The sequence below is a fragment of the Bermanella marisrubri genome (assembly GCF_012295615.1).
Classification (GTDB): domain Bacteria; phylum Pseudomonadota; class Gammaproteobacteria; order Pseudomonadales; family Oceanobacteraceae; genus Bermanella; species Bermanella marisrubri.
Genome location: NZ_CP051183.1, coordinates 2,531,444 through 2,589,114, shown reverse-complemented (window position 1 = coordinate 2,589,114; position 57,671 = coordinate 2,531,444). Strand labels below are relative to the sequence as shown.

The 57,671-nt window shown below is 44.2% G+C and carries 59 protein-coding genes and 2 tRNA genes (2 of these 61 running past the window's edge); 51 read left to right on the top strand and 10 right to left on the bottom strand.

The window, feature by feature from the left end; genetic code table 11:
* The 29 genes from HF888_RS12015 to flhB all read left to right on the top strand — a co-directional run.
* On the top strand, positions 1–1,377 hold the 3' portion of the coding sequence (locus HF888_RS12015; protein WP_007016142.1) for a sigma-54 dependent transcriptional regulator. The gene continues 90 nt to the left of window position 1, outside the view; only the last 1,377 of its 1,467 coding nucleotides appear in the window; its start codon lies beyond the left edge, outside the window; it ends in the stop codon at positions 1,375–1,377.
* A 488-nt stretch (positions 1,378–1,865) separates the two neighbouring features.
* The gene (locus tag HF888_RS12010) at positions 1,866–3,059 is read left to right on the top strand and encodes a sensor histidine kinase (protein ID WP_007016143.1); all 1,194 of its coding nucleotides are present in this window, start codon (positions 1,866–1,868) and stop codon (positions 3,057–3,059) included.
* A gap of 2 nt (positions 3,060–3,061) precedes the next feature.
* Positions 3,062–4,486 (top strand): sigma-54-dependent transcriptional regulator, encoded by a 1,425-nt coding sequence (locus HF888_RS12005; protein WP_007016144.1) that lies wholly within the window; start codon positions 3,062–3,064, stop codon positions 4,484–4,486.
* Between the two features lie 139 nt (positions 4,487–4,625).
* Positions 4,626–5,027, top strand: a complete 402-nt coding sequence (fliE, locus tag HF888_RS12000) for a flagellar hook-basal body complex protein FliE (protein WP_007016145.1) — start codon at positions 4,626–4,628, stop codon at positions 5,025–5,027.
* A 19-nt stretch (positions 5,028–5,046) separates the two neighbouring features.
* A complete protein-coding gene (gene fliF, locus HF888_RS11995; RefSeq protein WP_007016146.1) occupies positions 5,047–6,780 on the top strand; it encodes a flagellar basal-body MS-ring/collar protein FliF in 1,734 nt (577 codons plus the stop codon).
* The gene (gene fliG, locus HF888_RS11990; RefSeq protein WP_007016147.1) at positions 6,770–7,831 is read left to right on the top strand and encodes a flagellar motor switch protein FliG; all 1,062 of its coding nucleotides are present in this window, start codon (positions 6,770–6,772) and stop codon (positions 7,829–7,831) included. Before fliF ends, fliG begins: the two co-directional genes overlap by 11 nt.
* A gap of 45 nt (positions 7,832–7,876) precedes the next feature.
* Positions 7,877–8,932: a FliH/SctL family protein gene (locus HF888_RS11985; protein ID WP_007016148.1), complete on the top strand. Its 1,056-nt coding sequence runs from the start codon at positions 7,877–7,879 to the stop codon at positions 8,930–8,932.
* On the top strand, positions 8,925–10,313 hold the full coding sequence (fliI, locus tag HF888_RS11980; protein ID WP_243469345.1) for a flagellar protein export ATPase FliI: 1,389 nt from the start codon (positions 8,925–8,927) through the stop codon (positions 10,311–10,313). Before HF888_RS11985 ends, fliI begins: the two co-directional genes overlap by 8 nt.
* Before the next feature lie 40 nt (positions 10,314–10,353).
* Positions 10,354–10,803 (top strand): flagellar export protein FliJ, encoded by a 450-nt coding sequence (gene fliJ, locus HF888_RS11975; protein WP_007016150.1) that lies wholly within the window; start codon positions 10,354–10,356, stop codon positions 10,801–10,803.
* Positions 10,804–10,969: 166 nt separating this feature from the next.
* Positions 10,970–11,251, top strand: coding sequence for an STAS domain-containing protein (locus HF888_RS11970; RefSeq protein ID WP_007016151.1), 282 nt, complete (start codon positions 10,970–10,972; stop codon positions 11,249–11,251).
* Positions 11,252–11,266: 15 nt separating this feature from the next.
* Positions 11,267–11,629 carry a response regulator gene (locus tag HF888_RS11965; RefSeq protein ID WP_007016152.1) on the top strand — a complete coding sequence of 121 codons (363 nt, stop codon included), beginning with the start codon at positions 11,267–11,269 and terminating at the stop codon, positions 11,627–11,629.
* 6 nt (positions 11,630–11,635) lie between these two features.
* Positions 11,636–13,750, top strand: coding sequence for a chemotaxis protein CheA (locus HF888_RS11960; protein ID WP_007016153.1), 2,115 nt, complete (start codon positions 11,636–11,638; stop codon positions 13,748–13,750).
* A gap of 3 nt (positions 13,751–13,753) precedes the next feature.
* Complete coding sequence (locus HF888_RS11955) at positions 13,754–14,227, top strand: chemotaxis protein CheW (RefSeq protein WP_007016154.1); 474 nt, start codon at positions 13,754–13,756, stop codon at positions 14,225–14,227.
* Positions 14,228–14,241: 14 nt separating this feature from the next.
* Positions 14,242–16,905, top strand: a complete 2,664-nt coding sequence (locus HF888_RS16745) for a methyl-accepting chemotaxis protein (RefSeq protein ID WP_007016155.1) — start codon at positions 14,242–14,244, stop codon at positions 16,903–16,905.
* A gap of 75 nt (positions 16,906–16,980) precedes the next feature.
* Positions 16,981–17,772: a CheR family methyltransferase gene (locus HF888_RS11945; RefSeq protein ID WP_007016156.1), complete on the top strand. Its 792-nt coding sequence runs from the start codon at positions 16,981–16,983 to the stop codon at positions 17,770–17,772.
* Between the two features lie 9 nt (positions 17,773–17,781).
* Entirely contained in the window at positions 17,782–18,414 is a 633-nt protein-coding gene (gene cheD / locus HF888_RS11940; protein WP_007016157.1) for a chemoreceptor glutamine deamidase CheD, read from the top strand.
* A 39-nt stretch (positions 18,415–18,453) separates the two neighbouring features.
* On the top strand, positions 18,454–19,500 hold the full coding sequence (locus tag HF888_RS11935; RefSeq protein ID WP_007016158.1) for a protein-glutamate methylesterase/protein-glutamine glutaminase: 1,047 nt from the start codon (positions 18,454–18,456) through the stop codon (positions 19,498–19,500).
* Between the two features lie 104 nt (positions 19,501–19,604).
* A complete protein-coding gene (locus HF888_RS11930) occupies positions 19,605–19,904 on the top strand; it encodes an STAS domain-containing protein (protein WP_007016159.1) in 300 nt (99 codons plus the stop codon).
* A gap of 15 nt (positions 19,905–19,919) precedes the next feature.
* Positions 19,920–21,629: an ATP-binding SpoIIE family protein phosphatase gene (locus HF888_RS11925; RefSeq protein WP_007016160.1), complete on the top strand. Its 1,710-nt coding sequence runs from the start codon at positions 19,920–19,922 to the stop codon at positions 21,627–21,629.
* A gap of 11 nt (positions 21,630–21,640) precedes the next feature.
* Positions 21,641–21,970, top strand: a complete 330-nt coding sequence (locus HF888_RS11920) for an Hpt domain-containing protein (RefSeq protein WP_007016161.1) — start codon at positions 21,641–21,643, stop codon at positions 21,968–21,970.
* A gap of 66 nt (positions 21,971–22,036) precedes the next feature.
* A complete protein-coding gene (locus HF888_RS11915) occupies positions 22,037–23,395 on the top strand; it encodes a flagellar hook-length control protein FliK (protein ID WP_007016162.1) in 1,359 nt (452 codons plus the stop codon).
* 110 nt (positions 23,396–23,505) lie between these two features.
* Complete coding sequence (locus tag HF888_RS11910) at positions 23,506–24,039, top strand: flagellar basal body-associated FliL family protein (protein WP_007016163.1); 534 nt, start codon at positions 23,506–23,508, stop codon at positions 24,037–24,039.
* Between the two features lie 38 nt (positions 24,040–24,077).
* Positions 24,078–25,073 carry a flagellar motor switch protein FliM gene (gene fliM, locus HF888_RS11905; RefSeq protein WP_007016164.1) on the top strand — a complete coding sequence of 332 codons (996 nt, stop codon included), beginning with the start codon at positions 24,078–24,080 and terminating at the stop codon, positions 25,071–25,073.
* Positions 25,070–25,627, top strand: coding sequence for a flagellar motor switch protein FliN (fliN, locus tag HF888_RS11900; protein WP_007016165.1), 558 nt, complete (start codon positions 25,070–25,072; stop codon positions 25,625–25,627). Before fliM ends, fliN begins: the two co-directional genes overlap by 4 nt.
* Before the next feature lie 19 nt (positions 25,628–25,646).
* Complete coding sequence (gene fliO / locus HF888_RS11895) at positions 25,647–26,153, top strand: flagellar biosynthetic protein FliO (protein ID WP_007016166.1); 507 nt, start codon at positions 25,647–25,649, stop codon at positions 26,151–26,153.
* Positions 26,143–26,898 carry a flagellar type III secretion system pore protein FliP gene (fliP, locus tag HF888_RS11890; RefSeq protein ID WP_007016167.1) on the top strand — a complete coding sequence of 252 codons (756 nt, stop codon included), beginning with the start codon at positions 26,143–26,145 and terminating at the stop codon, positions 26,896–26,898. The genes fliO and fliP overlap by 11 nt, the downstream gene beginning before the upstream one ends.
* Before the next feature lie 36 nt (positions 26,899–26,934).
* A complete protein-coding gene (gene fliQ / locus HF888_RS11885) occupies positions 26,935–27,204 on the top strand; it encodes a flagellar biosynthesis protein FliQ (protein ID WP_007016168.1) in 270 nt (89 codons plus the stop codon).
* Positions 27,205–27,208: 4 nt separating this feature from the next.
* Positions 27,209–27,997, top strand: a complete 789-nt coding sequence (gene fliR / locus HF888_RS11880) for a flagellar biosynthetic protein FliR (protein ID WP_007016169.1) — start codon at positions 27,209–27,211, stop codon at positions 27,995–27,997.
* Between the two features lie 12 nt (positions 27,998–28,009).
* Positions 28,010–29,137 (top strand): flagellar biosynthesis protein FlhB, encoded by a 1,128-nt coding sequence (gene flhB, locus HF888_RS11875; RefSeq protein ID WP_007016170.1) that lies wholly within the window; start codon positions 28,010–28,012, stop codon positions 29,135–29,137.
* 5 nt (positions 29,138–29,142) lie between these two features.
* On the opposite strand, the gene HF888_RS11870 is transcribed toward flhB, so the two are convergent.
* Complete coding sequence (locus HF888_RS11870) at positions 29,143–29,688, bottom strand: DUF924 family protein (RefSeq protein ID WP_040297324.1); 546 nt, start codon at positions 29,686–29,688, stop codon at positions 29,143–29,145.
* Between the two features lie 116 nt (positions 29,689–29,804).
* Here HF888_RS11870 and flhA point away from each other — a divergent pair, with 116 nt between their 5' ends.
* The 18 genes from flhA to HF888_RS11780 all read left to right on the top strand — a co-directional run bounded on the left by flhA (position 29,805) and on the right by HF888_RS11780 (position 45,695).
* On the top strand, positions 29,805–32,027 hold the full coding sequence (flhA, locus tag HF888_RS11865) for a flagellar biosynthesis protein FlhA (RefSeq protein ID WP_007016172.1): 2,223 nt from the start codon (positions 29,805–29,807) through the stop codon (positions 32,025–32,027).
* A gap of 29 nt (positions 32,028–32,056) precedes the next feature.
* Positions 32,057–33,502, top strand: a complete 1,446-nt coding sequence (gene flhF / locus HF888_RS11860; protein WP_007016173.1) for a flagellar biosynthesis GTPase FlhF — start codon at positions 32,057–32,059, stop codon at positions 33,500–33,502.
* The gene (locus HF888_RS11855) at positions 33,499–34,371 is read left to right on the top strand and encodes a MinD/ParA family protein (protein ID WP_007016174.1); all 873 of its coding nucleotides are present in this window, start codon (positions 33,499–33,501) and stop codon (positions 34,369–34,371) included. Before flhF ends, HF888_RS11855 begins: the two co-directional genes overlap by 4 nt.
* 11 nt (positions 34,372–34,382) lie before the next feature.
* Positions 34,383–35,120, top strand: a complete 738-nt coding sequence (locus HF888_RS11850) for an RNA polymerase sigma factor FliA (RefSeq protein WP_007016175.1) — start codon at positions 34,383–34,385, stop codon at positions 35,118–35,120.
* A gap of 222 nt (positions 35,121–35,342) precedes the next feature.
* Positions 35,343–35,711, top strand: a complete 369-nt coding sequence (gene cheY, locus HF888_RS11845; protein WP_007016176.1) for a chemotaxis response regulator CheY — start codon at positions 35,343–35,345, stop codon at positions 35,709–35,711.
* Between the two features lie 21 nt (positions 35,712–35,732).
* Complete coding sequence (locus HF888_RS11840) at positions 35,733–36,509, top strand: protein phosphatase CheZ (protein ID WP_007016177.1); 777 nt, start codon at positions 35,733–35,735, stop codon at positions 36,507–36,509.
* A gap of 12 nt (positions 36,510–36,521) precedes the next feature.
* Positions 36,522–38,708, top strand: coding sequence for a chemotaxis protein CheA (locus tag HF888_RS11835; RefSeq protein WP_007016178.1), 2,187 nt, complete (start codon positions 36,522–36,524; stop codon positions 38,706–38,708).
* Between the two features lie 43 nt (positions 38,709–38,751).
* Positions 38,752–39,900 (top strand): protein-glutamate methylesterase/protein-glutamine glutaminase, encoded by a 1,149-nt coding sequence (locus tag HF888_RS11830; RefSeq protein ID WP_007016179.1) that lies wholly within the window; start codon positions 38,752–38,754, stop codon positions 39,898–39,900.
* Positions 39,900–40,643 carry a flagellar motor protein gene (locus HF888_RS11825; protein ID WP_007016180.1) on the top strand — a complete coding sequence of 248 codons (744 nt, stop codon included), beginning with the start codon at positions 39,900–39,902 and terminating at the stop codon, positions 40,641–40,643. Before HF888_RS11830 ends, HF888_RS11825 begins: the two co-directional genes overlap by 1 nt.
* A gap of 7 nt (positions 40,644–40,650) precedes the next feature.
* Positions 40,651–41,427: a flagellar motor protein MotB gene (locus HF888_RS11820; RefSeq protein ID WP_083771836.1), complete on the top strand. Its 777-nt coding sequence runs from the start codon at positions 40,651–40,653 to the stop codon at positions 41,425–41,427.
* Positions 41,428–41,537: 110 nt separating this feature from the next.
* Complete coding sequence (locus HF888_RS11815; RefSeq protein WP_007016182.1) at positions 41,538–42,338, top strand: ParA family protein; 801 nt, start codon at positions 41,538–41,540, stop codon at positions 42,336–42,338.
* Entirely contained in the window at positions 42,310–42,633 is a 324-nt protein-coding gene (locus HF888_RS11810) for a kinase/pyrophosphorylase (RefSeq protein ID WP_007016183.1), read from the top strand. The genes HF888_RS11815 and HF888_RS11810 overlap by 29 nt, the downstream gene beginning before the upstream one ends.
* The gene (locus HF888_RS11805; protein WP_007016184.1) at positions 42,626–43,483 is read left to right on the top strand and encodes a chemotaxis protein CheW; all 858 of its coding nucleotides are present in this window, start codon (positions 42,626–42,628) and stop codon (positions 43,481–43,483) included. Before HF888_RS11810 ends, HF888_RS11805 begins: the two co-directional genes overlap by 8 nt.
* Before the next feature lie 169 nt (positions 43,484–43,652).
* Positions 43,653–44,135: a chemotaxis protein CheW gene (locus tag HF888_RS11800; protein ID WP_007016185.1), complete on the top strand. Its 483-nt coding sequence runs from the start codon at positions 43,653–43,655 to the stop codon at positions 44,133–44,135.
* Positions 44,136–44,257: 122 nt separating this feature from the next.
* Complete coding sequence (locus tag HF888_RS11795; RefSeq protein WP_007016186.1) at positions 44,258–44,683, top strand: DUF2802 domain-containing protein; 426 nt, start codon at positions 44,258–44,260, stop codon at positions 44,681–44,683.
* Between the two features lie 168 nt (positions 44,684–44,851).
* Positions 44,852–45,361, top strand: a complete 510-nt coding sequence (locus tag HF888_RS11790; RefSeq protein ID WP_007016187.1) for a rhodanese-like domain-containing protein — start codon at positions 44,852–44,854, stop codon at positions 45,359–45,361.
* 172 nt (positions 45,362–45,533) lie between these two features.
* Positions 45,534–45,609: transfer RNA gene (locus tag HF888_RS11785), tRNA-Ala, on the top strand.
* A 10-nt stretch (positions 45,610–45,619) separates the two neighbouring features.
* A tRNA-Glu gene (locus tag HF888_RS11780) sits at positions 45,620–45,695 on the top strand.
* Positions 45,696–45,868: 173 nt separating this feature from the next.
* Here the strand turns inward: HF888_RS11780 and nhaR are convergent.
* On the bottom strand, positions 45,869–46,756 hold the full coding sequence (gene nhaR / locus HF888_RS11775; RefSeq protein WP_007016188.1) for a transcriptional activator NhaR: 888 nt from the start codon (positions 46,754–46,756) through the stop codon (positions 45,869–45,871).
* Between the two features lie 118 nt (positions 46,757–46,874).
* On the opposite strand from nhaR, the gene HF888_RS11770 reads away from it, so the two are divergent.
* Together HF888_RS11770 and HF888_RS11765 are read left to right on the top strand one after the other, a co-directional pair.
* A complete protein-coding gene (locus HF888_RS11770; RefSeq protein WP_007016189.1) occupies positions 46,875–47,285 on the top strand; it encodes an HPF/RaiA family ribosome-associated protein in 411 nt (136 codons plus the stop codon).
* Complete coding sequence (locus HF888_RS11765) at positions 47,282–47,950, top strand: Bax inhibitor-1/YccA family protein (RefSeq protein ID WP_007016190.1); 669 nt, start codon at positions 47,282–47,284, stop codon at positions 47,948–47,950. Before HF888_RS11770 ends, HF888_RS11765 begins: the two co-directional genes overlap by 4 nt.
* A 196-nt stretch (positions 47,951–48,146) precedes the next feature.
* On the opposite strand, the gene rsgA is transcribed toward HF888_RS11765, so the two are convergent.
* The gene (gene rsgA / locus HF888_RS11760; protein WP_243469347.1) at positions 48,147–49,274 is read right to left on the bottom strand and encodes a ribosome small subunit-dependent GTPase A; all 1,128 of its coding nucleotides are present in this window, start codon (positions 49,272–49,274) and stop codon (positions 48,147–48,149) included.
* A gap of 314 nt (positions 49,275–49,588) precedes the next feature.
* Here rsgA and HF888_RS11755 point away from each other — a divergent pair, with 314 nt between their 5' ends.
* Positions 49,589–50,659 (top strand): alkene reductase, encoded by a 1,071-nt coding sequence (locus HF888_RS11755; RefSeq protein WP_007016193.1) that lies wholly within the window; start codon positions 49,589–49,591, stop codon positions 50,657–50,659.
* Positions 50,660–50,735: 76 nt separating this feature from the next.
* Here the strand turns inward: HF888_RS11755 and HF888_RS11750 are convergent, their stop codons facing one another.
* Entirely contained in the window at positions 50,736–51,362 is a 627-nt protein-coding gene (locus HF888_RS11750; RefSeq protein WP_007016194.1) for a glutathione S-transferase family protein, read from the bottom strand.
* 149 nt (positions 51,363–51,511) lie between these two features.
* On the opposite strand from HF888_RS11750, the gene HF888_RS11745 reads away from it, so the two are divergent.
* Entirely contained in the window at positions 51,512–52,435 is a 924-nt protein-coding gene (locus HF888_RS11745) for a LysR family transcriptional regulator (RefSeq protein ID WP_007016195.1), read from the top strand.
* On the opposite strand, the gene HF888_RS11740 is transcribed toward HF888_RS11745, so the two are convergent.
* The 6 genes from HF888_RS11740 to HF888_RS11715 form a co-directional block, all read right to left on the bottom strand.
* Complete coding sequence (locus tag HF888_RS11740) at positions 52,432–52,761, bottom strand: hypothetical protein (protein WP_007016196.1); 330 nt, start codon at positions 52,759–52,761, stop codon at positions 52,432–52,434. The two genes, HF888_RS11745 and HF888_RS11740, sit on opposite strands and share 4 nt — an antisense overlap.
* Before the next feature lie 54 nt (positions 52,762–52,815).
* A complete protein-coding gene (locus tag HF888_RS11735; RefSeq protein WP_007016197.1) occupies positions 52,816–53,130 on the bottom strand; it encodes a HigA family addiction module antitoxin in 315 nt (104 codons plus the stop codon).
* 8 nt (positions 53,131–53,138) lie between these two features.
* Positions 53,139–53,429: a type II toxin-antitoxin system RelE/ParE family toxin gene (locus tag HF888_RS11730; RefSeq protein ID WP_007016198.1), complete on the bottom strand. Its 291-nt coding sequence runs from the start codon at positions 53,427–53,429 to the stop codon at positions 53,139–53,141.
* 168 nt (positions 53,430–53,597) lie between these two features.
* A complete protein-coding gene (locus HF888_RS11725) occupies positions 53,598–54,167 on the bottom strand; it encodes an LIC12231 family lipoprotein (RefSeq protein ID WP_007016199.1) in 570 nt (189 codons plus the stop codon).
* A gap of 219 nt (positions 54,168–54,386) precedes the next feature.
* The gene (gene gcvP, locus HF888_RS11720; RefSeq protein WP_007016200.1) at positions 54,387–57,281 is read right to left on the bottom strand and encodes an aminomethyl-transferring glycine dehydrogenase; all 2,895 of its coding nucleotides are present in this window, start codon (positions 57,279–57,281) and stop codon (positions 54,387–54,389) included.
* Positions 57,282–57,499: 218 nt separating this feature from the next.
* Positions 57,500–57,671 carry the 3' end of a response regulator gene (locus tag HF888_RS11715; RefSeq protein ID WP_007016201.1) on the bottom strand. It continues 2,519 nt past the right edge of the window, so 172 of the gene's 2,691 nt are visible here — the last part of the coding sequence; the start codon falls outside the window, past its right edge; it ends in the stop codon at positions 57,500–57,502.

Below are 57,671 nucleotides of genomic sequence, written 5' to 3'. Positions count from 1 at the left end.
GCGCTAGAAAGCAGTTTTGCCGATTGGAAAAAAGTCGCTGCACAAGTTGAAGACCCTATGGAGCTAGTTGCCATTGTGCTAGGCAGTACGGGCAATAAGACATTGGCCCAAGCCGTAGACGAAATTAATGAATGGGATAAAGGTATGCCCATTGTGTACGTGGGTGATGCAGATCTCTCCCAGGAATCTCTTACCGACGATGCTAGACGCTCAATCATTTCCCAAGTGGCCATGCCACCCAGTTATAACAAGCTTTTAGATAGTCTTCATCGTGCTCAGATATTTAGAGAGCATTTTGCCCATTCCCGCACTCGTGGGGAAAGGCGCCCCGTTCAGCTGTTTCGATCACTAGTGGGGACTAGTCGTCAAATTCAATATGTTCGTGAACTAATGCATCAAGTGGCTGATAAAGATGTCACTGTGCTTATTACAGGTGAAAGCGGTACCGGTAAAGAAGTCGTTGCGCGCAATCTCCACTACCACAGCAGCCGTCGAGACGGACCTTTTGTTCCAGTAAATTGTGGTGCTATCCCGAATGAATTGATTGAAAGTGAATTATTTGGACACGAAAAAGGCGCGTTTACAGGTGCTATTGCTTCGCGTGCAGGTCGTTTTGAGATGGCCGAAGGCGGAACCTTGTTCTTAGATGAGATCGGTGACCTGCCATTAAGCATGCAAGTACGTTTATTACGTGTGATTCAGGAGCGAACGTATGAGCGCGTTGGCGGTACAAAGACGCTTAAGACGAATGTACGTATTATTGCTGCCACACATAAAAATTTAGAGTCTATGGTCGAAGAGGAAACTTTCCGCGAAGATCTTTACTACCGGCTTAACGTTTTCCCGTTAGAAATGCCTCCTCTACGCGATCGCCGTGAAGATATTCCTTTATTACTCAATGAATTAATTTCACGAATGGAAAATGAAAAGCGTGGTTCAATTCGTTTTAATAGTGCTGCAATTATGTCGTTATGTCGTCATGAATGGCATGGCAATGTTCGTGAATTAGCAAACCTGGTGGAGCGCTTAGCAATTTTGCATCCTTACGGGGTCATAGGGGTTCCAGAACTGCCGAAAAAATTCCGTCATATTGATGATGGTGATGAACAAGATGAGGCTATTCAAGAAGCCGCTATTCTGCCAAGTGAGCCCGGCTTAGTTGGATTGGATACTCCAGCGTTGTTGCCGGTAAATGGTATTGATCTGAAAGAATATCTCACTAATTTAGAACGTTCGCTTATTCAGCAAGCTCTTGATGATGCCAGTGGCGTTGTTGCTCGAGCCGCCGAGAAGTTACGTATTCGACGCACGACCTTGGTTGAAAAAATGCGTAAATACGGTCTGCAACGCAAAGAAAAAGAAGCAGAAGAAGCTTGATTGAGTGTTGAGTTGTGAGTTGTGAGTTGTGAGTTGTGAATTAATTCGTCATGCCCGACTTGATCGGGTATACACTTTACGGTTCGAAATCAATTGAATGCATTCTCAATCAAGCTGAGAATGACCTCCAACTCAACACTCAACATTCACAATTCAACACTAACTAGATGGATTCTCAATCAAGCTGAGAATGACCTCCAACTCAACACTCAACATTCACAATTCAACACTAATTAGATAGATTTCAGTCAAGCTGAGAATGACCTCCAACTCAACACTCAACATTCACAATTCAAGACTAACTAGATAGATTTCAGTCAAGCTGAGAATGACGTCCAACTCATAACTCAACATTCACAATTCAAAACTAAAACAAGCTCAACACTCAACACTCAACACTCAATCCGGCACGCATATTGCCAAATACACCTACATCGAATGAATTTGCCATTTATTTGGCTCATAAATAAAGAAAAGGTGTGGATGTAATGACATCATTTTATGAAAGTGTACAGGATGCGCCACCTAAAGAAGGTTTACGTCAAGCCTTTGAATTATTCAATGAAATGTCTCAGCAGCTTACCGAAAGCTACACCAATTTAGAAAATCAGGTGCAAGCGCTGTCTGGTGAATTGGCAGAGGTGAGTGCTGCACGCATGCGCGAACTAAAAGAGAAAGAGCGCCTAGCAGACAGGTTAGATTCACTTTTACAATTGCTACCCGGTGGAGTGGTTGTATTAGATGGTCAAGGCTATGTACAAGAATGTAATCGTGCTGCGCTCTCTATGCTCGACACATCTGAGCTTAAGCACCAACGTTGGCGAGATGTGATCAAAACCTATTTTCGACCAAAAGAAGATGACGGTCATGAAGTATCAGTGCGCAATGGAAAACGTTTAAGTATTCAAACGTCTGGCCTAGAAAATGAACCAGGCCAAATTGTTTTAATGACAGACCAAACGGAAACGCGGGAGTTACAATCAAAGCTCGCGCGCCATCAGCGATTAACTGAAATGGGTAAAATGGTTGCCAGCCTTGCACACCAAGTAAGAACACCACTTAGCGGCGCTATGCTCTATGCCGAGCATCTCTCCAACGAATCCATCGAAGCTAAGATCCGCCATGAATTCTCAAAAAAATTAATGCGTCAATTGAAATCCATTGAAGCACAAGTTCGTGACATGATGATTTTTGCCCGCGGTAGTGCGCCCTTAAATCAGCGGCTTGACTGCAATGGTTTATTGCTACTGCTTAAAGAGAGTATTCAGTTACTGACTAAACAGTATCCTAACGCTCATATTGAATTGTGCTTTGACGACTATGAAGGCGCGATCCAATGTCACAGCGAAAGTCTTCTGGGAGCCATACAAAATTTGATTTCTAATGGTATTGAAGCTGCTGAGAATCACTCAATCGAGGCGCATGTATACGTGCATTTAGCCGCTGATGACAATGGTATTGAGTTGTTGGTAGAAGACAACGGTCCTGGTATCAGCGACGAAGCTAAAAACAAAATGCTAGAACCCTTTTTTACGACCAAGAGCAATGGAACTGGCTTAGGTATTCCTGTAGTGAATGCAGTGGTGCGAGCTCATCACGGTCAGATGCAGTTTTATAATCGTGAGCCACAAGGCGCGTGCTTTCAGGTCAATCTTCCCTTTTCTGAATCTAGTGAGGTGTAGTTATGTCAGGCTTTCATATTTTAGTAGTTGAAGACGATAGTCAATTAAGGGAAGCCATTGTTGATACCCTTAGGCTGCAAAAAATTAACGTTTCAGAGGCGCCTAGCGGAGAGCAAGCTATTCAGTTCTTGAAACGCCAAGTAGTCGATATGGTATTAACGGATATTAGTATGGGGGAAATATCAGGCTTTGACCTATTGAATCACATCAAAGCACAATATCCAGCGATTCCCGTTGTACTCATGACGGCTTACGGTCAAGTAGAAAAAGCGGTGCAAGCCATGCAGCAGGGTGCAACAGACTACTTGGTAAAACCATTTGAAGTGGATGTTTTGATTGATGTGATCAGTCAGTTTCGTAATCAAGCCAGCGCACCGTTTGGTTTGAAAGGCCCTGTAGCAGAAGACCCGAGTAGTAAAGCTCTATTAAAGTTAGCCGCTCAGGTTGCGACAAGCGATGCAACTGTATTGATTAGTGGTGAAAGTGGCACCGGTAAAGAAGAGTTGGCGCGTTATATTCACCAAAATAGTGAGCGTAAATCTGGTCCATTTGTTGCCATTAATTGCGCTGCAATCCCTGAAAATATGTTGGAATCCACTTTATTTGGTTATGAGAAAGGTGCGTTCACAGGTGCGTACAACAGTATGCCAGGAAAATTCGAACAAGCCGAAGGCGGTACCTTGCTGCTTGATGAAATCAGTGAGATGGATATGGGTTTGCAAGCTAAATTACTACGTGTATTGCAAGAACGTGAGGTAGAGCGTCTTGGTGGGCGAAAGACTATTAAGTTGAATGTTCGTATTCTGGCTACAACAAACCGTGACTTGTTAAGTTACGTCAATGAAAAACAATTTCGAGAAGACCTTTATTATCGCCTAAGCGTGTTCCCCTTGCGTTGGAAAGCACTACGCGAACGTCCATTAGATATTCTCCCGATTGCGCAGCGTCTTTTGAGTAAGCATGGAAAAAAACAAGGTAAACCAAATCTAATTTTTGATGAGAGTGCGCAAACGGCTCTTAACCAATACCCATGGCCAGGCAATGTTCGTGAACTTGATAATGTGATTCAACGAGCGCTAATAATTCAAAGCGGTGCCTGCATTACGGCAAGCGATATCGTATTCACAATGGATGGTGATCAGGTTGCCATTGAACCCAATTCACAAGTCGCTCAGACAGACTTTCAAAAGTCCGTTACTCAAATGGATGACATTGAGTCGAATGCTCTATTTATCAAAGAAGAATCTGATGCCTTGGGAGATAATCTTAAACAGCAAGAATACAGTTTAATTCTAGACGCCCTGCGCCAAGAAAAAAATAAGAAGCAAGCCGCGGAAAAGCTAGGTATTAGCCCGCGTACGCTACGTTACAAACTGGCAAAAATGCGTGAACAGGGAATAGATCTACCGCGCAAGCATGCAGTGTAAAAATTGGCCCCAGATATGCAAAACCATCTAACAATCTTTGAATAACGCCATTTACCTGACTAATCAAATAATCATCAAACATGAAATGGTCAGTCAGGCAAAAATTTGGCGCTAAGGCGCTCAAGGGCAGGAGGAAAAAATGGTCGATCGAGCTGATATCAATAGTGTTCTCTCGCAACTTCGTCAAGTCCGAGAGCAAGTACAGAGTGCTGAATCAACTCCAGTCAAACTTACTGGACCAGATCACTTAAACAAAGAAGTCGATAAGGTTCAAAAGGTGAGTGAAAACTATCCTGACATTAAGCCAGATCCGAATACGCCTGACTTCCAAACGATGTTTGCCAATGCCATTAACGGTGTCCGTGACAAACAGGCTGTAAGTAGTGACTTGAAGCAACGTTTTGAACGTGGTGACCCAATGGTCGATTTACCCGAAGTCATGATTGCGGCGCAGAAAGCCAGTGTTAGCTTTGATGCCATGAAAGAAGTGCGTAATAAGTTAGTTGAAGCGTACAAAGACATCATGAATATGCCAGTGTAGAGACTAAAGAAGTAATATTATGGCTGAAGAAACCTTACCTGCAGAGTCTTCCGGCGAAATTCCTGCCCCACAAGAAGATGCACTGCAAGAGCAAAATATCGATAACTTACCACAAGGCTCAGATGCCAGTGATATTAACCCTATAATGATGGGGTTCAACAAGCTCACGATCGTCCGCCAAGTCGCATTGCTGATTGGTTTTGCCGGTATTTTAGCCTTGGGTATTGGTGTCATCATTTGGTCCCAAGAAGTGACCTATCGTCCACTCATCAGTAATTTAGAAGACTATAACGCCAAGGAAATCTTACAAACATTAGATGAGAAAGGTATCGATTATCGGATTAATCCGACTACGGGGATTGTTACTGTACCCGAGGCAGAAATTCATGATGCTCGTTTAGCTCTGGCTCCTATTGTTGCAGAGATTGATACAACAGTTGGGTTAGAACTTTTAGACCAAGAGCAAGGCTTAGGTACCAGTCAGTTTATTGAGAGTGCGAGATATCGTCGTGGCTTGGAGGGTGAATTGGCGAGGACGATCGCCAGCTTGCAAAGCGTTCGAAATGCGCGAGTTCACCTAGCTTTACCCAAACAATCAGTATTTGTCCGTGATGATCGTGAGCCTAGAGCAAGTGTCTTTTTGGAAATTTACGGTGGCAAGGGCCTAAAAAGAGAACAAGCAGAAGCTATTATTAATCTTATCGCCAGTTCGATTCCTGAGCTTCCGGTAGAAAATGTGACGCTTGTTGATCAAAAAGGAAACTTGCTAAGTAAAGAAGGGCAAGACGAAGAAGACTTGTTGGCAACTAAACAATTTGATTACACGCGCAAGGTAGAAAACTCACTGCATCAGCGAGTGCAACGCATTCTTGAACCTGTATTGGGTTCAGATAATTTCCAAGCAGAAGTGAGTGCCGACGTAGATTTCACTATGGTGGAACAGACCCAAGAATTATTTAATCCTGACTTAATCGCATTGCGCTCTGAGCAAACATTGAATCAAGAAAAGGTTGAGAAGCCGGAAGGTGGAATTCCGGGAGCACTATCTAATCAACCTCCAGGTGCCGCCGAAGTTCCGGAAGAAGTCGATGAAAATGGTAATCCAGTAGCCCAGCCTATTGAGCGAAAAAGTGAGGCGACGCGCAACTACGAAGTCGATAGAACGCTTAGTCATACTCAACATCAAGTAGGTCGTTTGCGTCGACTAACCGTATCCGTTGCCGTGAACGATCGAGAGAAGGTCAACCCTGAAACTGGAGTGGTCGAAAGTGTTCCTTGGACTGAAGCGGAATTAAAACGACTCGAGTTATTAGTAAAAGATTCTGTTGGCTTTAACGCGGCCAGAGGGGACAGTGTGAGTGTAGTAAATAGTCTGTTCCTAGGTGGCGCAGTTGAGCTAGGTGAGCCAGACTTCTGGAAGCAGCCTTGGTTCTGGGAAATCGTAAAACAGGTACTAGCGGGGCTTTTCCTTCTTATTCTTATATTTGGTGTCATACGTCCAATTGTTAAGAATCTTATTGATCGCGGTAAAATGGATGAAGTGGCTGAAATTGAAGGTGAGCTTGATGAACTTGGGGACGGTGATGACTTATTCGGGGATGATAAGGTTACATTAGCAGGCGCTGATGAATTTTTATTGCCTGGTGCCAGTGAAGGGTTTGAGCGCCAGCTAGATGCACTGAAAGGTCTAATCGCAGAAGACCCAGCGCGCGTTGCGCAGTCTTTCAAAAAATGGGTGAACGATGGCAAGTGATAACGACAATCAACAGGGTAATGACAATACGCCGGCCAAAGCGGGCGGTGATCTTAGTTCTTTAAGTCATCAAGAGCGTGCAGCCATATTACTTATGAGTCTTGGAGAAAAAGACGCTGCAGAATTACTCAAGCACCTAGGCCCAAAAGAAGTGCAATCTGTAGGTGCTACCATGGCGGCCTTAAAAGATGTTACCCAAAGCCAAGTCGAAGGGGTCGTCGCAGAATTTCTTGATAGTTTATCCGGCTCTACCGGTTTAGGTTTAGGTGCGGATGAATATATCCGTAACATGCTGACCCAAGCATTGGGTTCAGACAAAGCCGGTGGTTTAATTGACCGCATTTTGTTAGGTGGTAACACCACAGGTTTAGATACGCTTAAGTGGATGGAAAGTCGAGCGGTTGCAGATATCATTCGCCACGAGCACCCGCAAATTCAAGCGATTGTAATAGCCTACTTAGAATCGGATCAAGCAGCAGAAGTTCTAGCAAATTTCGATGAGAAAGTTCGACTCGACATCATGATGCGCGTATCGACGCTACAGGCTGTGCAGCCGCAAGCATTACAAGAACTCAATGATATTCTTGAAAAACAGTTTTCTGGTAATCAAGGTCAGCAAACCACGGCAATGGGTGGTGTGAAAGTCTCGGCCAATATTATTAATAACTTGGAAAGCAGTGTAAGTAATGAATTGCTTGACCAGATCCGAGAGGTAGACGAAGAACTGGGTACACAAATTCAAGACCTTATGTTCGTCTTCGAAAACCTTATTGATGTGGATGATCGAGGCATTCAAGCCTTGTTACGCGAAGTGTCCGGCGATCTGCTGACAGTCGCATTGAAGGGAGCGGATGATGATCTCAAAGATAAAATTTTCCGCAACATGTCCAAGCGCGCTGCAGAGTTACTTATGGACGATCTTGAAGCGAAAGGCCCTGTTAAAGTCAGTGAAGTGGAGAATGCGCAAAAAGAAATTCTTGCAATTGCTCGTCGTATGGCCGATGCAGGCGAGATTGTTCTTGGTGGTGCTGGCGGCGAACAAATGCTGTAGCGCCAGATGGCGACTAAATATTAATTTAAACGTAGTTATTAATTTATGAATCAGCGTCGTGAGCGTATACCTGCCAAAGATGTAAAAGAATCCAAAAATTGGTCTTTACCTTATTGGACACAAAATGGCGATGTTATCCAAAAGCAAGATGACAGTCACGAGAACGACCCTGACGTATGGGTAGAGGACGAGGAGGAAATGGAACTTGAGCCTCTAACCGCAGAGGCTCTCGAAGCTATTCGTCAAGAAGCTTACAATGATGGTTTAGAGCAAGGCTTAATCGAAGGCCGACAGAAAGGAGAAAAACAAGGCTATGACGAAGGTTTTCAGGAAGGCAAAAGACAGGGATTAGAAGAAGGAAAAAGCCAAGGTTATAAAGATGGACTAGACCAGGGCAATAAAGAAGCCTCTCAAAGTTTGGATAAACAAGAAAAAGCGTTTAAGCAAGCATCGCAACATGTCTACAACAATCTTGATAAAGCCTTTCAAAGTTTTCAAACGGAAATAGAAGAAACATTGCCAGAATTAATCGAGATGCTGGCTACCGCTGTGGTCGGCGGTGAGTTAGAGCAGGGCAGTGAACATATTGTCAATCTGGTTAAAGATGCAATGGAAGCGATACCGGTTGATAAGCAACAAGTGACCATATTAGTTAACGAAGCTGACCTACCTTTCTTAGAGGCGGGTCTAGACAATGATTATCAAATCGTTCCAGATGATCGGGTTGACCCTGGCGGATGCCAATTACAAAGTAAATACAGCGCTGCAGACTATTCCCTTTCTAAGCGCATGAAGCAAGTGTTGTCAGATTATCGAAAGCAACTGCAATTGGGCTCTCAAACGTTAGATGACGACGAACCAAATTCCATCTTAGAGGGCGTTGATCTAGAAGCCTCTGAATTTCAAGATCAAGAGTCAACGATAGAAACCAAAACAGATGCCGAAATGACAACGCCTGACAATAATACATCGGTAGAAGAAACTGAAACCGAGCCTACTGATGAGCAGAAACGACAAGAATATGAGTTAAGTTCTGACCATGACATACATGGAGATCTAGCAGATCAGTCAGATGATTCAGATGGGCAATCCCATGAGTAAATTAAAAACATTAAAATGGATCGCAGAGCGTCATCAATTCAAATCACAACCTGTTGTGTCAGGTCGACTCACTCGTATGGTGGGGCTCACGCTTGAAGCTGTGGGCTGTAACGTAAAAGTGGGTGATCGTTGCCATGTGGAACAGGGAAGTGAGTTCATAGAAGCTCAAGTAGTTGGTTTCGATGAAGATAAATTCTTCTTAATGCCCGTTGAACCTGCTAATAGTCTAAGTCCAGGCGCAAAAGTAACACCGATACTAGACAGTGCTGAAATTCCAGTGGGTGATATGTTACTGGGCCGCGTGATTAATGGGGCTGGAAAACCTTTGGATGGTAAAGGCGACCTCGTTAGTCAGAATACTCTGAACTTGGATGGATCAATCATCAATCCTATGCAACGTGCACCGATTCGACAAACTATGGATGTCGGAATTCGAGCAATTAATGGGTTACTGACTGTAGGACGCGGTCAGCGAATGGGATTGTTTGCGGGGTCTGGTGTAGGTAAAAGTGTACTTCTGGGAATGATGACGCGTTTTTCGACGGCAGACATTATCGTTGTGGGTTTGGTGGGCGAACGTGGTCGAGAAGTGCAAGAATTTATTCAAGATATCTTGGGTGAGGAGGGGATGAAGCGAGCAGTGGTGGTCGCCAGCCCCGCAGATGATAGTCCAGTGATGCGAATGCGTGCAGCTGATTTAAGCACGGCTATTGCCGAATACTTCAGGGATGAAGGAAAAGATGTCTTATTATTAATGGATAGCCTCACCCGTTATGGACAAGCGCAGCGTGAGATAGCGTTAGCAGTAGGAGAGCCTCCGGCGACGAAAGGTTATCCGCCATCAGTTTTTGCAAAAATACCCAAATTAGTTGAGCGTGCAGGGAATGGCCCAGAGGGTGGGGGTTCAATCACTGCATTCTATACGGTGCTTACAGAAGGTGATGATTTACAAGACCCTATCGCCGATTCTGCTCGAGCAATTCTGGATGGACATGTTGTATTGGCGAGACGTCTGGCCGAAGAAGGGCAGTATCCTGCTATTGATATTGAAGCCTCAATCAGTCGAGCTATGCCCCAAATTGTGAGTAAAGCATCTCTACAAAATGCTCAAAAGTTTAAGCATCTATATAGTCTTTATCGACAGAACATGGATTTGATTAGTGTTGGGGCATATAGTCCAGGCAACAATCCAGAACTGGATCATGCTGTGAGACTGCATCCTATTATGCGCACTTTTATTATGCAGGAGTTAGACGAATCAATGAGCCTAGCTGATAGCCAAGAGGGTTTAGACCTGATATTGCAGCATGGTCATGCATATCAACAGGGGGGGCAACAAGGAAACCAACAAGAGCAACACCAACTACAACCCGGCCAGTAACACGTAATGAATAAACAGTATTTAAGCAGTGAGTCTGTATATGAGTCGTGAGCGCGCAAAACGGTTAAGCCCATTGGTGAAGATCGCAGAAAATGCAGTACAAGAGGCATTAACCTATCTTGGGAGCCTTAAGCAACGCATCGAAGAAGAGAAGAAAAAAGGTGAAACTCTCAAGCAGTACCAGCTAGAATATCAGCAGAGCTTTTCGTCACAAGGAGCACAAGGGGTCACAGGTAGTCAGATTCAGCAACACCAAGCCTTCATTGCACAGATCGACCAAGTGCTGGCGGATCAAAAATTTCAGATCAGTGAGTTACAACAGCAATATGATAAGGCCCATGAGATTTATTTGAGCTTAAATCGAAAACTAAAAACCTACGAAAAACTGGAAACCCGGTTAACCAGCCAAGCAGAAGCTCAAGAAAACAGCCAGTTGCAAAAATTTCTGGACGAAATGTCAGCACAAATTCATCGCCGTAATATCGGATAATTATTAAACCCCTCTGTAATACATCTTTCCACTATAGATGGATCTAAAATCCAGCGTTTTCAAACAAAAAAATCCCAAAAGCAATAGCAAGCTTGTTAACACGGTCTAGTCTTAACAATACGCCCTCTTATTATCAAATTGAGCATGGGTACTATGGAAGAGCGCCATGGAAACGCAAACATTAGATCTTGGTGAAAAATGCACCATTGTTATTGCAGAAGACCTCCATCAAACATTGGAAACTATGGTGGAGTCAGGACAACCTGTGCAAATCGATGGTTCTAAATTGGAACAAGTGGATACTGCTGCCATGCAATTGCTATTTGGTTTTCATCAAGCATTGGCTACGGATGGGCGGGAGCCGGAATGGCTAAATCCATCAGAGAACCTAAGAAATACAGCAAAAATACTGGGTTTGGATTCACATCTGGGTCTAACCAAGGAATAACAGGGAGATTAAAGAATGGCAAAAATACTCGCCGTGGACGACTCTGCATCTATGCGACAAATGGTCAGCTTCACGCTTAAGGGAGCGGGCCATGATGTGCTAGAAGCTAGCGACGGAGCAGAAGCGTTGAAAATTGCTCAAGGCCAAGCAGTGGATTTAGTACTCAGTGATGTAAATATGCCTAACATGAATGGCATTGAGCTATGCAAGAATCTGCGCCAACTCTCGAGCTACAAGTTTACACCAATTCTAATGCTGACCACTGAGAGCGCCGGCGATAAAAAAATGGAAGGCAAAAGTGCGGGCGCGACAGGTTGGATTGTCAAGCCATTCAACCCTGATCAACTGCTCTCCACTATCAAAAAGGTTCTAGGATAGAGCGTTATGAGTATTGATCTTAGCCAGTTTCATCAGGTCTTTTTCGAAGAGAGCTATGAAGGCTTAGACATAATGGAAAATGGTCTTTTGCAGCTGGATGTAAATGCCCCAGATGCAGAGGAAATCAATACTATATTTCGCGCTGCTCATTCGATAAAAGGTGGGGCGGGAACCTTTGGTTTCACCATTGTTTCCGATTTCACCCATGTTGTCGAAACCTTGCTTGACGAAGTACGAGATGGCAAACGCAGTCTTGATCAGGGCAGCCAAGACTTACTATTAAAAAGTGTTGATTGCATACGTTCCTTGCTAGAGGCGTTACAAGCAGGGAGCACACCTGATACAAACTCCTCAGATGAGCTAAAGCAAAAATTTGAAACTTTATTGTCTAGTGGGTCATCACCTAATCCCGCTGTAAGCTCAGATGATGGCGGCAGTTCTGAGGAACCGCCGAAGGCGAATGGTTGGAAAGTTCTCTTTAAGCCCCAGCCCCACTTGTTAATGACGGGCAACGAACCTGTTCGTATGTTTCGACAACTTATTGAATTGTCTGACGGTCAATATCATACAGAAGTTAATATCGAAAAACTGCCATCGTTTACTAGTTTAGATCCCGAACAATGTTTTCTTTCATGGACTTTGTATCTTCACAACCCTGTAGAAAAAACCGAAATTGAAGAAGTATTCGAATGGGTATTAGACGACGCGGAAGTGGTCATTGAAGCATGGTCTGAAAATCTAAAATCTGAGATTGAAGAGCAGACTGAAAAAGACGAGGCAACGTCGTCAGACGGCCCGGTCCAATCATCCGAAACGGATAGTCTAGACAAGACACTGTCCTCTGAAGACTCTAAAGAAGTGACCAAAGCCAGCGGACCAGATAAAGTAGCAGTCAAAGCGGCACCGGCGAAAGAATCCTCCTCTATCCGCGTAAGTATCGATAAGGTAGATAGTCTCATTAACATGGTAGGCGAGCTGGTTATTACACAATCCATGCTTGGTCAGTTGGGCGAAAATTTTGACGCCAGTCGAATTCAGAATCTACAAGAAGGACTTGCCCAGCTAGAACAGAATACCCGTGAGTTACAAGAAAGTGTCATGAAAATCCGCATGATGCCCATTAGCTTTGTTTTCAGCCGGTTCCCACGTTTAGTAAGAGACGTCAGTGTGTCCCTCAATAAACGTATAGAGCTTGTCATGTCGGGGGAGCACACTGAATTAGACAAAACCGTCATGGAGAAAATCGGTGATCCAATGGTTCACTTGATTCGAAATTCTATTGATCATGGAATCGAGCTTCCCGAGATACGGAAGCAAAATGGAAAGCCTGAAACTGGTACGGTTGAGCTCAATGCATATCATCAAAGTGGCAATATTGTAATTGAAATTAAAGATGATGGTGCAGGCTTAAACAAAGAAAAAATTTTAGAAAAAGCCATTCTCAAAGGTATCGTTGATGAGAATCAAAACCTGAACGATGAGCAGATATTTGATCTAATTTTTCAACCAGGTTTCTCAACTGCAGATCAAGTCAGTGACTTGAGTGGTCGAGGTGTCGGTATGGATGTGGTTCGTCGCAATATAGCCTCATTAAATGGCTCAATTGAAGTGAAAAGTGAAACCGGAAAGGGTTCTCAATTCATTATCCGATTACCATTAACACTTGCCATACTAGATGGTCAGTTAGTTCGTGTTGGCGAGCAAACCTTCATTTTCCCACTTGTTAGTATTGTCGAATCAATTCAGCAAAATGAATTGGAACTGAATAATGTAGGTGGACAAAGCGATGTATTAAAACTTCGCGATGAATATGTCCCCATTGTTGCACTTCATCAAGTATTTGATATTCAAACCGATAACAAAGTAGACGAAGATGAAAAGATCATTGTTGTCGTAGAGAGCGATGGCGAAAAAATAGGAATAGTGGTTGATGAGCTTTTAGCTCAGCAACAAGTAGTGATTAAGAGTCTAGAAGAGAACTATCAAAAAGTTGAGGGGATCTCTGGCGCGACTATTTTAGGTGACGGACGTGTTGCTCTTATTGTCGATATCAGTGGGCTTTCCAAGTTATCTGGTGCAAGTAATAAAACGATTGAAAGTAACAGACATCAGGCAGCGTAAATCATGAATGCTACAGAAGAAGATGTAATCGACCATGAAGAATTAGATACCGAACAGTATCTAACCTTCATTATGGATGGCGAAGAGTATGGAATCGATATCTTAGCGGTTCAAGAAATTCGTGGATGGGAAAGTGCGACCCCCATACCTCATAGCCCCCCATATATGAAAGGGGTGATAAATTTACGCGGTACTATTGTGCCCATCATGGACTTACGAGCTCGCTTTAGTTTGCCGTTTCAGCCTTACACGGAAGAAACCGTAGTGGTTGTTTTAAAAGTGGCAACAGACAGCATAAGCCGAACGATGGGAATAATAGTAGATGCTATAAGCGATGTGTATGACATCCCGTTAGAGAATATTAAAAGTACGAGTTTGGCAGATAACCAAAACTCAAGGTTTATAAAAGGTTTGGTAACTGTGAAAGAGCGCATGGTTATCTTATTAGAGCTAGAAAAATTGCTCACTCTGGATTAACAGGAAGGTCGATTATGGATGGGTCTAAGGCAATCAGTATCCAATATAAATTACTTTTACCGTGGATATTACCAGTTATCAGTTTGATCTATATGGCCATTACACTGCCATCAGAGATCATTATGTCCACAATGGTCATTAACGGCTTATTGATTGCGGCGGGGATTATCGCTACTTGGCTGCTAGGACACAAAATGCTCATGGCCATTGCCATGGCAACTAAGTGTGCTGACGCGACGGCCAACGGTGATTACAGCTATGTGCCAAGCTTTAAAGGTAAAGATGAGTTGTCACATTTACTTTATACACTTGGTAATTTTACCAATAGTATGAAAGACGTAGCCGTAAATGCAGATGGTGACGAGTCTCTTTCTGATATCCAGGGGAAACTAAAGGCTTTAGATAAAGTACAAGCTATTATCGAGTTTGATTTAGATGGCACTATCCTGACAGCGAATAAAAATTTCTGTGATGCGGTAGGTTATGAGTTGGATGAAATCAAAGGACGTCATCACAGTATTTTTGTCGATGAAGAGTTTAAACATAGTAGTGAGTATAAAGAGTTCTGGAATAAGTTGAATCGTGGAGAATTTGAATTTAAGGAATATAAACGCTTCGGAAAAGGAGGCAAAGAGATTTGGATTCAAGCTTCTTATAACCCTTTATTTGACGAGAATGGTAAACCTTACAAAGTTGTAAAATTTGCTTCAGATATTACAGAACAAAAACATCAAAATATTGCGAATAACCGTGTAAGAAAAGCCCTTGATGCGTGTGCCGAATCCTGCCTGATGGTCTCCGACAAAGACTATAACCTGGTTTATACGAACAAGGGTGTACAGGATATGTTTGCGGACGCTGAATCAGACATTCAAAAGGACTTACCTACCTTCAGTAAGGATCGCGTACTTGGAAGTAATATTGACATTTTCCACAAGAACCCAAGTCACCAAAGAGCGTTATTAGACAAATTAACATCGTCACACAGAGCAAGCCTGAAACTGGGTGGTAGAACATTCGACTTGGTTGTCAATCCAGTATTTGACGACGACAACAAACGCATTGGAACGGTCGTGGAATGGAATGATCGCACGGAAGAGCTGAAACGTGAGGAAGCTGAACAGGTTATCGCAGAAGAGAATCTTCGTGTTAAGCGAGCCCTGGATAGTTCCTCCGTTAATATCATGGTTGCGGATCGAGACTATAACATTCGCTACACCAATGACGCTCTGCAAGGCATGATGGCAAACGCAGAATCGGATATCAGAAAAGATTTGCCAAGCTTCGACAAAGACAGAATAGTGGGCAGTAACATCGACATTTTCCATAAAAACCCTGCCCATCAACGAAGCATGCTCGAAAAGCTGAGTGACACCTACAGTACAGAAATTGTGGTTGGGGGACGCACTTTCTCTCTTATTGCAAACCCTATTTCAAATGATAATGGTGATCGAGTAGGTACGGTTGTTGAATGGCTCGATCGCACAGAAGAAGTGGAGGTTGAAGAGGAAGTCGAGAACATTATTGAATCGGCTAGCAAAGGTGACCTGTCAAATCGAGCTAAAACAGAAGGGCGTACAGGTTTCTATCGTCAACTCAGCATGGGGCTAAATCGCCTCATGAGTATTAGTGAGAATATTCTAAATGATACAGGACGCGTTTTCGATGCGTTAGCACGAGGTCATTTAGATCAACGTATTGATGCGGACTACCAAGGTATTTTTGGCAAGTTAAAACAAGACGCCAATGACACTATCGATCGTCTAAATGAAGTGATTGGCAAAATACGAGATGCAGCCAATACCGTTTCAACCGGTTCTGCAGAAATCGCACAAGGTAATACGGATTTATCTCAACGCACTGAAGAGCAAGCATCTAGCCTTGAAGAAACGGCATCGAGCATGGAAGAGATGACCAGTTCTGTGAAGCAGACAAGCGAAAACGCTGATCATGCCACGGACCTTGCTGTTAGTGCTCAAGGCCGAGCAACTAAGGGTGGTGAAGTTGTTGGACGAGCCGTTGAAGCGATGGAAGAAATTAATTCTTCTAGTAAGAAAATTTCAGACATTATTGGTGTGATCGATGAAATTGCTTTCCAAACCAACTTGCTTGCATTAAATGCGGCGGTGGAAGCGGCAAGGGCTGGAGAACAAGGCAAGGGCTTTGCTGTGGTAGCAGGCGAAGTGCGTAATCTGGCACAACGCAGTGCCGGTGCAGCAAAAGAAATTAAAGATCTTATCCGAGACAGCGTGGAAAAAGTCGATAACGGAACCGATTTGGTTAACCAGTCTGGTCAAACCCTCTCTGAAATAGTGGAAGCGGTTGAGAAAGTGACAACCATGATCAAAGAAATTAATGCTGCTTCGGAAGAGCAAGCATCCGGCATAGAGCAGGTCAACAAAGCGGTTAGTCAAATGGATGAGATGACCCAACAAAACGCCGCGCTGGTAGAAGAGGCATCTGCCGCCAGTGAAACCATGACGGAACAAGCACAGAACATGATGGAGCTTGTTGAGTTCTTTACTCTTGAGAGCATGGCGAGTGATGGCACAACAGCTACGCTCAAGAAGGAGCCTCGTTCCGTTGCATCGACTCCTGTCGTTAAGTCGGTTTCGAAACCGGCAGAGATAAAACGCCCAGCAGTAGATGATGACGAAGATGACTGGCAAGAGTTTTAGTCTTGTTTTTTCTTTCATTAATGGCATTAGCTAGGTAGATCAATCGAAATGGACTTTTCGCTCAAAGAATTCCCAATGACGGAGCAAGACTTCTCTCGTCTATCGAGGATCGCTTTTGATGTTAGTGGGATCGTCTTGAGTGATGCAAAAAAAGAGCTTGTATACAGTCGTATCGCGAGACGTGTACGAGCACTTGGATTATCTCGGTTCTCTGAATACTGTGAGTATCTAGATAGAGAGAAGGAGAAAGAATTAAACGAGTTTATTAATTCTATCACTACTAATCTAACGTCGTTCTTTCGGGAGTCTCATCATTTTGAGTTTTTAGCTAAAGAAATTATTACCCAGTGGCGTAAAAATCCAAAAGAGCCTATTCGTATATGGTCGTCGGCTTGTTCCACTGGTCCGGAGCCCTATAGCATAGCCATCACTCTCCGAAAGAACATAAAAGTCGATAACCTTGATATAAGAATTCTTGCGACTGATCTTGATAGTGATGTTCTGAAAAAAGCCAAGTCCGGCGAATACCCATTAAAGGAGATAGAGCTTTTACCTAGAGATTACCATAATTGTTTCTATAAGAATGAAGACGGAGCTAAAGCTAGGATAAAAGATGAATATAAAGGTCTTATTCAATTTAATCGATTGAACTTATTAGGACCTTGGCCAATGAAGAAAAAGTTTGACGTAATATTCTGTAGGAACGTGGTTATTTATTTTAATAAGGATACTCAAGTTGAACTATTTAACCGATTGCATGATGCATTGAAGCCAAATGGGTATTTGATGATAGGTCATAGTGAAAATTTGTACGGTGCCAATCACCTCTTTAAACCTTTAGGTCGCACCATTTATCAGAAAAAGTAGGCGGCTTGTATGATCAATCAGCCAAAAGCTGAAAGAGGCTTTGAACATGTAAATCGCTATTTCGATAATAGACACTCGGTTTGGACTGCGAAAATATTACCTGGTGAATTTTATGTTAGCGCCCATGGGGAAATGATTTGTACCGTTCTGGGTAGTTGTATTAGTGCTTGTATTCGGGATAAGCAATTAGGTATCGGTGGCATGAATCACTTTATGTTGCCAGCACAAAATGAATTTAGTAGTGGGCAATGGGGAAGTGACGCCAATACCTCAGCTACGCGATATGGTAACTGGGCCATGGAGTATTTACTTAACACACTTTATAAGCTGGGCGCAAAAAAAGAGAACCTAGAGGTTAAGTTATTTGGTGGAGGCCAAGTATTGGCCAGTATGACGGATATTGGTCAGCGTAACATTCTGTTTGCCTACGATTTTTTACAGAAAGAGGGCTTATCGGTTGCAGCTGCTGATGTAGGAGATGTTTTTTCGCGAAAAATTTTATTTTTCCCTGACACTGGGAGTGTCAAAGTTCGACGCATAACCACTACGCGTAATGATACGATTATTACACGGGAAAAGGGTTATATGGATCAGTTGGATTCCGAGAATACCGGTGGAGGCGACATTGAATTGTTTGATTGAGATTTGCCTCGTCCATAAAGAACGAAATGAGAGTCGGATATGATTAACGTATTAGTGGTTGATGACTCGGCATTAATTCGGCGAGTACTAACAGAAATCATTAATTCCGATCCGAATATGGAAGTAATCGGCACGGCAGCAGATCCATACATTGCGCGTGACAAAATTAAAGCATTACATCCTGATGTCATCACGCTAGATATTGAAATGCCAAAGATGGACGGCATTAAATTTCTTAAAAATCTAATGCGCTTGCGTCCTATGCCCGTGGTTATGATTTCTACATTAACTCAAAAAGGCGCACCCGCAACCTTAGAGGCCTTGGAAATTGGTGCGGTGGACTATGTTGGCAAACCCAGCGCAGATAAGCCGGAGTTGTTGACTGAGTATGCTAATGAAATTTTGCAAAAAATTCGTGCCGCAGCAACGGCCAATGTCGCTCGTCTTGAGCAACAAGCAAGTGGTTTAACAACTCGATCAGCAACACCCAAACGCGCAGGCGTCTCACCTTCAGGTAAGTTGATCGCTATTGGTGCAAGCACGGGAGGAACAGAAGCGATTCGCGAATTATTATTGTTGATGCCTCTAGACAGCCCTCCAATTGTCATCACGCAACATATTCCACCAGTCTTTAGTGCGTCTTTTGCAAAACGCCTAGATAGCATGTTGCCACTAACCGTACACGAAGCGGTGGATGGCGATAAGATTATCCCTGGCCATGTTTACATAGCCCCAGGTGATCTTCACATGGAGGTGAAACTGAAAGGTAGTCATTATTATTGCCGCGTATTCGAAGGTGAGCGTGTAAATCTGCATAAACCCTCAGTAGAGGTTTTGTTTAACTCTATTACCCAGCAATGTGCGAAACAGACAGTAGGCGTTATGCTCACGGGTATGGGAGCCGATGGCGCTAAAGCTATGCTAAGGATGAAAGAAGCTGGTAGTTATAATATTGTTCAAGACCAAGCCACTTCCGTTGTCTGGGGGATGCCAGGCGAGGCGGTCAAGTTAGGCGCCGCCGATGCCATCTCCCCTCTTAAGTCGATTCCTGATGCCATTATTAAACGCTTAAAGCGAATGGTTTAATCCATAGATTTTGTAAGAAATAAGCTACACACGTTTTACGCAACGGGCATTTATGATCTATGCTCTAAATAAATGTTGATGCAGGGAAATGCTAGAGGCAAATCATGGCCATAAAGACAACAGTAAACAACAATGAACTCACGGTCGAAATAGAAGGCCGTTTTGATTTTAGTGCTCATCAAGAGTTTCGAGACGCTTATGAAAGTGCCGATTCATCGGTGAGTCACTATGTAATCGATATGAGCAAAGCCACATACTTGGATAGCTCGGCATTAGGCATGTTACTACTACTGAGAGATCATGCAGGTGGCGATAGTGCCAATGTGCGTATCACAAAGTGTAATCAGGATGTTCGTAAGATTTTGACTATCTCTAATTTTGAGCAGCTATTTGCTATTGAATAGCAATGCTTTAGGGCTATGGAACCCCTTAAAATTCTAATTGCCGATGACAACAAGACGGATCGAATGATCCTATCGGCGATTGTCAAAAAAATGGGACATGATGTACTTCAGGCCGAAAACGGTGCTGAAGCCGTTGATCAGTTTCAGTCCCACCACCCAGATATCATTCTTCTGGATGTAATGATGCCTGTTATGGATGGACAGCAGGCCGCTCGCGAAATTAAAATGCAAGCGGGTGAAGATATGGTGCCCATCATTTTCCTTACGTCCTTACAAGATGCCCACGATTTAGCTGCGTGCCTTGATAGTGGCGGCGATGACTTCCTTACCAAACCTTATAAACAAATTATTCTACAAGCGAAGATCAACGCATTTAGTCGTATGCGCCGAATGAATACCATGCTGCAAAACCAGCGTGATGTGATTCGTGAAAATAATGAACATCTTATGCACGAGCAACAAGTAGCCAAAGCGGTTTACGACAATGTTGCGCACAGTGGTTGTTTAGATCTGCCTAATCTTAAATACATGATCTCACCATTCTCGGTATTCAATGGTGACGTGTTACTCGCGGCAAGAAAGCCCTCAGGAAGTTTGCATATATTATTGGGTGATTTCACTGGTCATGGTTTACCAGCGGCTATTGGCGCTATGCCACTTGCAGAAATATTTTATGGAATGACCGCCAAAGGTTTTACCATGACCGATATATTGCGTGAAATTAACATAAAATTAAAAACCATCCTGCCAATTGGTTATTTTTGCTGTGCTTGTATGGCCACTGTTAGATTCCGAAGCCAGCATTTAGAAATTTGGATGGGAGGACTTCCTGATTATTACTTTTTACACAGCAAAGATCGAAAAATTGAAACCATTAACTCTAATCATTTGCCATTGGGCGTCCTATCCAGCCAAGCATTTAAGACCGACACTCATAAAATTAGCTATGAGGTTGGTGACAAATTCTTTATGTGGAGTGATGGTATTCTCGAAGCGCGAGATGAAAAAGGCGATCTATTTGGCGACCAACGGCTAAGGCAAGTTTTTGATGAAAACCAAAACCAAGATCTTTTATTTTCGGAGATATTAGCCGCAGTCAACGAGTTCACGGGTGGCGCACAAAAGGACGATGATACAACTTTGCTCGAGGTGAGTATGGTCGATCAAGAAGTGGTTGGCCAAGTAGATATAGATTTTAGTAGTGGCGCTGTCACTGGACCCACAGACTGGAATATGTCTTATACATTGCGCGGTGATACATTAAAAACCTTTAACCCATTACCCATTATGTTGAATATTGTTAACGATGTTCCGGCATTAAGAGCGAATAGCGGCCAGTTATATACGATTATGGCTGAATTATTTTCAAACGCTTTCGAGCATGGTGTTTTAGGTTTAGATAGTGAGCTAAAGCAAGACGCTGAAGGCTTTGCGCAATACTACAAAAAACGTCAAGAAGCCATCGAGACCTTGGAAGAAGGGTTTGTGCAGTTTGAATTTGACCATAAACCTCGTGAGTTCGGCGGGATATTGAAAGTCACTGTCAAGGATTCGGGGCAAGGCTTTGACTATCAGTCAAAGCTTGAAAAAGGTATGAGTGATGGCGCATTGAGTGGACGAGGACTTGCGTTGCTCAAATCACTTACACAGGGTATTGAGTACAGCGGTAATGGTAATACTGTGACAGTCACGATAGAATGGCATGCGGAGAAAGAATTAGAGTAAGGAATCGCTTTATGAGCTCTATTGATCAGCATCAAATGTCAGAGCTGAAGGAAATTATGGAAGATGACTTCCAAGATTTAATTGACACTTATCTACGAGATACCGAACGCAAGTTATCCGATATTCAGCAAGCCCTTGATGCCGGAGATAGTCAGAAAGTGGGAGAGTTGGCCCACAGTTTGAAAGGCGCAAGTGCCAATATTTGCGCATTACCACTATCTGAATTATGTGCAACGCTAGAGCGACAAGGTAAGAGCAATGATTTGCAGTCGTCTCCTCAAATATTGCAGTCCATACAAACAGAGTATCAATCGGTCAAGACCGCATTAAATCAATTATAAAAAGTTGGATTTGGCCCACCCCTTGCAATTTCCCAAGTATTCGAGCAATCAAGAAGTGGAAACTACATGCAAGGTTTACCTTTTTTCTCATTTTCTTCTCAAAGTGCTGGCCCATTAGCTGACGGTCAGGCTTCAACGAACATGTCCTCTGGCCCAGTAAACATGGGCCCAGTTCCAGAGACAGGTACGGAGCAGGCAACGAGTCAACTCCCCGAATTTATGCAGCGATTACTGCAGGCCATGACTCAAGATGCACAGGCTGAAACTGTTCCTAAGGGGCAAGTGCTTGCCGCTGAGGAAGAGACTGCCCCTTTGTTAGAATTGCAGGAGGACGAAAATATTGTTCAAACACTGGGAGTTTCTCCTCTATCACCCGTAACTAAAATGGATATGGATAGTATTCAAGTTCAGCGGGATTTTGCGCCCAGTGTTAACCAATTATCCGAAGCTCAGCGTCAAGCAATACCAGGCCTTATGGCTCGTGCGCAAATAAATCAAACTGCGCCGGAGTCAGAAGCTTCTTCCTCTTTAGTTGGCTCATCCATAGCAGAACAGAAACAAACCAGCATGCAAGCTCAGCCTAAGTTGCAAACATCGCCATTCCTGCAGACAGATGGCAATGTTGACTTGGCGCAGTCAACAGTCGAGGTTCAAAGTAAACTTTCACCTCAGAGCAGCCCAATTTTGGAGAATACTATTAAGAATATGCGCTCTGATGAGAAAAGACCGATGGATTCTATAAAAGGAGGGGAGGATACAAGCAAGTTGACTGCTTTGATGACGCCTATTGCGGAAACTAAACCGCTGGCTGAAAGAGTCGTTACTACTGAGCAGATTGCCTCTATGAGTGCTTCGTCTGTCAATGAAATGACCAGTGAAGTGAGTGATGTTATTGACGAGATGTGGCAACAAACTCAAAACCCTGCTCGGCACGCCAGCACCAAGCCTGCCGCGGGAGCTGCTCCCAGCTTTTTCGAACAGATTCAAGCGAAGTTAGATTTACCGCCTAGCGATATTCGCTTCAGCGAGCAAGTGAGTAAGCGAATTGGCATGATGGTAACCGAGCAAATGCAAAGTGCTCGAATTCAATTGGACCCTCCAGAATTAGGTAGTCTTGAGATTAAAGTTCGTGTGCAACAAGATCAGGTTAACGTGTCGTTTGCTAGTAATAATCATGCCGTCCGAGATGCGTTGGAAGCACAAGCCCCAAGACTACGGGAAATGCTTAACCAGCAAGGAGTGGATCTAGGAAACCTGGATGTGTCATCTCAAGGTCAACAGAGTTCTGGCGGTGATGGTCATACTCAGGACGAAGGCGAGTATCTAATCGAAGATGAGGGGACTGCATCATCAGAAGCACTAGATCAACTGGAGCAGCAAATTAAAACCATTGAAAATGATGGCGCAGTGGACTATTTCGCATAAGCGCGAACCCATGATTCTTGTCTACACTTGTAATGAAGCCTTTGGCCTATTTTAGGTAACCAAATGGCATAAGGATTGCAAAAACTGTTAAAGAATCAAAAAGGTGACGTATGGCCAACGAAAAAGAACTGCAAATCGAAGGTGGTGATGAGCAACCAGCAAAAAGTAAAAAGATGCTCATTATCATTATTGTCGCGGCCATTCTTGTTATTGGCGGCGGTGTTGGTGTCACCTTATTTTTATTGGGTGGTGATGATGAAGTGGCAGAGGAAGCCGCAGTAGAAGGGGAAGAAGCGGAAGCTGCTGAAGCAGCCCCACCTGCACCGGCTATCTATGTGAAGTTTAAACCCGAATTCATTGTTAATTACCAAGTCGGTCCACGCCAGCGTTACTTGCAAATTTATATGGAAGCAATGACAAGGGACCCTGCTATTGCTGATGCACTAGAGCAACACAGTCCTATGATTCGCAGTTCAATTATTAATTTACTGAGTCAGCAAGATTACGCTTACTTGAGAACCGCTGAAGGACGTGCCAATTTACGTGACATACTGAAACAAGAAGTCCAGCGACTATTGGCGCAGGAAACGGGTATCGAAGATGGCCTAAAAGAAATTCTTTTTACCAACTTCGTCATGCAGTAATCCGTCATGGTTGAACAGCAAAACGCTATGAGGTCCATGTGCAAGATCTATTAAGCCAAGACGAAATTGATGCGCTCTTACATGGCGTCGACGACGGTGACATCGAACAGGAAGATCCTGAAGATAGCGAAGGCATAAAAAGCTACGACTTATCCAGTCAAGACCGAATAGTACGTGGGCGTATGCCTACGTTAGAAATGATTAATGAGCGTTTTGCCCGTTATACCCGCATCAGCATGTTTAACTTTTTACGTCGCAGTGCTGATGTTGCCAGTGGCGGTATTCAGATCATGAAATTTGGCGAATACATCCACACTCTTTATGTACCTACCTCTCTCAATATGGTTAAAGTCCGTCCACTACGTGGTACGGCTTTATTTATCTTTGACGCTAAATTGGTATTCAAACTAGTAGACAACTTTTTTGGTGGCGATGGTCGTCACGCAAAAATCGAAGGTCGTGAATTTACACCAACGGAACTGCGAGTTGTGCAAATGGTGTTGTCACAAGTCTTCACTGATATGAAAGAAGCTTGGCATGCCGTTTTAGACTTAGACTTCGAATACTATGGTAGTGAAGTAAACCCGGCCATGGCAAATATAGTCAGCCCAAGCGAAGTGGTCGTGATTAGTTCCTTTCATATTGAATTAGATGGTGGTGGTGGTGACCTTCATGTGGCCTTGCCTTACAGCATGATCGAACCCATTCGCGAGTTTTTGGACGCGGGTGTACAGAGTGATGTTGATGAGGTTGACGACAGATGGGTGCAATCTTTGCAAGAGGATATTCAAAGCGCCAAAGTTCCGGTACATGGAACGGTTGTAGATAGAGAAATTTCATTACGAGAAGTCGCAGCGTTTCAGCCAGGTGATGTCATTCCTGTTGATATGCCTGAGGATTTCATACTGCAGGCGAATGGGACACCGATTTTCCGTGGGCAGTTAGGTGTGAGAGATGACAACTTGGCTGTGAAAATCAAAGAACCCATAAAACGTAAGATGCCAGCCGGTCATAATGATGGATTGCCAATATGAGTGATGATGATCAAAAACCAGAAGAAGAAAAAGAACAAGATGCCGCCACAGAAGGTGAAGCCGGTTCTGAGGAAACTTCTACCGATGCAGTGGATGCCGATGCTCTAGCAGATGAAGTTGCTTCTGGCGTAGATGAAGCGAGTGGAGAATCTGAAGAAGACCTTGCCGACGAATGGGCGGCAGCCATGGAAGAAGCAGGGGAAGATCCAAATCAAGAAGGTGAAGGTGGCGTTAAACCGGCACCAATGGAAGAATTTGGAGAAGGTGAAAACCAACCAAAATCTGACGGAAAAAGTCCTGAGCTTGATGTTATTTTAGATATTCCCGTGAGTATCTCTATGGAAGTTGGCAATACTCAGATTCCTATTCGAAATCTATTGCAATTGAACCAAGGCTCAGTGATTGAACTAGATCGCTTAGCGGGTGAGCCTTTAGATGTGTTAGTAAACGGAACCTTGATCGCTCATGGGGAGGTGGTCATGGTTAACGACAAATTTGGTATTCGCTTAACCGATGTAATAAGCCAAGCGGAACGTATTCAAAAATTAAAATAAGAATAACGAGGATCGTTTAATGTTTGCAGTTATGGCGCTATCTATGGCGTCTTCTGGGGATGTTGCGACTGATGTAACTGATAATACAGTTGCATCAGTCGCGCAAAACGCGGCAGAAAAAAGCGCACAAGTCTTACCACACATGCCAAATACAAGCGATCAGATTATTACTATTCTGTTCGCGCTTATTGCGGTCATTGCCATGATTTACGGCATAGCATGGCTAGCTAAGCGCAAACAAATGGTGACAGGGACTGGTCGCCTTCCTATGAAAACTCTAGCGATTATGCCAATGGGCGTAAAAGAAAAAATCGTGCTGGTACAAGTCGGTGAGCAACAGCTATTGCTTGGATTAACCGCGCACAGTATTAATACATTGGCAACGTTTGATGAGCCCATCATGCAAGAAGGCGATGCTAACATCCCCGAATTTGCGCAACGTTTAAAGCAAGTTTTCTCTAATAAAGGTCTTAACCTAAACGGATTTAATCAGCCAAAAAAACGCGGTGATAACGATGACGATTAACTGTATCCGTCTCGTTTGGGTTGCTGCGTTATTGTTGTTGCCATCGCTTGGTTGGGCAGAGAATACATTTGACATACCCGCTATAACCTACGAAGAAGATCCTAATGGCAATGGTCGCTATAGTGTGACTATTCAAATTCTTGCCATCATGACCATACTGACGGTATTACCGTCGCTAGTCATTATGATGACAAGTTTCACACGTATCATTGTCGTATTTGCTATTTTACGCCAGGCTTTAGGTTTACAGCAGACACCCTCTAATCAGATCTTATTGGGTCTTACGTTATTTCTCACACTGTTCATCATGATGCCCATATTTAATGTGATTAATGAAACGGCTATTCAACCTTATTTAGAGGAGAAAATACTTCCTAAAGAAGCGCTAGATTTGGCGATTATCCCAATTAAAGAGTTTATGTTAGCGCAAGTACGAGAGACCGATCTAAATATGTTCGTGAGGTTATCTGGCGAAACAGGCATTCAAACACCGATGGATACACCATTGCATATTCTTATTCCTGCCTTCATAACCAGTGAACTAAAAACTGCATTTCAAATTGGGTTTATGATTTTTATTCCTTTCTTAATTATTGATTTAGTCGTAGCCAGTATCTTAATGGCCATGGGTATGATGATGTTATCCCCAATCATCATTAGCCTACCGTTCAAAATTATGTTGTTTGTACTAGTGGATGGCTGGGTAATGATTATTGGTACATTAGCTGCAAGCTATGGTTTCTAGCGTAAAAGTGTCAGAAATCCGTTTTAGGAGTTAGCCATGGGCGTTGAGCATCTTGGGGATTTTTTAAGAGAGGCTTTGTTTGTCGTCATTCTCATTGTGAGTGCGATCTTGGTGCCGGGTTTACTTGTCGGTCTTATTGTTGCTACTTTCCAAGCGGCAACACAAATCAATGAACAAACACTGAGTTTCTTACCTCGACTTGTGGTGACTCTCTTGTGTGTACTATTTTTTGGTCCATGGATCATTCTTAAGCTGGTTGAGTACACCGAAAATCTTTATAAAAACATTCCTTTTTTGATTAGTTAGCCCTATGGATCCTGCGGTTGGTTTTCTACTCGATATAAACAGCGCAGAAGTATCTAGCTGGGTTAGTCGATATCTTTGGCCTTTCTTCCGATTTGCAGGGTTTTTTATGGTGTTGCCGCTTTTTGGAACCCGATTGGTAACGGCTAGAGTAAGATTATTTCTTGCCTTTTTTACTTCAATTCTTGTTACGCCATTGTTACCGCCTATGCCAGTCATTGATGCGGTTAGTGTTCAAACCATGGTGATAATAGCGCAGCAAATACTGATTGGTATTGCACTCGGTTTTGTCGTAGAAATTCTGATGCAGATTTTTATTTTGTGTGGTCAATTAATCGCAATGCAAACTGGTTTGGGTATGGCGATGATGGTTGACCCAACCAATGGTGTGAATGTGGCCGTTGTTGCTCAATGGTTTTTAATTTTTGCAAACTTACTGTTTATTACACTCAATGGTCATTTAGTTGCGATAGAGATATTAGCTGATAGCTTCTTTACCATTCCTGTCGGTGAGGGAACCATTAGTACCAATGTTATGTGGTCCATTGTGGAATTAGCTCATTGGATGTTCAGTGCAGCAATTGTATTAGCGCTACCGGCTATCACATCCATGCTAGTGGTCAACATTGCCTTTGGGGTAATGGCCAGATTAGCACCTCAGCTCAATATATTTGCTGTCGGTTTTCCTGTAACCATGTTATTGGGTTTAATTGTACTTTGGATCGCTTTCTCCGGATTTGGCGCTGAATTTGGTCGTCTTTTGACTGAATTATTTTATTTCATGCGTAGTTTTTAGAGATATTTATTTATGGCTGAAAACGAAAATAGTCAGGAAAAAACAGAAGAACCGACGCCCCGAAGGCTCCAAAAAGCCAAAGATGATGGTCAGATTCCGAGATCCAAAGAGCTCAGTACGAGTTTGGTTTTGATCGTTGGTGTGTTAAGCATTTGGTTGTTGGCTGATCTGTTGTTTTCTGGCGCGAAGAATATTTTCCAATATAACTTTGTCATCGAGCGTGAACAGATTTTTGACGAGAAGCAAATGCTCAAACATTTAGGTGCTTCCGCATATGAAGCGATTCTTACGATGACACCTACTATGATGCTTATTTTACTTGCAGCTGCTTTGGCGCCTTTAGCCTTGGGTGGCTGGATGTTTTCAGGTAAAGCCTTATTACCAAAGGCAAATCGTATTAGTCCTTTATCCGGACTGAAAAGAATGTTCGGAGTAAAAAGCTTAGTAGAACTGATAAAAAGTTGGGCCAAAGTACTTGTTGTTATCGGTTGTACATTCCTCTTGTTCTTTATCTTCAATGATAAAGTTTTATTTTTGCATCGTGAACCGGGTACACGAGCGATTGCAGATAGTGCTGACTTAGTAATGCTTTGCGCTTTTATATTGGCATGCAGCACTCTATTAGTGAGCGTTATTGATGTGCCTTATCAGATTTATGAGTACATGCAAAAAATGCGTATGAGTCTGCAGGAGGTAAAAGACGAACACAAAGAAACAGAGGGTAAACCAGAGGTTAAGCAGCGAATTCGGCGCTTGCAGTATGAAATGAGTCAGCGTCGAATGATGGATGATGTAAAAGATGCGGATGTAGTCATCACTAACCCCACTCATTACGCTGTTGCATTAAAATATGATAGTGATCAGATGGGAGCACCGTTAATGGTAGCCAAAGGTACCGACGAGGTGGCGTTAAAAATTAGAGAAATCGCGAAGCAAAATAAAATTGCCGTCGTTGAAGCTCCACCTCTGGCTCGTTCGATTTATGCATTTACAAAAATAGGAAAAGAAATTCCAGAAGGCTTGTATGTTGCTGTTGCCCAGGTGCTGGCTTATGTGTACCAATTAAACCAGTTCTTTGCTGGTCAGGGACCTAGGCCAAAACAACCTCCGTTCCCTGTACCTCCTGATTTAAAAGCGTAAATAGACTAGAAGCTTGAGCCTGGTTGTTTTAGGAATTCAATTTCTTCTGGTGTGCTTTTGCGACCAAGAATCATATTGCGATGAGGATAGCGTCCAAAGCGCTCAATGATGTCCTTATGCATTTTTTCAAACTTAAGATTATTTTCCAGCCCTGGTTCACTAAACTGTTTAATGGCCTCTTCGTGTATCGCGAGTGATTCGCTGTGCATAAAAGGCATATAAAGAAAAGCACGCTCTTGTGGTGTGAGAGTAAGGTGATATTCGTTGCGAATAGCCTCTTGTGCTAGCGCAAGCGCTAAAGTATCGCTAGCAAAGGCATTGGGTGTATCTCGATAAATGTTACGCGAGAATTGATCTAACAGCAGTACTTCTGCCAAGCGTCCTTTTGGCGTATTCCGCCATTCCCATAATTCGGAGTTGGCCGCTTGCTGGTGAATCGCCTTAAACCTTTGCGTCATGATTTGGTCAATATGACTGTCTTTTTTGAACCACTGTTCTTCTGTTAATTCATGAAACCAAAAGTCCCAGACTTTCTGTAACATCCCATTCATCCCTTATTCTGCTGTCTATATACAAGTATACCTGCAAATATTTGATCAAGATCACATGCTGGCCATATTTTTGCAACAGGCGATACAACGTCAAAATTTTAGAGTAGTTGTAGTTTATGGCTGTCGGAAAGTTATCACTTCCATCGCAAGGGGATCTAAAAGGCGCTTTGGGCAATGTACGCTCATTAGCGAAAGGCAATATTGGTATTCCTATCATGCTGATGGTTTTACTGGGCATGATGACACTGCCCGTACCTCCGTTTTTATTGGATATCTTTTTCACCTTTAATATTGCATTAGCCATCGTTGTATTAATGGTTTCAATCTATGCTGGAAAGCCTCTGGACTTTGCAATTTTTCCCAGCGTTTTGTTAGTAGCAACCCTATTGCGTCTTGCTTTAAATGTTGCCTCTACCCGAGTTGTCTTGCTTGAGGGGCATGAAGGCGGTGCCGCCGCGGGTAAGGTGATCGAAGCATTCGGCGAAGTGCTCGTCGGCGGCAACTATGCTGTGGGTTTGGTGGTCTTCTTGATTCTCATGATTATTAACTTTGTCGTAGTGACAAAAGGTGCAGGTCGAGTTTCAGAAGTGAGCGCTCGCTTTACTCTTGATGCTATGCCGGGTAAGCAAATGGCCATCGATGCTGATTTAAATGGTGGTTTGATCGATGCAGAGCAAGCTAAAGCTCGACGCTCCGAAGTGGCCAATGAAGCGGATTTTTATGGCTCCATGGACGGTGCCAGTAAATTTGTGAAAGGGGATGCTATTGCGGGCATGTTGATTTTGTTAATCAACATTATTGGTGGTCTGGCAATCGGTATGGCGCAGCACGATTTGGATTTTTCGCGTGCTACCGAAGTTTATGCCTTGCTGACTATCGGTGACGGCTTGGTAGCACAGATTCCAAGCTTACTACTTTCTACTGCCACCGCCATTATTGTCACCCGAAATAATAGTGAGGAAGACGTAGGCGGTCAGGTCATTAGTCAGATGTTTTCCTCCAGTCGAGCTTTGGCTATCGCATCGGGTATTCTTATTTTAATGGGTCTTATTCCTAGCATGCCGCATTTGGCTTTCTTAGGGCTGGGTGTATTGGCTGCTGTTTGGGCTTACTGGATTCATAAACGCAACAATGAGCCAGAAATTGTCGACGAAGGTATTTCCGGCAGTGCTCGTCAGGCTGCACAGAGAGCAGCTGGCGGTGGAGGCGCAGCACCACAAAGTGGTTCCTCTAATCAAGCCTTGTCTGGTGGATCGGCGCAACCTGCATTGCCCGACGATACCAAGGATGTGGACTGGGATGACGTCGAAGAGGTGGACATCATTGGCTTGGAAGTAGGCTATCGTTTAATTCCATTAGTGGATAAAAGTCAGGGCGGCCAATTGTTGGGACGCATTAAAGGCATTCGCCGAAAACTTTCACAAGATCTTGGTTTTCTTATTCCTAGTGTTCACATTCGAGATAATTTAGACCTCGCTCCTAATGCCTATCGAGTTTTATTAATGGGCGTGGCCGTTGCCGAGGCCGAGATTGAACCCGATCGCGATATGGCCATTAATCCGGGTCAGGTGTTTGGTAACGTAGAAGGTATTGAAACCATTGATCCAGCCTTTGGCCTAGAAGCTGTGTGGATTGAAAGCGGTAAAAAAGATCAAGCGCAAACGCTTGGCTATACCGTAGTGGACGCCAGTACAGTGGTGGCCACTCATTTAAATCAAATACTACAAAGCCATAGTGCAGAGCTAATCGGTCACGAAGAAGTACAAAAAATGCTGGATCGACTTGCTAGTGTGTCACCGAAACTCGCCGAAGAATTAGTGCCCAACACGCTTAATTTGAGTCAGCTATTAACGATCTTGCAAAACTTGTTACAGGAAGGCGTGCCAGTGCGCGACATGCGCAGTATTGCCGAAGCTTTGGCGAACACTCAGGTCGATAGTCAAGATACTGCCGCATTAACAGTCGAGGTTCGAAGAGTCTTAAAGCGTCTCATCGTGCATAGTATCTATGGTAACGCGCAAGATCTCTCCGTTATTACCCTAGATCCATCATTGGAACAGTTATTGCTCAAAACCTATCAGCAGAACCGACAACAAACAGGGCAGAGCGATCAGATGATTCTTGAACCATCAATGGCCGAAAAGTTACAGCAATCTATGGTGGAAGCTGCTCGCAATCAAGAAATGGCAGGTAATCCTGCTGTGTTGCTAGTAAACGCTACCTTGCGTCCTGTGCTATCGAATTTTGCTCGTAATGTTACCGATAGCCTACATGTCATTTCGTATCAGGAAATACCTGATAACAAACAAATAACCATTGCCGCCACCATCGGGGCATAGTGTGAACCGAACGATGTGAGATACCGAGTATGAGAGTTCGTCGTTTTACCGCCAGCAGTATGCAAAAAGCGCTGAAAACCGTGCGCGATGAAATGGGCCCGGATGCCGTCATTCTGTCTAATCATAGAGTGAAAGGCGGTGTCGAGATTATCGTGGCGCAGAACTACGAACCTTCTAGTGCGAAAACCTCTGCTCCGCCAATGGCATTTACTGAAGACGGCGAAGTGGATGACAGCCATTTACCTTCACCTACTTTTTCTCGCGATAAAAATACGCAAGAGCGTCGTAAAGAAAAAGAACCATGGCCGTTCCTATCGGATGATGAACGAAAACAGGTTAATGAACAGCTGCAACTTCAAGAACAGTTGGAAACCATGAAGCGCCAGCGTGATGGCGGAAGTGCAAAAACTATTAGTGCCAGCCAAGATAAAGAAGCATTGCGTATGGCACTGGACGAAATGAAAACGCGTCGAGATAGCCAATTAGATCCTGTGCAGCCTCTGCAACGTGAGCCTAAGGCACAGCAAAAGCAAGAACGCCTCGCCATGCTTGATGATATGCGCAATGAGCTACATGACTTGAAAGAAATGTTGTGCGGAGATGGACAAAAAGCACTACAGCAACCAGCCAATTTTGTTTGGAAAAAATACGCACCAGCCAATGCACTGCAAGCAAAGTTCTGGCAACGATTGGAAAACATGGGGTTTGATGATTGGGTGATTTACCAATTGGTGCATGACGTTGTCAGTCACGCAGATGAAAAAGGCGCTTGGCAATTAATCCTGCAAGACTTAGTTCAGCATATGAATATTAGCCCCAGTGATCGACTGAAACGCGGCGGTGTTTATGCCATGGTTGGGCCAACCGGTGCCGGTAAAACCACGACCATCGCGAAAATGGCGGTGCGTTTTACATTGGAACACGAAAACGCCAGCATTGGCCTCGTGACCATGGATAATTATCGTTTAGCGGCCCATGATCAGCTTAAAACGTTGGGACAAATATTAGGTGTTCCAGTGCAGGTGGCAGATCAGGAGCATACCTTGAGCAAGTGCCTTGATGAGCTGAGTGACTGTGATCTTGTGCTCATTGATACCGCTGGTTTGACGCCACAGCACCCAATGCTGAACTATCAATTAGAACAGCTGGCTTCTTTGCGAGGCCGTGTTCATACCTTATTAACATTACCCGCCACTAGTACCAGCAGAGTCTTACGTAAGGTCTATCATAATTATAAAGCAGCCGGAATAGGCGGCTGTGTTCTGACCAAGCTAGATGAGGCCAGCAGTTTAGGTGATGCGCTAAGTGCATTATTAGAGAGTGGTTTAGATTTGTCTTATGCGACCGACGGCCAGCGCATACCAGACGATTTTCATGTGGCCAGTGCCAAGGCATTAGTTAAGCGCGCCGTTGTAATGGCGAAGCAAGAACAAGCGTCGCAGGATGAGGCAGAAGCTCAGGGAGTGTGGTCATGAGCGAGTTGTATAGCCTAGATGCTTACCGACAGAACAAAGGAGATAACCAATCCATGCATCCAGTTCAAGTAATCGCGGTGACCGGCGGTAAGGGAGGCGTTGGTAAAAGTAACGTGTCAGTCAACTTGGCAATCGCTCTTGCAGAGATGGGGCGAAGAGTTGTGGTTTTGGATGCGGATTTGGGACTCGCTAATATTGACGTGTTATTGGGGCTGACCACTAAAGAAAATATCAGCAACGTTATTTCTGGGGAAGCCAGTCTCCGTGATGTCATGGTCAATGGCCCAGGTGGTATACGTATTATTCCCGCTGCTTCAGGCACACAGGCTATGACAACACTAGAACCAAGGGAACATGCTGGATTGATTCGTGCATTTGATTCGATTAGTGATCAACTGGATGTACTGATTGTGGATACTGCAGCCGGTATTGGTGACAGTGTGGTGTCATTTGTGAAAGCCAGCCAAGAAGTCTTGGTGGTCGTAACCGATGAACCCACCAGTATTACGGACGCCTACGCACTGATAAAGCTTCTTAATCGCGATCACGGTGTTTTTCGTTTTCGTATTCTAGCCAATATGGTCAAAACTAGCCAAGACGGTCATAACTTATTTGCTAAGCTTACTAAAGTAACAGATCGCTTTTTGGATGTGGCATTACAGTATGTGGGGTGTGTGCCGCAAGACGATGCTGTTAAGCGCGCGGTACAGCGCCAGCGACCAGTGATTGAGGCCTATCCTCGTGCTAAAGCAGCCTTGGCCTTCAAAGCATTAGCAAAAAAAGTAGATAGCTGGCCCTTGCCAACAACCCCCAGAGGTAACTTGGAGTTTTTTGTTGAAAACTTGGTATTGTCGACAGTACGTGGGTAGGACGTATAACCATGAACAGTGGTGCAGCCATGTATCTCGGTGATGAAAAACAAAATTTCAATACGCTGGTCGAAGAATACGCATCCTTGGTAAAACGTATTGCTCACCATTTGAAAGGCCGATTGCCTGACTCAGTGCAGGTAGACGACCTTATTCAGTCAGGCATGATTGGATTAATCGAGGCAGCACAGAAGTACGAACCTAGTAAAGGTGCTAGCTTCGAAACCTATGCGGGTATCCGAATACGCGGTTCCATGCTCGACGAGATTCGTAAAGGCGACTGGGCACCACGCAGTGTGCATCGCAATAGCCGTCGCATCAGCGAAGCTATCCGCTACGTAGAATCTCAAACTGGTCGCGATGCTCAAGATCAAGAGGTAGCAAAAGCCCTAGGTATGGAATTGGAAGAATACCATCAACATTTACAAGATGGGGCCGGATCGCGTTTGTTCAGTTTTGAGGATTTGTTAGAGCAGCGAGGTGAGCAGGAGTCCGACTTCATGGGTCATGATGACGAGAGCCCGCTCCAGGACCTACAAAGCGAACATTTCCAACAGCAGCTTGCCAAGGCAATCAGTCAACTACCTGAACGAGAGCAACTCGTCCTCGCTCTCTATTACGACGAAGAACTCAACTTAAAAGAAATCGGTGCGGTATTAGAAGTGAGTGAGTCTCGCGTCAGTCAAATACACTCGCAGGCGGCTCATCGTTTGCGCGCACGTCTACAGGAATGGGCCGAAGGGCAATAGTTTGCCCTAAAAGCTCAGTAAATATTTCTGCAACCTATAAATTAATAGCTATGCTTAATTTAGGTTTTATTAGGATTAATTATTAGTCATTCACAGGACCGAACCTGCCGACAACTTTATTTTGCTGACATGCTTGCTGGATAACTTGGTAAGTGTGTCTAGACTAAAAATAGGCAATAAAGTCATTGGCCAGGGCGCTGGGAGGTAGCTTTGGATAAAAATATGAAAATTCTTGTTGTGGACGATTTTTCGACAATGAGACGAATCATTAAAAACCTGTTAAGGGATTTGGGTTTCACAAATACCCAAGAAGCAGATGATGGCAACACTGCGTTGCCCATGCTGAAAAGCGGTGACTTCGATTTCTTGGTCACGGATTGGAATATGCCGGGTATGACAGGAATTGAACTGCTAAAGCATGTTCGTGAAGACGAGCGCCTGAAGGACCTTCCCGTTCTGATGGTAACGGCAGAAGCCAAGCGAGACCAGATAGTGGCAGCAGCGCAAGCCGGTGTGAATGGATATGTAGTAAAACCATTTACGGCAGCGGTACTAAAAGAAAAGATTGAAAAAATCTTTGAGCGCTTGTAAGCGGTTACATAGGGCAAGTAGATGGCGGCTTTGGATTTAGAATCAGGCAGCGAGTTCGAACAGCGTTTTTCTGAAAAAGCACAGGAATTATTTGAACGTCTAGAGAAAAATGATTTAGGCGGTGCGGTTTCGGTGATTCAGGATTTACAAAAGGTACGAGATGAAAGTCTGTACCAAGAAATAGGCCGATTGACTCGGGCTCTTCACGAGTCCATCAAAAATTTCAAACTTGATGCGCATCAGGGCGCAGCTAGCGATATTGATGAAGCAAATGAAGGTTTAGCATACGTTGTAGAAATGACGGACAAGGCGGCCAATAAAACTATGGATAAGGTAGAGGAAAGCCTCCCTATATCTGACGGTATTGCACAGGAATCTAATGAGCTTCACCAGGAATGGCAACGATTTTTAAAGAAAGAAATGTCACCCGCGGAGTTTAGAGAATTAGCAAAGCGCCTTGATGCTTTTCTGCAAGGCACCAGTAAAAATACTCAAAAACTGAACACAAATCTGAATGAGATTTTGCTGGCACAAGATTTTCAAGATTTAACAGGGCAAGTGATCCAACGTATTACGACGATGGTCACGGATGTAGAAGCCCGTTTAGTGAATTTGGTTGCCATGGCCGGACATGTTGATCGCATGACAGGTATTGAGCATGGTGAACTAGAAGCGCAGGAAGAAGAGGAACAAAATCCAGATAAAGGTGTGGGTCCTCAAATTAATGCGGATGAGAAAGAAGATGTAGCAGCCAGCCAAGACGATGTTGACGATTTACTGTCGAGTCTAGGTTTCTAAAGGAGCAAAGGGATGAGTTTGGACGCTGATGAAGAAATCCTCCAGGACTTCCTTGTAGAAGCAGGGGAAATTCTAGAGCTGCTTTCCGAGCAATTGGTAGACTTAGAAAATCGACCAGATGACCAAGACTTATTGAACTCTATTTTTCGTGGTTTTCATACGGTAAAAGGTGGCGCGGGTTTCTTACAAATTAACCCGCTGGTGGATTTATGTCACGTTGCAGAGAACGTGTTTGACATACTCCGAAATGGCCAACGTCAAGTTGATGCAGACTTGATGGACGTGGTTTTAAGTGCGCTTGATAGTGTCAATGATATGTTCGAGACGGTTCGTGGCGGAGAAATGCCTGAGCCAGCAGACCAAAGCTTAATTGATGATCTGAAAATCTTTTCGCAACCTGCGGGAGCAGCTCCGGCGCCTAAAGCAGAAGCAGCCCCTACACCTCCTACCAGTGCTCCAGATACGTCAAATGAAGCAACTTCGAGTGGTGATTCTGGTGATATTACTGATGATGAATTCGAAGGTTTATTGGATGCCTTAGATGGCAATGATGCCGCTCCTGCCAAAGATGACAAAACGACCAGTAGCGATGATGACTTGTTCGATGTTGGCAGCACTCCGGCCGCCTCAGATGAAGACGAAATAACCGAAGACGAATTTGAAGCATTGCTTGATCAACTGCATGGTTCAGGTAATGGGCCTAGCAAAACGGATGACGTTGGCAGTAGCAGTGAACAAGCAGAAACTGCGGCACCTGCAGCTCCTGCTGCAGATGGCAATGAAGAAATTACAGAATCAGAATTTGAAGAACTGCTGGATAAATTACACGGAAAAGGCAAAGGCCCAAGCGAAACGGGTGCTGAGTCTCAAGTAACATCTGAGCCAGAGCCGCAAGCTCAGAAGCCAGATGCAGAGCCCGCTAAAGCTGAAGCTCCAAAACAGGAAGCGCCGGCTCCTGTTGCAAAAGCTGAGCGTCCAGCAGCGAAAAAACCAGAGAAGAAACAAGAGTCGCCGTCGGCCGAGGCAACTGTACGGGTTGATACGAAACGACTCGATGAAATCATGAACATGGTTGGTGAACTTGTTTTAGTTCGTAATCGTCTTGTGCGTTTAGGTCTAAATAGTAACGATGAAGCCATGTCAAAAGCGGTGTCAAATTTAGACGTGGTGACAGGTGACTTGCAAACATCTGTGATGAAAACACGGATGCAACCCATCAAGAAAGTATTTGGGCGTTTCCCTCGAGTGGTTCGTGATTTGGCGCGTAACTTGAAAAAAGAAGTTACATTAGAATTACGTGGTGAAGAAACAGATTTAGATAAAAACTTGGTTGAAGCCTTGGCTGACCCATTAGTGCATTTAGTACGTAATGCGGTGGATCACGGTGTAGAAATGCCTGATGAACGCGAGGCCTCGGGCAAGTCACGCAATGGCACAGTCATATTAAGTGCTGAACAAGAGGGTGATCACATACTATTGTCTATTCAAGATGATGGTAAAGGCATGGATCCTAAAAAATTGCAGTCAATAGCCGTCGAAAAAGGTGTGATGGATCAAGATGCAGCTGATCGTCTAAGCGACTCTGAATCGTATAATTTGATTTTTGCGCCTGGCTTTTCAACCAAAACCGAAATCAGTGACATCTCTGGCCGCGGTGTGGGCATGGATGTTGTGAAAACGAAAATCACACAACTGAACGGCACAATCAATATCGATTCCCAGCTTGGTAAAGGATCAAAGATCGTTATTAAAGTGCCGTTAACTTTAGCCATTATGCCAACGCTAATGGTGATGCTGGAAGATCAAGCGTTTTCATTCCCACTAGTGAGTGTGAGCGAAATCTTCCACTTAGATCTCACTAAAACGAATGTGGTAGATGGACAGGAAGTCGTTGTTGTCCGTGAAAAAGCGATTCCTCTCTTTTATTTGAAACGCTGGGTAATTCCCAACAGCCATAATGTGGAAGTAACTGAAGGCCATGTTGTAGTTATAAATGTGGGCAGTCAGCGAGTTGGTTTCGTTGTTGATCAATTGGTCGGTCAAGAAGAAGTGGTAATAAAACCTTTAGGTAAGATGCTGCAAGGAACGCCAGGTATGGCGGGTGCGACAATTACAGGTGATGGTCGTATTGCCTTGATACTGGATGTACCTAGTATGCTGCAACATTACGCAAAACGTAGCGGTGTAGTGGCTGCATAACATCGACTAAAAATCGCTGGAATGAAAGGATAACGGAGCATCAATGGGTATCAAAGTTCTAGTTGTTGATGATTCGATGTTTTTCCAGAAACGGATTTCAGAAATTCTAAAACCAGTAGCAAGCGTAGAAATAATTGGTTTTGCGAATAACGGCAAAGAAGCCATAGAGAAAGCTCAATCATTGAAACCCGACGTTATTACCATGGATTATGAAATGCCAGTGATGGATGGATTGACGGCATTACGTAAAATCATGGAAGTGGCGCCCACACCGGTATTAATGTTTTCCTCACTTACCTATGATGGTGCTCGAGTCACCTTGGACGCACTTGATGCGGGTGCGGTGGATTTCCTTCCGAAAAATTTTGAGGACCTGCAAAAAGGTGGTCCCAAAATTCGCGAAACACTGAGTGATAAAATTCAATCGGTTGCAAAGCAATTTAACCGCAGCCCTAAAGCACGCTTTACGCCCATTCAGACAGAATTGGATTCTGATAAACGTAAAGGTGAATCACAACCAGCGCGGCCTGCAAGACAATTAGAAAGTAAATTGGATAAACCTCTCGCGTCGCAGCCAAAGGCGAGTGCTACTTCGCGATTTGAGAAGAATACAAAACAAGATACCCGTCTGCCAACATTGGATCTTATTGTGATCGCAACCAGCACAGGCGGTCCAGTTGCATTGCAGAAAGTACTCAGTCAAATACCAGCAAGTTTTTCAAAACCCATCGTACTCATACAGCATATGCCGGCAACCTTTACTCAAGCATTTGCCGAACGCCTCAACAAAACCTGTGCACTAGAGATCAAGCTGGCAGAGGATGGCGACATATTAAAACCCGGTCGTGCACTTTTAGCACCTGGCGGTAAACAATTGCTCATTGAAAAAAGCAAAGTCAGAGTGATTGACGGTGACGACAGAGTCAATTACCGACCCTGTGCGGACTTAACCATGGCTTCTGCCGCTAAGCATTATCCCGGAAAGAGCTTGGGCATTGTTCTTACTGGTATGGGCAGTGACGGGTGCGAAGGTGCCAAGCTTATGCAGCAAACGGGTTCTCCTATTTGGGCGCAAGATGAAGAAACCAGTGTCATTTATGGAATGCCTATGGCGGTTGCTAAAGCACACATTACAAGTGCTATTTTGCCGTTACAGGATATTGGACCGACGTTGGTTAAAGAGGTGCGCTAATGGATTGGCTTGGCCTGGGTGGCCTAGTATTAGGGATAGCTGCTGTTGTCATTGGCAACATGGTCGAGGGTGGTCATCTTGCTAGCCTATTAAATCTTCCTGCTGCCATTATTGTCTTCGGTGGTACGTTGGCTGCCGTACTTGTACAAACGCCTTTTAATACGTTACTTACGGCCTCTATGCGGGGGTGGTGGTTAATTTTTCCACCGCGCTATGATCTACATGATTTAATCGACACGCTCTGTCAGTGGGGTGCGGCTGCGCGCAGAGAAGGTTTTTTAGGCTTAGAAAACATCGCCAAAGTCGAACCCATGCCGTTGGCTAAAAAAGGACTGCATTTATTGGCTGATGGACAAAGCTCAGAGGCTATCCGAAATAGTTTAGAATTGGACATGTACAAACAGGAAGATGCAGGGTTGGAAGCCGCGCATGTTTATGAAAGTTTAGGTGGCTATGCTCCGACCATTGGTATTCTTGGGGCCGTACTTGGGCTTATTCAGGTTATGGGCAACCTGCAAGACCCTGCTGCCATCGGACCAGGTATTGCCACGGCCTTCGTCGCTACGATATATGGAGTGGGCAGTGCGAACCTGATTTTTTTGCCCATCGCTTCGCGAATCAAACACATAGTCAAAAAAGAATATCAGTACAACGAATTAATCGTAGAAGGCTTAGTGGCTATCTCAGAAGGAGAGCATCCAAATTCCATTCGCCATCGATACGAAATAGTTAATTCACGGTAGGTCATCTATGCCTAGACGTCATAACCCACCTGAAACGGCGCATACACAAAGATGGATGGTTTCTTATGCAGATCTAATGACGTTGCTTTTTGCGTTATTCGTCGTCTTGTATGCGGCGAGTAATATTAACAGTGAAAAGTTTTATGAAATGCGTAGGGCGTTGGAAGTTCGATTCTCTGAAACATCCAATGTGCCTGTGAGCGAAGCAGTCAGGCAGTTTTTAGAAGCCCCTTCGGTTGAAGGGCTTAATCAAGCACTGGATCCAGAAAAAGAATCTTCAACTTTGCCACAACGCTTATTACAAATCAGTGATATCAGCGCAGCGTTGCCAGAAAACGAATATACGCTTTCTACAATGGATCAATGGATCAGTATTGAGGTGCCAATGGGTAAGCTGTTTCGTTGGGATAACAGACAGAATCGCTATGGTAGTCGTATCACACAAGAGGGCGCCAAAACCATGGTCGAACTTGTTAATGTGTTTGCTGAAGGTGATGAAGCCATTAACATCGAAGTGTTTTCCGCTGATACGCTAGATGATGATAACCCTTGGCAACATGGTGCAATGCAAGGTGCGGCTATTGTTCAATATTTACAGTTGGAAGGTTTACAGCCTTCAAGATTAGCCGTTTCAAATTACGGACCCTATCAACCTATTGCTACAAACGACGATGAGCAAGGGCGGCAACTTAATGCCCGTGTAAATTTCATGATTGATCGTACGGGGTGGGCGAGAGAACGCCTGAAAACCGTCACAAAACGCCATTTACAACCGGATACTTGAGGAAAACCCGCTTTTATCAACTATATTAAATGAATAGGAACAGTATCTGCATATTCATTTGTGTTTTGTATTTTGACGTTTGATTCCCGTTTAGGGTCAAGGAGAACCCCGTGCATGTATGGGCGGTAGCCAATCAAAAAGGTGGCGTAGGCAAAACCACAACAACGGTCACCCTTGCTGGCTTACTTCGTGAGCAGGGGCATCGTGTACTTATGGTGGACTTAGATCCCCATGGTTCGCTGACAAGCTACTTTAAACATGATCCTGATGAAATCGAATATTCGGTATTTGATCTTTTTATGCACGAAGGAAAAATACCTGACGGTTTACCGAAGAAAATCATTCGTAAAACTAGTCAAGACGGTATCGACTTTTTTCCAGCAAGCACCGCCCTTGCTACGCTTGAAAGAAGAGTCGCAGGTCAAGGCGGTATGGGCTTAGTAATATCCAAAGCCCTTGCAACATTATGGGATGAATATGAATACGTCATCATTGATACACCACCTATCTTAGGTGTATTGATGATTAACGCCTTAGCCGCCGGAGAACGTCTTCTGATTCCGGTGCAAACTGAATTTCTCGCGGTAAAGGGTTTGGAGCGTATGACCCATACCATGTCCATGGTCATGCACAGTACCAAAAAGCAATTGCCCTTTACGATCATTCCGACGTTATTCGATCGTCGAACCCATGCGTCTCTGCATGCACTGAAAAAGATTCGTGAGCTTTATCAAGAACAGGTCTTTGATCAAAGTATTCCGGTAGATACCAAGTTTCGGGATGCTAGTGAAAAAGGTGTATTTCCGAACATTCTAGACACAGACGGACGGGGTGTACGAGTCTATCGTCATTTACTAAATTCACTAAAACAGATAGATCATCATGAGTCGGTCAGCGCAACAAGCGGTTAATGATTATTTGTTTAGTATGTTTAACGACGGCATCGAGGAGTCGTTAAATGATTTACTAAATGAACCAGTCGACGAATCCATCGGAGCGCAGGATAGCATTCCTGCTGATAGCCGTATGACCATCGCTATTGATTCTTTTGCGCTTGCTCACGACGACGGTCAAGACAAGTGCTTTCGCTTCTTAGCGTATTTGACGATTTTGAATATTACTTGCCAACTACCACCAAGCAGAATTAAAAATTATTGCCTGTCTCATTGCCAAATGCTGTTAGCAAGAGGAGCTTGGCATGAGTAAACCGACTAATATAAAAACTCTCACTCAGCCAGCGCAAACAGAAGAGGTTGTTCAGGAATATATGGACAATCTGCTGGCGGAGACCTTTCCGGATATCCCAGATCATCCAGTAAATAATGTCGTGGAATTGGCTCAGCCAGAGCCAGAAAAAGATGTTATCGAAGACGTTGAAAACGTAGATCTTGAATCGAAGGTTGAGGTTCATAAACCAATAACCGAAGCGGACACACAATTAGCAACAGAAACTAAGGAAGTAACAGAACAAGCAATTGAACACGCTATTGAAACCAAGCCAGACGTTCCAATCGAGACCTCAGGTGAGACTTCTGTCAATGACATTGTTGATGCCCGACCCGAAGAGAATATTGACTCAAAACCAATTGAAAAACGTTACCCTAAAGCACCAGATTGGGCACAAGAGGAATTCGATGTCTTACTGTTTGAGGTCTGTGGTTTAAAACTGGCAGTCTCTATGGAAGCGCTGGGCCGAATCATCAAAGTGGACCATGAAACAAACCATTTGATTGGCAGACCAGATTGGTTTTTAGGTGCCTATAACGAGTCAGATAATCATTATTATGTGGTTGATACTGCAAAATACATCATGCCAGAAAAAGGGTTTGATTTGTCAGAATCAGGTTATGAGTTCGTTATCCAAATGCAGCACAGCAAATGGACGCTGGCCTGTCAAAAACTCCACACCACGGTGCGCTTGCATCCGGAAAGCGTCAAATGGCGAACGGAAAAAGGCAAGCGCCCTTGGCTTGCTGGAACAGTTGTCGATCAAATGTGCGCATTAGTGCATGTAGATAGCTTGATCGAAATCCTCAATGAAGCGGCCGCTTCGTAAATTTCCCTAAAAAGAAAAAAATGTGTGCTCTGGCACATAATCTGCTCTGGTCTAAACTAATACAAGGATAGTTGTGAATTTGACGATGTCAGCCTGCGATCCGCTGAAGACAATCGTTAAGGTACTACCTTGAGGAGTAAGAATGGACGTTCGGACAAGTAGTAATGAAATGAACAGTTACCAAGCCCAAGGCACCGCCGAAGATCCGGTATTGCAGTGGGTAACGTTTCGTTTAGATGACGAAACCTATGGTATTAACGTGATGCAAGTGCAAGAGGTTTTGCGCCATATGGAGATTGCTCCTGTTCCGGGTGCGCCCCCGTATGTACTGGGCATTATTAATATTCGCGGCAATGTGGTCACTGTGATCGATACCCGCCAACGCTTTGGTTTGCAACCCGGTGATGTGACTGATCACACCCGGATCGTGGTGATTGAAACCGAAAACCAAGTGGTAGGTATTATGGTCGATGCCGTCGCCGAAGTGGTGTATTTGCGCCAATCGGAAATTGAGACCACGCCAAATGTGGGTAATGAAGAAACCGCTAAATTTATCCAAGGTGTTTGTCACAAAAATGATGAACTACTTATCTTGGTGGATTTAGAGAAAATGATGTCAAATGAAGAGTGGGCCGAGCTGAACGACCTGTAACTTGGTCGGTGTCTCACTACTGTCGACTCCATTTAGTATCAATCTCTTCATTGCTCAGCAGTCCCCTGACACGAATTGTGCAGGGGAAAATAAACATAACACCGAGACTGCGAGCGTAAATCATGTTGGAACAAATCTTAGCTTTAGGAATTGATCGTATACTACTTTTGAGTACTGCGAGTGTCGCGTTATTGGCTTGTTTAATGTCCTTGTATAACGCACGTGTTTTGTTAAAACAAAAACGGCAGCAACAAGCCATTAACAAACGCTTAACGCAAGATATGACGGCATTGAGTCGAAGTGCTGTGGGTATGGGACAAAAAGTGATGGAGTCTGAACGTAGGCTGAATGAAGTACTGCGTAAGCAATTTTCCATTCTTAATAGCCAGCCTGAGCATCCTTCGTATGACCAAGCGAGTAAACTCATCGCCATGGGAGCGAATGAAGCGGATTTAGTAAACTCTTGTGGTTTTAGTCATAGTGAAGCGGAATTGTTGTTATCTTTAAATCGTAAGCGCGACGCCGTAAGCGCCAATGCAGTCCACTAAATTTCTCTCCTGTTTTCCGCAAACGTGACCTAATTTAGGTCACGTTATTTTGTCAAAGTTTGATTGGCTATTTCCCCATAAATTCATAATGCCATTAGTTACAAGGCCATTTTAAAATCCGACCTATACTCTAAGAGAATGCATTGTCAAAGAAGGTAGGAGTCGGCAATGATACAGAAGATTCTCTTTCTATTTGGCGTCTTATTGGGGGGCGCAAATGTGCACTCAGAGCAGATAGACTCTGTCGCTGGTGCACAAACTGTAGACGCTTATGAAGCGCTTCAACTTTTTGAAAAAGGGGCGACCTTCATAGATGTTAGAGATGACTACGAATATTCGCTTGGCCATATTCGAAGTGCTGTTCATCTTGATTTAAAACGTGATTTCAATGATCTATATCTGATTGAGACGTTGGATCGCGATATTCCTATAGTCATTTATTGCAACAGCGCGCAGTGCTATCGCAGTGCTGTTGCCACCTTTTTGGCGGTCAATTGGGGGTACGAAAATGTCCATTATTTTCGTGATGGGTATTTCACTTGGCTCGCATTAGACCTGCCGGTTACATTGGATTTGAGTCAAGATCATGTAGCGATGGCGCAGGCTCCTCAGAGTCATTGGCGTCAATCTATGAAGCAAGCGCTGGCACAGCTGCATATGGAGCGGCAGCTACGCTAGGCATCGCCTAACAGCTTGTTTTTCCTCGTAAAAAAAGCGGAAAAAGGGCTTGGCAAATGAATTTTGATCCGTATAATGCTCGCCACATCTCGCAACGAGTATGCCTTTGGCGCACAAGTTGGCTGATTTATTTATTAAGCCTTGATAAATAAACTCAGAAAGAGAGTGGTGTGGGGCCTTAGCTCAGCTGGGAGAGCGCAACACTGGCAGTGTTGAGGTCAGCGGTTCGATCCCGCTAGGCTCCACCATTAAAGATGTGTCCCGTTCGTCTAGAGGCCTAGGACACCGCCCTTTCACGGCGGTAACAGGGGTTCGACTCCCCTACGGGATACCATTTTCTTTTCTTTGATTCTTAGGACACCGCGCCATTTACTGCGATACTCGGCGGTCTCATCTCCCTACGGGATACCATTTTCTTTTCTTTGATTCTTAGGACACCGCGCCATTTACTGCAATACTCGGCGGTCTCATCTCCCTACGGGATACCATTTTCCATTTCATCTATTATCAATTAAGCCAATCAACAGCGGTTTCATTTATTGCTCTTAAAGCCGGATTGTTCAGAGTTTCTTCTGTTGTAATTGCAAAAAACTGCTCTCGAATTTCTTCTGTCTGGCCAACTGTCTCCACTTGATACTGTTTCATGACTTCCTCAGCAATAGCCGTGGGAACCGCGAATACACCGACGCCATCTTGTCCAAATGCTTTCATTAATGCGCTGTCGTCAAATTCTCCAACAATTCTTGGGAAAATATGCTGACGATCAAGCCATTGCAATAACTGTGGTTGCACCAATGATAAATCACTGGGCATCAGGAAGGGCGCTCCCGAGAGGTTAAGAGGAAATTCACCGGTTAGTGTGTTTTTCAACTTATGGGAAGCCAAAAATGTGATACCGCAATCACCCAGTGCATGGCTGTACCCTTTAACACCAAGACGCTGAGGAATCGGACCGTCTGCAATCACGATATCCAGTTTATGCAGTGCTAATTCTCCTAGCAGGGTTTCTAAACTATTTTCTTTGCATACCAATCGAATGCTGCCATCTGATTTTAATGCAGGCTGAATGAGCCGATAAGCAATGGATTTTGGTATCACATCTGCAATGCCAACTTTAAGTGTCTGAGTGCGATTGGCTGTGTTTTTAACCGTTTCCTCAAGCTCATACCCTAATGAAAAAATATCGTCAGCGTAGCTCAATACGGTGCGTCCGGTATCGGTAATCTCCAGGTTGCGCCCTGATTTTTCGAATAGTGATTCACCCAATTGCTCTTCAAGTAAGCGAATTTGTCCACTGATGGTTTGCGGCGTGATATGCAAAGCTTCACTGGCGCGCATGATGCCTCCCTGCTTCGCCACTACCCAAAAATAATGTAAGTGTTTGAAATTAATCATAATTTAAATGTTCGTAAAAATCGTAGTATCTAGAATGATAATTCGAATATATCTTATGTTTTTTACATCATAGCATAGCTTTCAGAATGAAAAATGGAGAAGAGAAGGAGGAACGACCATGAAAATAATAGTTAATGTGCGTCGCTTAAAGATAAGTGCTGAATTAAAGAAATACATTAAGCGACGTTTGCAGTTTGCGCTTGGATCACGCTCAGATCAGATTCAAAGAGTTGAGGTAGTACTTTCTGATTTGAATGGTCCTAAAGGCGGTGAGGATAAACACTGCCGGATGTTACTTAAATTGGAAGGGCATCAAGATGTCGTCATTGAAGATGTAGATAGTGAAATGCAAGCTGTGGTCGATAAGGCCGCTAATCGTGCTAGTTTAACTGTCACCAAAAGGCTTGACCGCTTGCGTCATAAGGCCAAACGGTTTCGTAAAAGGCTACCCAGTTTTGGCAATATGAACCGCGATCGCTATATGCAAGAAGATTTTGAAGAGTTTTCAGATTGGGAGGCTCAATTATGAACAACGATATTATCAATCAAGTAGATACTCCAGTTGTTAGTCAGGGCGTTAAGAATAAGGTGCTTAAAAACACCTATATGCTGCTCGCAATGACACTACTTTTTAGTGGTGCGGTTGCTGCCGTATCCACGTCTATGAATTTGCCGCATCCGGGGCTGCTGATTACGCTTGTCGTATTCTTTGGGCTACTGTTTGCGATCTCTAAGTTTCAGAATAGTGCCATGGGCATTGTACTCGTATTTGCGTTGACTGGGTTTATGGGGCTCACCTTGGGTCCAATCCTAAATGCATACTTGAGTCTACCGGGCGGTAGTTCGATCGTGATGAATGCCATGGGGGTCACCGGCGCAATTTTCTTGGGTTTGTCTGCCTATGTGCTGACAACGAAAAAAGATTTTAGCTTTATGGGCGGCTTCCTTACGGTCGGTATTATCGTTGGCTTTTTAGCTGGTTTAGGCGCCATTTTCTTTGAGATGCCGGCATTATCGCTTGCGGTTTCGGCCATGTTTGTATTGCTCATGTCGGGTCTCATCTTGTATGAAACCAGCAATATTATAAACGGCGGCGAAACCAATTATATTATGGCGACAACAACACTGTTTGTTTCAATCTTTAATTTGTTTACTAGCTTGTTGCACTTGTTGGGTTTTGCGAGTCAGGAATAAGTTAAAGCAGATTTTAAAATGGTAAGTAAGGAGTGCGTTATGAATATGCAAAACTTGCTGAATCAGTTTTTAGGTCAAACTTATCAAAATCAAGCGGCCCAGCAGGCCGCTTGATAGTTTTTACACGGCTTTTGCTATATACCCAGTGACCATCTACAAGACGGTCGCTGGGTATTCACAACGCTTTCCTGAAATATTAAAACTGCTTGTTTTTTCGATTAGCGCTTTGCACAGAGCGGTACAATTTCCCCAAAGACTTATCGTGCTCCCGTTGTTCTGCCAACGAAGCAGAATTATGGGCTTCTTCACGCAATAGTTTTTGGTAGCTTTGTAAGCGTCTGAGTTCCAAATCACCACGATCAATCGCTTCTAATACTGCACATCCAGGTTCATTGCGGTGTTGGCAATCATTAAACTTACATTGTTCTGCCAATTCCGTGATATCGGAAAAAGTAGCGTCAATTCCAGACTCAGCAAAGGCGATTTGAAGTTCACGCATTCCTGGCGTATCCATTACCCAACCGCCATGGATCAGTTCGCTTGAAGGAATCTCGTGCAGTGATCGGCCGGTCGTCGTATGGCGACCTTTGCTATCGTCCTCACGAATATCTTGTGTATCCATAACAACATCACCTAATAGAAGATTCACCAATGTGGATTTTCCTACACCAGAGGAACCCACAAAGCCTAATGTTTTGCCCGTTCCAGTCCAAGTCGATAACTGTTTTAAACTATCTCGGTCGAGCCCGTTTAACGCAAGTACCGACATTGAAGTATCCAATTTCTGTACCTGCTGCATAATTTCATCAATCATGTCTTGAGATTCACATAAATCGGCTTTTGTGAGCAGAATGACTGGCTCTACTTGCGCTTCGTGGGCTAACACCAGGTAACGTTCGATTCGATTCAGTTTGAAATCTTGGTTTAATGAACTGACTATAAATAACGTATCAATATTGGCAGCAATTAGCTGTTGTTCCAATTTCGATCCGGCCGCCTTACGGGCCAGTTGTGACTGTCTTTGGAGTAAAGAATGGAAGCGATGATCAGTATCAAGCAATACCCAATCGCCTACCGTTACTTGCAGTGGTTCGCCATTCATTCTTGGGGGAATGATTTTACAATTACCTGATTCGCTCTCAAGCAGCAGCTCGGAGCGATGTTGAGCAACAATTCGAGCTGGCTTGAGTTGTTCTAGCGCTTCTAAGGATAACTGCTGTTGGAAAAACGGCCGCCAACCTAATTGCTGTAAGCGATTTGGGGATACTTTCATTGTCGAGCGTCCATTAGTTAATGACGAGCGACGACGAGGAAATGATTTCATGTTGGTTTCCCAAATAATAGTTACGACTGAGCCGTACTAAAATAATAGCCACTAAAAACGTGTTATTGGGAATACTGGAGGGATGCCGAGTGGCTTAAAGCGCCAAGCTCCAGTTTGCTAAAACAATCATTAAATCAAAGCCTCCAAAGGGATATGTAAGAATTCTGCTAGATTACTGCAAAGCTAGCGACGGCGCAATCCATTGGATGATTGTTGTGTAGCATCAACAGTATTTCTCAATTTCCACTACTTTTAAAATTCTTTATTTACCTCATCTACAGAGTTCACTTTGAATACACTAGAGAAATCAGTTTATGTCACAATCTGTCGATGCTTTATTTCAACCAATCCAATTGGGTGCAAATCACCTTGCCAATCGCATGGCCATGGCACCTCTTACTCGTTGTCGAGCGCCAGGTCATCAACCCAATGAACTCATGGCGGAATATTATGGTCAGCGTGCGAGCGCGGGCCTGATTATTAGTGAATGCACCATGATTCAGCCTAATACCTCAAGCTTCGCCACAGAACCGGGTATTTACTCGAAAGAGCAAATTGAAGGCTGGAAACTCACCACCAAAGCGGTACATGAAAAAGACGGTAAAATCTTTATGCAGATCTGGCATGCCGGCCGAGCCGTTCATCCAGCGCTAAACGTAGAAGAGAATGTCGTCTCCGCATCGGATATCGGCTTAAGCGGTGAAACCCATACACCGGATGGCAAGCAACCGTATGTGGCACCCAAGCCACTCACCAGAGAACAAATCAGAGATATCATTGGTGATTTCCGACAAGCAGCAGCCAACGCCATAGAAGCGGGTTTTGATGGTGTCGAGATTCACAGTGCCAATGGTTATCTTATCGATCAGTTCTTACGAGACGGAAGCAATAAACGCGATGATGAATACGGTGGTAGTCTTGAAAATCGTGCGCGCTTTTTCTTTGAAGTGATCGAAGCGGTATCCGACGAAATCGGCAGTGATCGAGTTGGTGTGCGCCTATCGCCATTAAATAGTTTTAACGATATGCAAGACTCTGATCCGGAAGCATTCATTACTTATTTGAGTCAGCAGTTAAATCAATTTGAGCTGGCGTATTTGCATTTAATGCGTGCGGATTTCTTTGGTCAGCAGCAAGCCGATGTGGTTTCCATTGCCCGTGAAAACTATAAAGGTAACTTAATGGTGAACATGGGTTACAGCGGCGAAGAAGCGGCGGCCGTCATTGAAGCGGGTCATGCGGATATGGTCGCCTTTGGTGTGCCGTTCTTAGCAAACCCAGACCTACCCGCGCGAATCAAGGCAGGTGCAGCATTAAACGAGCCTGATCAATCCACGTTCTATACGCAAGGTGCGGAAGGTTATACAACCTATCCAACAATGTAGTTGATTTTTATCGCCAACCTGAACCGCAAACAATCGAGCGGTTCAGGGTTGCTACTCTTTTTATTGAGTCTATTTGCTAAGCTGCCATTTCAGTCATTTCTTTTTGTAAAACGCTAGCTACCTCTGGTTGCTGGCTTACTCGTTTAAAGTATTTTCTAAGATTAGAAAATTCCGACAAATCAATATTGTGAAATTTAAGCCAATAAGACATGGCAAACAGATAGTAATCTGGGGAATAGAGCGTATCCCCGGCGATGAATGTCTGATGTTTGATTTTTTCCTCGAATAGACTCAGGGTATCTTTGATTTTTTGAATGCCTATTTGCTTGACCTCTTTAGGTGACTCCTCAGAAATACGCTCTGGATAAAACAATCGTAAAAAGTAGGGATGCAGCGTGTTGGATAGGTAAAACAAGCTCTCTAAAGCCTTAGAGCGATCAGCAGAGTCAGCAGGAGGCATTAACTTGGCTTCGGGATGACATTCAGATAGGTAAAGCAATATCCCACTGGCTTGAGTAAGAGTCCCCTCGTCATACTGTAAAACCGGTACTTGCGCGTTCGGATTAAGCGCTAAGAAATCAGGCTCAAAATGCTGCTTCTTATAAATGTCTATTTTTTTAAGTTCATAAGGGATGGCGATTTTCTCCAGCGCAGCATGAACGGCCAGTGAGCAGGTAAATGGCGAGAAATACAATGTATACATGATGAAGTCCTTGTTCATGAGTGAGGTTTAAGAGTAAGCTAGCTCATTAGATCAATCTAACTCATAATTTTCATAAAAATAATGAAATTGGATAATCATACGTGAGGCCCTAGGAACGAAGGAGGGATAGCCATGATAAAGGATCGATTATGAATACCGTGCTCAAACGCATCGAAACCCGTCATTTTCGCCTTGTGGATGCCTTAGCTCAAACCAACAATATGACACTGGCGGCAAAACAGCTGCATTTAACGCAATCGGCCTTAAGCCATCAGTTAAAAGCATTGGAAGAGGCTTTGGGCTATGAACTATTTTATCGCCATGGCAAAAAGTTCGTTATCACGCCTCATGGACGTCGAGTGCTTGAATCGGCGAAAGTCGTATTATCAGAACTTACTTCGCTACAAGATGAACTGCAAGCCATTGAGCAAGATGACAAAGTGGTATTGCGTATAGCAACCGAGTGTATAACCACGTTTCAGTGGCTACCGCGTGCGATACCGGTTTTTAAGCAAGCCTATCCCAATGTTGAAGTGGAACTATTACCGAACGCTTATAATAAAGTGACGGATCTATTGGATTCCGGCGATATTGATATGGCGATTAAAATGGCCCCGGCAAAAAAGCCATTTATTAATCACTCGCTATTTGATGATCAGTTAGTCGTGGTATTGGATAAAAACCACAAGCTGGCAAGCCAAGACATCATCACTGCAGAGGATGTCGCAAGGGAAAATATCTTGCTGTGCCCTAATGCTAAAGAAAAGCTTTTCCGAGGGCTTTCACTGCATGTGGATATCAGCAAAATAAAAACCACAGAGTTTCCTTTAACCGAAGCCATCACCGAGTGGTGTTATGCGGGTATGGGCATATCCGTTTTAGCAGACTGGTCTGTAGCAACATGGGATCAAGATAAGATCGTTATACGTCCTTTGGATGTGTCATGGGCACAACGATCTTGGAAAGCGGTTACTTTATCTCGACCTCTAGCTGCTTACGAGCAAGCATTTTTAGATTTACTCAGACAGCACTGCCCTGAAAGTCAAAATAGAGAACCCATGGTAGAAATTTAAGTTAGATGCTCGCTCATCCACTGATATAAAACCTCTTCAGTGAGATTAGCGAGGGCTGTTTGCTTAAACTCAAACCTTGGGTCTTCTGACGCCAGCCCAAATTCATAATCCACCGTATCCGGTTTATTATCGTGAAAGATCATCAAAATACGCTTGTTGGTTTTTTCATTCACAATCGTCAACGCATCAGCGGCAAAACCCTGTTGTCGTAAACCATGATTGATGGCGATGATAGGATCAATGTCTGAATTCTCGTGCTGAATGCGAGCTTGCGCTAGCTGCGCCAGATCGCTCACTAGGTATACTTTGGCGTCTTTGATTTTCATTGATAGTTGCAAGTTTAAAGAAGTGAAAAAACCAGTCCAAGGTTTAGCTAAGAGTTAAGCAACAAGCGGTGTGGCTTTCTCAAGCTTATCTTTCATTTTCTCAGAATGGCTGGTTGCCCATAAATCGTTCATGATTTGCAAATTGATCCAAAACTCAGGGGTTGTGCCGAGTACTTTCGATAGAAGCAAAGCCGTTTCTGCTGTGATGCCACGCTTATTACCACACAGCTCGTTAACGGTTTTGCGGCTTACGCCCATTGCTTTCGCTAATTCGCCCTGTGAGATTTTCATAGGGTCTAGAAACTCTTCTTTGAGCATAATGCCAACACTGGTTGGCTGATGCCCTGGTATGCGAAATTCAGTCGTCATAGCCCACCTCATTTATACTTGTGAGCATCGAGATAAAGTTGGGTTGCTTTACCATCAGCCCATTTAAAGATTAATCGATATTGCTTGCTTACCCTGATCGAACACCATCCTTTTAGGTTACCCTGTAGGTGTTCAAACCTATTGCCCGGCGGGCATCGCAAGTCTTTTTCTTCCACTGCGGCATGAATAATGCTCAGCTTTCTGTTGAGCGCACTTTCTATATCGCTGGGAATCTTTTTACTCTTGACCGCTTCCCAATAGTAGTTCGAGAGCCAGTCTTCCTTGAATGATTCGATCATGGTTACAAATGTAACCTGTAACGTTATAGGTTACAAGGTATTCTATATACCAGTTTATTGTCAATGTGGAAGTTATTATTCAGATTTGATTGATGAATCATAGGTGGGTACCGATTGGCTAGGTACCCACACTTTAGTTTGCCCTATGCTTCTGTGTAATGGTGCCTACTACATGAACGCAGGGAGCTCGTGAACGAACTCTTGAGTAATAGACTCAAACGCATCATATTCTTCTGACGTAAATAAGTTGATCCATGAGAAAGGGAGTAAAGCGATCCAAACGGCAACAAAACGTTCTCTCTTATATTCAACGGTTTTAATCTTCTCACCATCTTCATAAATCGTGAATCTTACTTTGTAGCCATCATGATTGCTCCATGCAGGCAGAATGGTAAGTGTTGAAAAGGATAGGTAACCAAATCCCATTGCCGCAATTGATGGGGCTTTATATAAAGGCTCTGCATGGATATACAAACCTTTATCTGGAATAGAGTCGTCATAGTATTTTTCCATTTCTTGGAAAAGACCGCTTCTTTTCAGTGTATCTTCAATGGCTTGAATGCCATCGTCAGAGGCCACTACAGGCAAGCTATCAATGCGATATGATAAAGGCTGGGTTTGTATTGAGCCACTAGCCTGCGGATAGTTTTGATCAAGGTCCTTGTAAAAGACGGTGCAGCCTTGAGACACAAGCAGTGCTGTAAAAAATAATGCGGCTATCAGTTTTTTTATTATCATTTTTAAAGTCCTTTTTACATTGTGTCCGTCTAAGTATTAGACGAATCATTATTGCTTTTATGGCAACTAGTGTGAAGTATCGAAAGAAATAAAGAAAGGGGAGGGAGGACTGCAAACATCAATGTTTGCAGTCTCATAGCGTTGAAAATTACTCTTCGTATTCTTCAATGCTTGGGCAAGAACAAATCCCAAGATTATATGAGTCGGTCGCCGTACTCATTAATCTTGATATTCTTCGATAGCCGGGCAGCTACAAATCAGGTTGCGATCGCCGTATACATCATCAATACGGTTCACAGAAGGCCAGAATTTATTTTCGTAAACCGCTGCTACAGGGAAGGCACCTTGCTCTCGATCATAAGGACGATCCCAGTTGCCCGTAATGTCTTTCACTGTGTGAGGCGCATTGGTCAATGGGTTGTTAGTCTCGTCCAATTCACCGGCTTTTACGGCATTGATTTCTGCTTTGATGGAAACCATGGCTTCGATGAAGCGATCCAGTTCTGCTTTGGCTTCGGATTCCGTTGGCTCAATCATGAAGGTACCCGCAACTGGGAAGCTCATGGTGGGCGCGTGGAAACCATAGTCCATTAGGCGCTTAGCGATATCCACTTCAGTAATGCCAGTCTCTGCCTTAATTGGGCGCAAATCCACAATACATTCGTGGGCAACACGACCATTCTGACCTGCGTAAAGAATTGGGTAGTGCTCGCCCAGTTTTTTCGCCAAGTAGTTACCATTCAGTAGCGCCATTTGCGTCGCTTTACGCAATCCTTTGGCACCCATCATGTGAATGTACATGTAGGAAATCGGCAAAATAGAAGCCGAACCATAAGGTGCTGCGCTCACTGCGCTTTGTCCTTTGGAGGCATCTTCAATTGGACGCAAGCTATGGTTAGCTACAAATGGCGCTAGGTGTTTGGCGACACCAATGGGTCCCATACCTGGGCCACCGCCACCGTGTGGAATCGCAAAGGTTTTGTGAAGGTTCATGTGGCTAACATCGGCGCCAATGTAACCTGGGCTGGTGATACCCACTTGTGCGTTCAGGTTAGCGCCATCCATATACACCTGACCACCGTGTTCATGGATCAATTCGCAGATGGCTTTTGCACCGTCTTCGTAAACACCGTGGGTCGATGGATAGGTCATCATCAAGCAAGATAGGCTTTCGCTCAGTTCTTCGGCTTTGGCTTTCAAATCATCAAAGTCGATGTTGCCTTGCTCATCACACTTGGTCAAGACCACGCGCATGCCTGCCATTTGTGCTGAAGCAGGGTTGGTACCGTGAGCAGATGCTGGGATCAAACACACGTTGCGGTGACCTTCACCACGGCTCTCGTGATAGTGCTTGATGGCCATTAGGCCCGCGTATTCACCCTGAGCACCTGAGTTAGGCTGCATACAAATCGCATCAAAGCCAGTGATGTCACGTAGCCACGTATCGAGGTTTTGAATGAGTTCTTCGTAACCTGGGGTTTGTTCTTTTGGTGCAAACGGGTGAATACCTCCGATCTCTGGCCATGTCACGGGGATCATTTCCGCCGTCGCGTTCAGTTTCATGGTACAGCTACCCAGTGTGATCATGCTGTGGTTCATGGCCAAGTCTTTGCTTTCAAGACGCTTCATGTAGCGCAGCATTTCGTGTTCAGTTTGATAGCTGTTGAAAACAGGGTGAGTCAAGAAATCGCTGGTACGTTTGAGCGATTCAGGAATCGAGCTTTCCACTTCTTGGTCCAGCATTTCGATGTCGATATCACGACGGCCTGTAATCACATAATAAAGCGTTTCTAAGTCAGCGCGGCTGGTGGTTTCACCAATGCTGAAACCAACCACATTATCAAAGTCCACTTGGCTTTGTGTACGCAGGTTCACTTGTGCTTCGTCGGCACGGGCCAAAACTTCAGCTTTATTTGGTACTTCAATGGTTAATGTATCAAAGGCGCTTTGGTTAACAATCACTAGATCTTCAATGTCCGCATCCGTGATCGCCGCTGCCATGATCTCTGTCATACGGTGAATACGATTGGCGATGCGCTTGATACCATCACGACCGTGATATACCGCGTAGAAAGACGCTAAGTTGGAAAGTAGAACCTGAGCGGTACAGATATTAGATGTGGCTTTCTCACGGCGAATGTGTTGTTCGCGAGTTTGCAGGGCCATACGTAAGGCTCGGTTGCCGTTACTATCAATGGACACACCAATCAAGCGACCTGGTATTGCACGTTTAAAGGCATCTTTCGTTGCAAAGAAAGCAGCGTGTGGACCACCAAAGCCCATGGGTACACCAAAGCGCTGGCTATTCCCCAGCGCCACGTCAGCACCCAGTTCACCTGGGCTTTTCAATAGGGTGAGCGCCATTAGGTCTGTGGCCATGGCTACCATGGCGTTTTTCTCATGCATTTGCGCAATGAGTTCTTCAAAGTCATCAATGTTGCCGTCTACCGCCGGGTATTGCAGTAGGGCACCGAAGCATTCTACGTCGGTGGCGGTTTCCGCTGGGCCAATGTGTAGCTCCCAACCAAAGCCGTCCGCACGGGTTTTCAATACGTCGATGGTTTGCGGCAAGCAAAGCTCATCCACAAAGAATACGTTGCTCTTGTTTTTACGCACTTGGCGCTTAATCAGAGCCATGGCTTCGGCGGCTGCGGTGGCTTCGTCTAGCAGAGAAGCGTTGGCTAGCTCCATTCCCGTTAGGTCGATAACCATTTGCTGGTAGTTTAGAAGCGCTTCCAAACGGCCTTGGGCGATTTCTGGCTGATAAGGGGTATAAGCGGTGTACCAACCTGGGTTTTCCAAAACGTTACGCAGAATCACATTGGGCAATCGCGTATCGTGATAGCCCATGCCGATGTAGCTTTTATATACCTTGTTCTTGTTAGCGATGGCGCGCAAATTGGCCAAGGCTTCGTGCTCAGGTAATGCCTCACCCATTTCTAGGAAAGGCTCACGTAAGATAGAGGGCGGTACGATTTGCTGGGTTAGATCATCAAGCGATTCTGCACCCACGGTGTTAAGCATGTCTTGTAGGTCGCTCTGATCATTGCTGATGTGGCGATTGACGAATTCATCACGGTTCTCTAACTCGGTCAAAGTTGCACGTGTACTCATGTTACCTGTTGCCTCTATCTGAGCTGTCCCTCTGTAGAGAGCGGAGATTGGCCGCTTTCTTGGGGAGTAAGGGGATAAAAAGTTGGCGCGAATTGTATCAAAGCCCTAGGCGGCATGTTAGAAAAAATACTGATTTTCACGGTCAGTAAGGTCGTTTACAAAAATCATTCAAGTTGAAGTGAGAGTTGTGCAACTGATAAAGATTAGGATTACAGAGCTCAGCGGTCGATTAGCCAAGTTTTGATCGTGGTTTTGAGTACTTCAATGTCCATAGGTTTGCTAATAAAGTCATCCATCCCCGCTTCGATGCAATGGTCTCTATCTTCTTTCATTGCATTGGCAGTGAGTGCAATGATGGGGGTTTTACGGTGTTCATCTCCCGCTTCTCCG

Excerpts from the sequence above, each read along its gene's own strand:
- HF888_RS12010 (WP_007016143.1), top strand. The coding sequence starts at position 1,866 with ATGACATCATTTTATGAAAGTGTACAGGATGCGCCACCTAAAGAAGGT.
- HF888_RS12005 (WP_007016144.1), top strand. The coding sequence starts at position 3,062 with ATGTCAGGCTTTCATATTTTAGTAGTTGAAGACGATAGTCAATTAAGG.
- fliE (WP_007016145.1), top strand. The coding sequence starts at position 4,626 with ATGGTCGATCGAGCTGATATCAATAGTGTTCTCTCGCAACTTCGTCAA.
- fliF (WP_007016146.1), top strand. The coding sequence starts at position 5,047 with ATGGCTGAAGAAACCTTACCTGCAGAGTCTTCCGGCGAAATTCCTGCC.
- fliG (WP_007016147.1), top strand. The coding sequence starts at position 6,770 with ATGGCAAGTGATAACGACAATCAACAGGGTAATGACAATACGCCGGCC.
- HF888_RS11985 (WP_007016148.1), top strand. The coding sequence starts at position 7,877 with ATGAATCAGCGTCGTGAGCGTATACCTGCCAAAGATGTAAAAGAATCC.
- fliI (WP_243469345.1), top strand. The coding sequence starts at position 8,925 with ATGAGTAAATTAAAAACATTAAAATGGATCGCAGAGCGTCATCAATTC.
- fliJ (WP_007016150.1), top strand. The coding sequence starts at position 10,354 with ATGAGTCGTGAGCGCGCAAAACGGTTAAGCCCATTGGTGAAGATCGCA.
- HF888_RS11970 (WP_007016151.1), top strand. The coding sequence starts at position 10,970 with ATGGAAACGCAAACATTAGATCTTGGTGAAAAATGCACCATTGTTATT.
- HF888_RS11965 (WP_007016152.1), top strand. The coding sequence starts at position 11,267 with ATGGCAAAAATACTCGCCGTGGACGACTCTGCATCTATGCGACAAATG.
- HF888_RS11960 (WP_007016153.1), top strand. The coding sequence starts at position 11,636 with ATGAGTATTGATCTTAGCCAGTTTCATCAGGTCTTTTTCGAAGAGAGC.
- HF888_RS11955 (WP_007016154.1), top strand. The coding sequence starts at position 13,754 with ATGAATGCTACAGAAGAAGATGTAATCGACCATGAAGAATTAGATACC.
- HF888_RS16745 (WP_007016155.1), top strand. The coding sequence starts at position 14,242 with ATGGATGGGTCTAAGGCAATCAGTATCCAATATAAATTACTTTTACCG.
- HF888_RS11945 (WP_007016156.1), top strand. The coding sequence starts at position 16,981 with ATGACGGAGCAAGACTTCTCTCGTCTATCGAGGATCGCTTTTGATGTT.
- cheD (WP_007016157.1), top strand. The coding sequence starts at position 17,782 with ATGATCAATCAGCCAAAAGCTGAAAGAGGCTTTGAACATGTAAATCGC.
- HF888_RS11935 (WP_007016158.1), top strand. The coding sequence starts at position 18,454 with ATGATTAACGTATTAGTGGTTGATGACTCGGCATTAATTCGGCGAGTA.
- HF888_RS11930 (WP_007016159.1), top strand. The coding sequence starts at position 19,605 with ATGGCCATAAAGACAACAGTAAACAACAATGAACTCACGGTCGAAATA.
- HF888_RS11925 (WP_007016160.1), top strand. The coding sequence starts at position 19,920 with ATGGAACCCCTTAAAATTCTAATTGCCGATGACAACAAGACGGATCGA.
- HF888_RS11920 (WP_007016161.1), top strand. The coding sequence starts at position 21,641 with ATGAGCTCTATTGATCAGCATCAAATGTCAGAGCTGAAGGAAATTATG.
- HF888_RS11915 (WP_007016162.1), top strand. The coding sequence starts at position 22,037 with ATGCAAGGTTTACCTTTTTTCTCATTTTCTTCTCAAAGTGCTGGCCCA.
- HF888_RS11910 (WP_007016163.1), top strand. The coding sequence starts at position 23,506 with ATGGCCAACGAAAAAGAACTGCAAATCGAAGGTGGTGATGAGCAACCA.
- fliN (WP_007016165.1), top strand. The coding sequence starts at position 25,070 with ATGAGTGATGATGATCAAAAACCAGAAGAAGAAAAAGAACAAGATGCC.
- fliO (WP_007016166.1), top strand. The coding sequence starts at position 25,647 with ATGTTTGCAGTTATGGCGCTATCTATGGCGTCTTCTGGGGATGTTGCG.
- fliP (WP_007016167.1), top strand. The coding sequence starts at position 26,143 with ATGACGATTAACTGTATCCGTCTCGTTTGGGTTGCTGCGTTATTGTTG.
- fliQ (WP_007016168.1), top strand. The coding sequence starts at position 26,935 with ATGGGCGTTGAGCATCTTGGGGATTTTTTAAGAGAGGCTTTGTTTGTC.
- fliR (WP_007016169.1), top strand. The coding sequence starts at position 27,209 with ATGGATCCTGCGGTTGGTTTTCTACTCGATATAAACAGCGCAGAAGTA.
- flhB (WP_007016170.1), top strand. The coding sequence starts at position 28,010 with ATGGCTGAAAACGAAAATAGTCAGGAAAAAACAGAAGAACCGACGCCC.
- HF888_RS11870 (WP_040297324.1), bottom strand. The coding sequence starts at position 29,688 with ATGAATGGGATGTTACAGAAAGTCTGGGACTTTTGGTTTCATGAATTA.
- flhA (WP_007016172.1), top strand. The coding sequence starts at position 29,805 with ATGGCTGTCGGAAAGTTATCACTTCCATCGCAAGGGGATCTAAAAGGC.
- flhF (WP_007016173.1), top strand. The coding sequence starts at position 32,057 with ATGAGAGTTCGTCGTTTTACCGCCAGCAGTATGCAAAAAGCGCTGAAA.
- HF888_RS11855 (WP_007016174.1), top strand. The coding sequence starts at position 33,499 with ATGAGCGAGTTGTATAGCCTAGATGCTTACCGACAGAACAAAGGAGAT.
- HF888_RS11850 (WP_007016175.1), top strand. The coding sequence starts at position 34,383 with ATGAACAGTGGTGCAGCCATGTATCTCGGTGATGAAAAACAAAATTTC.
- cheY (WP_007016176.1), top strand. The coding sequence starts at position 35,343 with ATGAAAATTCTTGTTGTGGACGATTTTTCGACAATGAGACGAATCATT.
- HF888_RS11840 (WP_007016177.1), top strand. The coding sequence starts at position 35,733 with ATGGCGGCTTTGGATTTAGAATCAGGCAGCGAGTTCGAACAGCGTTTT.
- HF888_RS11835 (WP_007016178.1), top strand. The coding sequence starts at position 36,522 with ATGAGTTTGGACGCTGATGAAGAAATCCTCCAGGACTTCCTTGTAGAA.
- HF888_RS11830 (WP_007016179.1), top strand. The coding sequence starts at position 38,752 with ATGGGTATCAAAGTTCTAGTTGTTGATGATTCGATGTTTTTCCAGAAA.
- HF888_RS11825 (WP_007016180.1), top strand. The coding sequence starts at position 39,900 with ATGGATTGGCTTGGCCTGGGTGGCCTAGTATTAGGGATAGCTGCTGTT.
- HF888_RS11820 (WP_083771836.1), top strand. The coding sequence starts at position 40,651 with ATGCCTAGACGTCATAACCCACCTGAAACGGCGCATACACAAAGATGG.
- HF888_RS11810 (WP_007016183.1), top strand. The coding sequence starts at position 42,310 with ATGAGTCGGTCAGCGCAACAAGCGGTTAATGATTATTTGTTTAGTATG.
- HF888_RS11805 (WP_007016184.1), top strand. The coding sequence starts at position 42,626 with ATGAGTAAACCGACTAATATAAAAACTCTCACTCAGCCAGCGCAAACA.
- HF888_RS11800 (WP_007016185.1), top strand. The coding sequence starts at position 43,653 with ATGAACAGTTACCAAGCCCAAGGCACCGCCGAAGATCCGGTATTGCAG.
- HF888_RS11795 (WP_007016186.1), top strand. The coding sequence starts at position 44,258 with ATGTTGGAACAAATCTTAGCTTTAGGAATTGATCGTATACTACTTTTG.
- HF888_RS11790 (WP_007016187.1), top strand. The coding sequence starts at position 44,852 with ATGATACAGAAGATTCTCTTTCTATTTGGCGTCTTATTGGGGGGCGCA.
- nhaR (WP_007016188.1), bottom strand. The coding sequence starts at position 46,756 with ATGATTAATTTCAAACACTTACATTATTTTTGGGTAGTGGCGAAGCAG.
- HF888_RS11770 (WP_007016189.1), top strand. The coding sequence starts at position 46,875 with ATGAAAATAATAGTTAATGTGCGTCGCTTAAAGATAAGTGCTGAATTA.
- HF888_RS11765 (WP_007016190.1), top strand. The coding sequence starts at position 47,282 with ATGAACAACGATATTATCAATCAAGTAGATACTCCAGTTGTTAGTCAG.
- rsgA (WP_243469347.1), bottom strand. The coding sequence starts at position 49,274 with ATGAAATCATTTCCTCGTCGTCGCTCGTCATTAACTAATGGACGCTCG.
- HF888_RS11755 (WP_007016193.1), top strand. The coding sequence starts at position 49,589 with ATGTCACAATCTGTCGATGCTTTATTTCAACCAATCCAATTGGGTGCA.
- HF888_RS11750 (WP_007016194.1), bottom strand. The coding sequence starts at position 51,362 with ATGTATACATTGTATTTCTCGCCATTTACCTGCTCACTGGCCGTTCAT.
- HF888_RS11745 (WP_007016195.1), top strand. The coding sequence starts at position 51,512 with ATGAATACCGTGCTCAAACGCATCGAAACCCGTCATTTTCGCCTTGTG.
- HF888_RS11740 (WP_007016196.1), bottom strand. The coding sequence starts at position 52,761 with ATGAAAATCAAAGACGCCAAAGTATACCTAGTGAGCGATCTGGCGCAG.
- HF888_RS11735 (WP_007016197.1), bottom strand. The coding sequence starts at position 53,130 with ATGACGACTGAATTTCGCATACCAGGGCATCAGCCAACCAGTGTTGGC.
- HF888_RS11730 (WP_007016198.1), bottom strand. The coding sequence starts at position 53,429 with ATGATCGAATCATTCAAGGAAGACTGGCTCTCGAACTACTATTGGGAA.
- HF888_RS11725 (WP_007016199.1), bottom strand. The coding sequence starts at position 54,167 with ATGATAATAAAAAAACTGATAGCCGCATTATTTTTTACAGCACTGCTT.
- gcvP (WP_007016200.1), bottom strand. The coding sequence starts at position 57,281 with ATGAGTACACGTGCAACTTTGACCGAGTTAGAGAACCGTGATGAATTC.